This is a genomic window from Novosphingopyxis baekryungensis DSM 16222 (genome assembly GCF_000420305.1).
GTDB lineage: Bacteria > Pseudomonadota > Alphaproteobacteria > Sphingomonadales > Sphingomonadaceae > Novosphingopyxis > Novosphingopyxis baekryungensis.
In genome coordinates, this window is record NZ_ATUR01000006.1 from 1 (window position 1) to 56,551 (window position 56,551).

Annotated in this window: 55 protein-coding genes and 1 tRNA gene (1 of these 56 cut by a window edge); 31 read left to right on the forward strand and 25 right to left on the reverse strand. The window is 63.3% G+C overall.

The features are described from left to right. Positions 1-336, forward strand: a 336-nt coding sequence (locus G410_RS0110620; protein WP_022673638.1) for an IS5/IS1182 family transposase, incomplete at its 5' end; no start/stop codon positions are given. Here G410_RS0110620 and G410_RS0110625 read toward each other — a convergent pair. The 4 genes from G410_RS0110625 to G410_RS0110640 all read right to left on the reverse strand — a co-directional run bounded on the left by G410_RS0110625 (position 333) and on the right by G410_RS0110640 (position 4,221). Beyond that, complete coding sequence (locus G410_RS0110625; protein ID WP_156851933.1) at positions 333-509, reverse strand: hypothetical protein; 177 nt, start codon at positions 507-509, stop codon at positions 333-335. The genes G410_RS0110620 and G410_RS0110625 overlap by 4 nt on opposite strands. 214 nt (positions 510-723) lie before the next feature. Next, complete coding sequence (locus tag G410_RS17995; protein ID WP_022673640.1) at positions 724-891, reverse strand: hypothetical protein; 168 nt, start codon at positions 889-891, stop codon at positions 724-726. Beyond that, positions 888-1,751, reverse strand: coding sequence for a metal-dependent hydrolase (locus G410_RS0110635; protein WP_022673641.1), 864 nt, complete (start codon positions 1,749-1,751; stop codon positions 888-890). The genes G410_RS17995 and G410_RS0110635 overlap by 4 nt, the downstream gene beginning before the upstream one ends. A gap of 169 nt (positions 1,752-1,920) precedes the next feature. Then, complete coding sequence (locus G410_RS0110640) at positions 1,921-4,221, reverse strand: ATP-dependent helicase (RefSeq protein ID WP_022673642.1); 2,301 nt, start codon at positions 4,219-4,221, stop codon at positions 1,921-1,923. Between the two features lie 211 nt (positions 4,222-4,432). Here G410_RS0110640 and G410_RS0110645 point away from each other — a divergent pair, with 211 nt between their 5' ends. Then, positions 4,433-4,990, forward strand: a complete 558-nt coding sequence (locus G410_RS0110645) for a hypothetical protein (protein ID WP_022673643.1) — start codon at positions 4,433-4,435, stop codon at positions 4,988-4,990. A 38-nt stretch (positions 4,991-5,028) separates the two neighbouring features. On the opposite strand, the gene rsmD is transcribed toward G410_RS0110645, so the two are convergent. Continuing rightward, positions 5,029-5,580: a 16S rRNA (guanine(966)-N(2))-methyltransferase RsmD gene (rsmD, locus tag G410_RS0110650; protein ID WP_022673644.1), complete on the reverse strand. Its 552-nt coding sequence runs from the start codon at positions 5,578-5,580 to the stop codon at positions 5,029-5,031. 92 nt (positions 5,581-5,672) lie between these two features. On the opposite strand from rsmD, the gene G410_RS0110655 reads away from it, so the two are divergent. The 3 genes from G410_RS0110655 to G410_RS0110665 all read left to right on the forward strand — a co-directional run bounded on the left by G410_RS0110655 (position 5,673) and on the right by G410_RS0110665 (position 6,692). After that, complete coding sequence (locus G410_RS0110655) at positions 5,673-5,882, forward strand: hypothetical protein (RefSeq protein ID WP_022673645.1); 210 nt, start codon at positions 5,673-5,675, stop codon at positions 5,880-5,882. Between the two features lie 67 nt (positions 5,883-5,949). Next, positions 5,950-6,315, forward strand: a complete 366-nt coding sequence (locus G410_RS0110660) for a cupin domain-containing protein (RefSeq protein WP_028971356.1) — start codon at positions 5,950-5,952, stop codon at positions 6,313-6,315. Positions 6,316-6,341: 26 nt separating this feature from the next. Further along, the gene (locus tag G410_RS0110665; RefSeq protein ID WP_245559345.1) at positions 6,342-6,692 is read left to right on the forward strand and encodes a hypothetical protein; all 351 of its coding nucleotides are present in this window, start codon (positions 6,342-6,344) and stop codon (positions 6,690-6,692) included. 89 nt (positions 6,693-6,781) lie between these two features. On the opposite strand, the gene G410_RS0110670 is transcribed toward G410_RS0110665, so the two are convergent. Beyond that, complete coding sequence (locus G410_RS0110670; RefSeq protein WP_028971357.1) at positions 6,782-7,738, reverse strand: pseudouridine synthase; 957 nt, start codon at positions 7,736-7,738, stop codon at positions 6,782-6,784. 76 nt (positions 7,739-7,814) lie between these two features. Between G410_RS0110670 and G410_RS0110675 the strand changes: the two genes are divergently transcribed. Then, complete coding sequence (locus G410_RS0110675; protein ID WP_022673648.1) at positions 7,815-9,167, forward strand: AmpG family muropeptide MFS transporter; 1,353 nt, start codon at positions 7,815-7,817, stop codon at positions 9,165-9,167. 21 nt (positions 9,168-9,188) lie between these two features. Here the strand turns inward: G410_RS0110675 and G410_RS16385 are convergent, their stop codons facing one another. The 8 genes from G410_RS16385 to G410_RS16390 all read right to left on the reverse strand — a co-directional run bounded on the left by G410_RS16385 (position 9,189) and on the right by G410_RS16390 (position 15,765). After that, positions 9,189-9,650 carry a DUF6628 family protein gene (locus tag G410_RS16385; RefSeq protein WP_022673649.1) on the reverse strand — a complete coding sequence of 154 codons (462 nt, stop codon included), beginning with the start codon at positions 9,648-9,650 and terminating at the stop codon, positions 9,189-9,191. Positions 9,651-9,722: 72 nt separating this feature from the next. Continuing rightward, positions 9,723-11,039, reverse strand: coding sequence for a bifunctional folylpolyglutamate synthase/dihydrofolate synthase (locus G410_RS0110685; protein ID WP_022673650.1), 1,317 nt, complete (start codon positions 11,037-11,039; stop codon positions 9,723-9,725). Between the two features lie 81 nt (positions 11,040-11,120). Then, a complete protein-coding gene (gene accD / locus G410_RS0110690; RefSeq protein WP_022673651.1) occupies positions 11,121-11,984 on the reverse strand; it encodes an acetyl-CoA carboxylase, carboxyltransferase subunit beta in 864 nt (287 codons plus the stop codon). Beyond that, positions 11,981-12,772, reverse strand: a complete 792-nt coding sequence (trpA, locus tag G410_RS0110695; RefSeq protein ID WP_022673652.1) for a tryptophan synthase subunit alpha — start codon at positions 12,770-12,772, stop codon at positions 11,981-11,983. Before trpA ends, accD begins: the two co-directional genes overlap by 4 nt. Beyond that, positions 12,769-14,010: a tryptophan synthase subunit beta gene (gene trpB / locus G410_RS0110700; RefSeq protein WP_022673653.1), complete on the reverse strand. Its 1,242-nt coding sequence runs from the start codon at positions 14,008-14,010 to the stop codon at positions 12,769-12,771. Before trpB ends, trpA begins: the two co-directional genes overlap by 4 nt. Continuing rightward, positions 13,985-14,635, reverse strand: coding sequence for a phosphoribosylanthranilate isomerase (locus G410_RS0110705; RefSeq protein ID WP_022673654.1), 651 nt, complete (start codon positions 14,633-14,635; stop codon positions 13,985-13,987). Before G410_RS0110705 ends, trpB begins: the two co-directional genes overlap by 26 nt. A 30-nt stretch (positions 14,636-14,665) precedes the next feature. After that, complete coding sequence (pyrF, locus tag G410_RS0110710; protein WP_022673655.1) at positions 14,666-15,340, reverse strand: orotidine-5'-phosphate decarboxylase; 675 nt, start codon at positions 15,338-15,340, stop codon at positions 14,666-14,668. Further along, positions 15,337-15,765 carry a LapA family protein gene (locus G410_RS16390; RefSeq protein WP_211215016.1) on the reverse strand — a complete coding sequence of 143 codons (429 nt, stop codon included), beginning with the start codon at positions 15,763-15,765 and terminating at the stop codon, positions 15,337-15,339. Before G410_RS16390 ends, pyrF begins: the two co-directional genes overlap by 4 nt. Positions 15,766-15,910: 145 nt before the next feature. On the opposite strand from G410_RS16390, the gene G410_RS0110720 reads away from it, so the two are divergent. After that, complete coding sequence (locus tag G410_RS0110720) at positions 15,911-16,534, forward strand: superoxide dismutase (RefSeq protein ID WP_022673657.1); 624 nt, start codon at positions 15,911-15,913, stop codon at positions 16,532-16,534. A 249-nt stretch (positions 16,535-16,783) separates the two neighbouring features. Here G410_RS0110720 and ispZ read toward each other — a convergent pair whose 3' ends face one another. Genes ispZ through G410_RS16400 form a run of 5 tightly spaced genes read right to left on the reverse strand, consistent with a single transcriptional unit; the run spans position 16,784 to position 22,182 of the window. Then, positions 16,784-17,446 (reverse strand): septation protein IspZ, encoded by a 663-nt coding sequence (ispZ, locus tag G410_RS0110725; RefSeq protein ID WP_022673658.1) that lies wholly within the window; start codon positions 17,444-17,446, stop codon positions 16,784-16,786. Further along, on the reverse strand, positions 17,443-18,372 hold the full coding sequence (gene ftsY / locus G410_RS0110730; RefSeq protein WP_022673659.1) for a signal recognition particle-docking protein FtsY: 930 nt from the start codon (positions 18,370-18,372) through the stop codon (positions 17,443-17,445). The genes ispZ and ftsY overlap by 4 nt, the downstream gene beginning before the upstream one ends. After that, positions 18,369-19,697, reverse strand: coding sequence for a tRNA (N(6)-L-threonylcarbamoyladenosine(37)-C(2))-methylthiotransferase MtaB (gene mtaB, locus G410_RS16395; RefSeq protein ID WP_022673660.1), 1,329 nt, complete (start codon positions 19,695-19,697; stop codon positions 18,369-18,371). Before mtaB ends, ftsY begins: the two co-directional genes overlap by 4 nt. Beyond that, positions 19,694-20,500 (reverse strand): diaminopimelate epimerase, encoded by an 807-nt coding sequence (gene dapF / locus G410_RS0110740; protein ID WP_022673661.1) that lies wholly within the window; start codon positions 20,498-20,500, stop codon positions 19,694-19,696. The genes mtaB and dapF overlap by 4 nt, the downstream gene beginning before the upstream one ends. Before the next feature lie 56 nt (positions 20,501-20,556). Further along, positions 20,557-22,182: a putative bifunctional diguanylate cyclase/phosphodiesterase gene (locus tag G410_RS16400; protein WP_162604089.1), complete on the reverse strand. Its 1,626-nt coding sequence runs from the start codon at positions 22,180-22,182 to the stop codon at positions 20,557-20,559. Between the two features lie 279 nt (positions 22,183-22,461). Between G410_RS16400 and ffh the strand changes: the two genes are divergently transcribed. The 11 genes from ffh (at position 22,462) to G410_RS0110800 (ending at position 33,902) form a co-directional block, all read left to right on the forward strand. Further along, entirely contained in the window at positions 22,462-23,922 is a 1,461-nt protein-coding gene (ffh, locus tag G410_RS0110750; protein ID WP_022673663.1) for a signal recognition particle protein, read from the forward strand. A gap of 49 nt (positions 23,923-23,971) precedes the next feature. Further along, positions 23,972-24,436: a 30S ribosomal protein S16 gene (gene rpsP, locus G410_RS0110755; RefSeq protein ID WP_022673664.1), complete on the forward strand. Its 465-nt coding sequence runs from the start codon at positions 23,972-23,974 to the stop codon at positions 24,434-24,436. 138 nt (positions 24,437-24,574) lie between these two features. Beyond that, the gene (gene rimM / locus G410_RS16405; protein WP_022673665.1) at positions 24,575-25,090 is read left to right on the forward strand and encodes a ribosome maturation factor RimM; all 516 of its coding nucleotides are present in this window, start codon (positions 24,575-24,577) and stop codon (positions 25,088-25,090) included. Then, positions 25,087-25,281: a hypothetical protein gene (locus G410_RS0110765; RefSeq protein ID WP_022673666.1), complete on the forward strand. Its 195-nt coding sequence runs from the start codon at positions 25,087-25,089 to the stop codon at positions 25,279-25,281. Before rimM ends, G410_RS0110765 begins: the two co-directional genes overlap by 4 nt. 19 nt (positions 25,282-25,300) lie before the next feature. Then, entirely contained in the window at positions 25,301-26,041 is a 741-nt protein-coding gene (gene trmD, locus G410_RS0110770; RefSeq protein ID WP_022673667.1) for a tRNA (guanosine(37)-N1)-methyltransferase TrmD, read from the forward strand. Positions 26,042-26,045: 4 nt separating this feature from the next. Next, positions 26,046-26,429, forward strand: a complete 384-nt coding sequence (rplS, locus tag G410_RS0110775) for a 50S ribosomal protein L19 (protein ID WP_022673668.1) — start codon at positions 26,046-26,048, stop codon at positions 26,427-26,429. Between the two features lie 103 nt (positions 26,430-26,532). After that, on the forward strand, positions 26,533-28,788 hold the full coding sequence (locus tag G410_RS0110780) for a S9 family peptidase (protein ID WP_022673669.1): 2,256 nt from the start codon (positions 26,533-26,535) through the stop codon (positions 28,786-28,788). Continuing rightward, positions 28,785-29,975, forward strand: a complete 1,191-nt coding sequence (locus tag G410_RS0110785) for an APC family permease (protein WP_022673670.1) — start codon at positions 28,785-28,787, stop codon at positions 29,973-29,975. Before G410_RS0110780 ends, G410_RS0110785 begins: the two co-directional genes overlap by 4 nt. 128 nt (positions 29,976-30,103) lie before the next feature. Beyond that, positions 30,104-31,129: an aspartate-semialdehyde dehydrogenase gene (locus tag G410_RS0110790; RefSeq protein WP_022673671.1), complete on the forward strand. Its 1,026-nt coding sequence runs from the start codon at positions 30,104-30,106 to the stop codon at positions 31,127-31,129. Positions 31,130-31,179: 50 nt separating this feature from the next. Next, a complete protein-coding gene (locus G410_RS0110795) occupies positions 31,180-31,938 on the forward strand; it encodes an alpha/beta fold hydrolase (RefSeq protein WP_022673672.1) in 759 nt (252 codons plus the stop codon). Positions 31,939-32,039: 101 nt separating this feature from the next. Further along, positions 32,040-33,902: a M2 family metallopeptidase gene (locus G410_RS0110800; RefSeq protein WP_033317591.1), complete on the forward strand. Its 1,863-nt coding sequence runs from the start codon at positions 32,040-32,042 to the stop codon at positions 33,900-33,902. Positions 33,903-33,955: 53 nt separating this feature from the next. Here the strand turns inward: G410_RS0110800 and G410_RS0110805 are convergent, their stop codons facing one another. From G410_RS0110805 to G410_RS0110815, 3 genes are all read right to left on the reverse strand, one after another. Next, positions 33,956-34,369, reverse strand: coding sequence for a hypothetical protein (locus G410_RS0110805; protein ID WP_022673674.1), 414 nt, complete (start codon positions 34,367-34,369; stop codon positions 33,956-33,958). A 100-nt stretch (positions 34,370-34,469) separates the two neighbouring features. Continuing rightward, positions 34,470-35,909, reverse strand: a complete 1,440-nt coding sequence (locus G410_RS0110810; RefSeq protein ID WP_028971359.1) for an AMP nucleosidase — start codon at positions 35,907-35,909, stop codon at positions 34,470-34,472. Between the two features lie 12 nt (positions 35,910-35,921). Then, positions 35,922-36,395: a peroxiredoxin gene (locus G410_RS0110815; protein WP_022673676.1), complete on the reverse strand. Its 474-nt coding sequence runs from the start codon at positions 36,393-36,395 to the stop codon at positions 35,922-35,924. 109 nt (positions 36,396-36,504) lie between these two features. Between G410_RS0110815 and G410_RS0110820 the strand changes: the two genes are divergently transcribed. From G410_RS0110820 to trxA, 9 genes are all read left to right on the forward strand, one after another. After that, entirely contained in the window at positions 36,505-37,068 is a 564-nt protein-coding gene (locus tag G410_RS0110820; RefSeq protein WP_022673677.1) for a YqgE/AlgH family protein, read from the forward strand. A 131-nt stretch (positions 37,069-37,199) separates the two neighbouring features. After that, positions 37,200-38,603: an adenosylhomocysteinase gene (gene ahcY, locus G410_RS0110825; RefSeq protein WP_022673678.1), complete on the forward strand. Its 1,404-nt coding sequence runs from the start codon at positions 37,200-37,202 to the stop codon at positions 38,601-38,603. Positions 38,604-38,740: 137 nt separating this feature from the next. Continuing rightward, the gene (locus G410_RS0110830; protein WP_022673679.1) at positions 38,741-41,086 is read left to right on the forward strand and encodes a sensor histidine kinase; all 2,346 of its coding nucleotides are present in this window, start codon (positions 38,741-38,743) and stop codon (positions 41,084-41,086) included. A 14-nt stretch (positions 41,087-41,100) separates the two neighbouring features. Next, positions 41,101-41,544, forward strand: a complete 444-nt coding sequence (gene tsaE / locus G410_RS0110835; RefSeq protein WP_156851934.1) for a tRNA (adenosine(37)-N6)-threonylcarbamoyltransferase complex ATPase subunit type 1 TsaE — start codon at positions 41,101-41,103, stop codon at positions 41,542-41,544. Next, positions 41,541-42,521, forward strand: coding sequence for an aminoglycoside phosphotransferase family protein (locus G410_RS0110840; RefSeq protein WP_028971361.1), 981 nt, complete (start codon positions 41,541-41,543; stop codon positions 42,519-42,521). Before tsaE ends, G410_RS0110840 begins: the two co-directional genes overlap by 4 nt. Position 42,522: 1 nt before the next feature. Continuing rightward, positions 42,523-43,239, forward strand: a complete 717-nt coding sequence (locus G410_RS0110845) for a nucleotidyltransferase family protein (protein ID WP_022673682.1) — start codon at positions 42,523-42,525, stop codon at positions 43,237-43,239. Between the two features lie 23 nt (positions 43,240-43,262). Next, positions 43,263-46,259 (forward strand): double-strand break repair protein AddB, encoded by a 2,997-nt coding sequence (gene addB, locus G410_RS0110850; RefSeq protein WP_022673683.1) that lies wholly within the window; start codon positions 43,263-43,265, stop codon positions 46,257-46,259. Continuing rightward, positions 46,235-49,693 carry a double-strand break repair helicase AddA gene (gene addA / locus G410_RS0110855; RefSeq protein ID WP_022673684.1) on the forward strand — a complete coding sequence of 1,153 codons (3,459 nt, stop codon included), beginning with the start codon at positions 46,235-46,237 and terminating at the stop codon, positions 49,691-49,693. The genes addB and addA overlap by 25 nt, the downstream gene beginning before the upstream one ends. 89 nt (positions 49,694-49,782) lie before the next feature. Then, positions 49,783-50,100, forward strand: coding sequence for a thioredoxin (gene trxA / locus G410_RS0110860; RefSeq protein WP_022673685.1), 318 nt, complete (start codon positions 49,783-49,785; stop codon positions 50,098-50,100). A gap of 29 nt (positions 50,101-50,129) precedes the next feature. Here trxA and G410_RS0110865 read toward each other — a convergent pair whose 3' ends face one another. Together G410_RS0110865 and argJ are read right to left on the reverse strand one after the other, a co-directional pair. Next, positions 50,130-50,924 (reverse strand): inositol monophosphatase family protein, encoded by a 795-nt coding sequence (locus tag G410_RS0110865; protein ID WP_022673686.1) that lies wholly within the window; start codon positions 50,922-50,924, stop codon positions 50,130-50,132. Continuing rightward, on the reverse strand, positions 50,924-52,153 hold the full coding sequence (gene argJ, locus G410_RS0110870) for a bifunctional glutamate N-acetyltransferase/amino-acid acetyltransferase ArgJ (RefSeq protein ID WP_022673687.1): 1,230 nt from the start codon (positions 52,151-52,153) through the stop codon (positions 50,924-50,926). Before argJ ends, G410_RS0110865 begins: the two co-directional genes overlap by 1 nt. Positions 52,154-52,218: 65 nt before the next feature. On the opposite strand from argJ, the gene G410_RS0110875 reads away from it, so the two are divergent. From G410_RS0110875 to G410_RS0110890, 4 genes are all read left to right on the forward strand, one after another. Continuing rightward, positions 52,219-52,536 carry a hypothetical protein gene (locus G410_RS0110875; protein WP_211215017.1) on the forward strand — a complete coding sequence of 106 codons (318 nt, stop codon included), beginning with the start codon at positions 52,219-52,221 and terminating at the stop codon, positions 52,534-52,536. A 111-nt stretch (positions 52,537-52,647) separates the two neighbouring features. Next, positions 52,648-55,374 carry a preprotein translocase subunit SecA gene (secA, locus tag G410_RS0110880; RefSeq protein ID WP_022673689.1) on the forward strand — a complete coding sequence of 909 codons (2,727 nt, stop codon included), beginning with the start codon at positions 52,648-52,650 and terminating at the stop codon, positions 55,372-55,374. 124 nt (positions 55,375-55,498) lie between these two features. Continuing rightward, a tRNA-Asn gene (locus tag G410_RS0110885) sits at positions 55,499-55,573 on the forward strand. 51 nt (positions 55,574-55,624) lie between these two features. After that, complete coding sequence (locus G410_RS0110890) at positions 55,625-55,984, forward strand: hypothetical protein (RefSeq protein WP_022673690.1); 360 nt, start codon at positions 55,625-55,627, stop codon at positions 55,982-55,984. 21 nt (positions 55,985-56,005) lie between these two features. Here the strand turns inward: G410_RS0110890 and G410_RS0110895 are convergent, their stop codons facing one another. Beyond that, on the reverse strand, positions 56,006-56,551 hold the 3' portion of the coding sequence (locus G410_RS0110895) for an NAD kinase (RefSeq protein WP_022673691.1). The gene runs 225 nt beyond the window's last position; only the last 546 of its 771 coding nucleotides appear in the window; the start codon falls outside the window, past its right edge; it ends in the stop codon at positions 56,006-56,008.

Here is a 56,551-nt window from a genome sequence, read left to right on the forward strand (position 1 = left end):
TCCGACTTCAAAGGCTTCGATGCTCTGGTGGATGATGACCTACCGACGGCTCGCGTGTTCTTGGCTGACCGGGGCTACGACAGCGACCATATCCGAAGCACCATTGCGCTACGTGGCGGAACGCCGGTGATCCCGGCCAAGGCCAACCGCAAAGAGCCAATACCCCACGACACCGTCACCTACGCGTTGCGAAACCGCATCGAACGGTGCTTCGCGAAGCTCAAATGCTCACGCCGTCTCGCAACCCGATACGACAAAACATCAGCAAGCTACCTCGGCTTCATACATATCGCCGCCGCTCGCCTCTGGACCAATCAGTTTGTCAACAGAGCCTAGATTTCATCAATAAAAGCACGGTCGGCGCTGTCCTTAGTGAGCTGAAACGAGGCGCCACAATTGAAGACGATGTGCTGGATACCTTTTCTTCCGCACTGGAAGCCAGAAACCGGCTCACTCACGGATTTTTCGAACGTCATAACTTCAAAATACAGGCCGAGGTCGGCCGCCACCAAATGATTGCTGATCTAGATACGTTACATGGACGGCTCTTCGCTGGGTAGCAAGTAGCTAGCAAATTATCCACAGCAATTGCCGCAATGCTGATCCAAGAGCGAAACTCGTGACTCGGAATGCTTCGAGGATTTGGAATCCGGCTCGAAAACTGGCCCCTGTCGAGCTAAATGTTTTTCTACAAATCGTAGCTTAAAACAACTCACTCCAAATTCACAAACCTATCATCATGCGTTTATGCCTGGCCTGTTCGAACGTGATCTCCCGCTTCTTGCCATCGATCTGCGTGCCGCTGCCATAGCCAAATGTCCGGCGGAACACGCGCACGCCTAGCTTCACGTTGCTGCGGCCCTTGTCGCTCAGGCCAATCGCGCCCCTCAAGCCGGTGCTGGCACCGCGCGGGGTAGTACGGCGTCGCTATAGTCGCTTTCGGCCAGGGCGATCAGGCGGCGGTCGTCATGGTTCCAGGGGTGGAAGCCGGGCAGGAAATAGCTGAGCCAGACGCCGGCGATCTTGCGGGCCATGCCGGGGCGGCCGATGGCGTACCAGGCCAGCTTGGCCCAGACGCGCGGGCCGGTCAGCCCGTCCTGCCGCAGCAGCTCCAGCATGCCGCGCGTGCGGCCATCGACGAATTTCCAGGTGGTCGCCAGCATGACGATCGACTTCACCTTCCAGCGCGCGAACCGCGACCAGTCGCGCGTGGCGTGGAGCCAGGTGTCATAGGCCACGCCCTTGTGCTCGATCTCCTCGGCGGCGTGCCAGCGCCACAGCGCGGCGGCCTGTTCCTCGCCCCCGGCAAGGTGGCGCGGGTTGGCGATCAGCTCATGCGCCAGCATCGCGGTGAAATGCTCCAGCGCCATGGTGGCGGCCAGATTGGCGATGGCGGGGCGGCCCTCGGTCAGCGCCAGCGCCTCGTCGACATGCCGTTCCAGCATGGACACGTCATAGCCCTGATCCACGACATGGCGGTTGAAGGCGACATGCTCGCGGCTGTGGATCACCTCCTGCTTCACGAAGGCGCGGATTTCTTGCGCCAGCTTTTCGGGTGCGCCCTCACGGAAATTCTTCACGCTTTCGACGAAATAGGCCTCGCCCTTGGGAAAGGTGATCGACAGCGCGTTGTAAAACGCCGTGGCGATGGGATCATCGTTCAGCCAGTAGCGTTTCATGGCCTGGCCCCGCCCAAAGCGCAGATCGCGCGGCGTGATGGTGAGATCCGTAGGGGTTACATTGCTGGGCATGATCGGTCCTCTGGAATAATACTGACATCAATGTAAATAGTGGCCGTTTGCCTGTCAATATGATCTCTGCACGCCGTGCGCTGCAGACGCGCGGAGGGGCCCCGCTGCCGCGTGTGCGGGGCAGGGTGGCTTTGCGTGCCGATGTGTTTTTCTGTTGGAAGCCGCGCGGTCAGGTCAGCTCGACAAAGCTGTCCATCACGCGCTTGCGGCCGGCCTGTTCAAATTCGATCTCCAGCTTGTTGCCTTCGATCTGCTCGACCTTTCCGTAGCCGAATTTCTGGTGAAATACGCGCATGCCGAGGGCCACGTCGCTGCGGCCCTGTCCGCCAAGGCTCACGGCGCTGCGGTGATTTTCCGGCAGCTTGCCATCGGCCCCGCCGCTGCCGCCGGCAGTAACGGCGCGCTGCCAGCCCGGGCCGCGGCCTGCGCCGCGCGCGACATTGGCGAACGGATCGGCCTCGGCAGTCCAGTTGGCGCGCCACAGGCTTTCGCCGCCGGCCATGGTCTTTTCCTCATCGACATGCTCGTCGGGCAGCTCATCGATGAAGCGCGAGGGGATTGAGCTGGTCCACTGGCCATAGATGCGGCGGTTGGCGGCGTGCAGGATGGTGCAGCTCTCACGTGCCCGCGTGATCGCGACATAGGCCAGGCGGCGCTCCTCCTCCAGACTGGCGAGCCCGCCTTCGTCCAGCGCGCGCTGGCTGGGGAACACGCCGTCCTCCCACCCGGCCAGGAACAGATGCTGAAACTCCAGCCCCTTGGCGGCGTGGATGGTCATGATGGTGACCTTGGGCGCCTGCGCATCGGCATCATTGTCCATCACCAGGCTGACATGCTCCAGAAACTGGCCGAGCGTCTCATACTCCTCCATCGCGCGGGCCAGCTCGGTCAGATTTTCCTTGCGGCCCGCCGATTCGGGCGTGCGATCGGCATCGAGCATGGCGTTGTAGCCGCTCTCATCCATGATCTGCCGCACCAGCTCTGCCGGAGACAGCTCGTCCGACGCCTTGCGCCAGCGCGCGATGTCACCCACCAGCGCGGCGAGGGAATTGCGGGCACGGCCGGTCATGTTATCGGTATCGACAAGGCGGGCGGAGGCGATGGACAGCGGCTCGCCCATGGCGCGCGCGGCGCGGTGGATGGTCTCGATCGCTTTCTGGCCGAGCCCGCGCTTGGGCTGGTTCACGATCCGCTCGAACGCCAGATCGTCGGCCTGCTGGTTGACGATGCGCAGATAGGCGATGGCGTCGCGAATTTCGGCGCGCTCATAGAAGCGGAAGCCGCCGACGATGCGGTAATCCAGGCCGATCTGGATGAAGCGATCCTCGAACTCGCGGGTCTGGAAGCCGGCGCGCACCAGGATGGCGATCCGGTCCAGCGAAACGCCGTCCTTCATCCGGTCCTCGATCGCGGCGCCGACATGGCGGGCTTCCTCCGGCCCGTCCCACACGCCGACGACCTTGACCTTGGGGCCGTCCGCGCCCTCGGTCCACAGCGTCTTGCCTAGGCGGCCGGAATTGGCGTCGATCAGGCCGGATGCGGCGGCCAGGATCTGCGGGGTGGAGCGATAATTCTGCTCCAGCTTCACCACCTTGGCGCCGGGAAAATCCTTCTCGAACCGCAGGATGTTTGCAACCTCCGCACCGCGCCAGCTGTAGATCGACTGATCGTCATCGCCGACCACGCAGATATTCTTGCGCGCCTGCGCAATCAGCCGCAGCCAGAGATATTGCACGGCATTGGTGTCCTGATATTCGTCCACCATGATATATTTGAAGCGGCGCTGATAGGCTTCCAGCACATCCTTGTGGGTCTTCAGGATGACCAGATTGTGCAGCAGCAGATCGCCGAAGTCGCAGGCGTTGAGCGCTTTGAGCCGATCCTGATAGGTGCGGTACATCATCTGCCCCTTGCCATTGGCAAAGGCCTCATTCTCGCCCGCATCGAGATCGGCCGGGGACAGGCCCTTGTTCTTCCAGCGATCCAGCAGGGAGGCGAGGCTGCGCGCGGGCCAGCGCTTCTCGTCCAGATCGGCCTCACGGATCAGCTGTTTCAGCAGGCGCAACTGATCGTCGGTATCGATGATGGTGAAGTTCGATTTCAGCCCGACCAGTTCGGCATGGCGGCGCAGCATCTTGGCGCCGATGGCGTGAAAGGTGCCGAGCCACGGCATGCCCTCCACTGCATCGCCGACCATGCGGCCCACCCGCTCACGCATTTCCCGCGCCGCCTTGTTGGTGAAGGTGACCGCCAGGATCTCCCCCGGCCAGGCCAGGCGGCTGTGGATGATATGCGCCAGCCGCGCGGTGAGCGCTGCCGTCTTGCCCGTACCCGCGCCCGCCAGCATCAGTAGAGGGCCGTCGGTGGTCATGACTGCTTCGCGCTGGGGCGGGTTGAGCGCGCTGATATAGGGCGGCGGTCCGGCATCGTGCGGGGCGGGGGCATTGGCGGGGGAAAACTGTTCGGACATCGTGAACAGGTAGGGAACGCGGGCATCATCGGCAAGCGTCGAGTGGGCAGGGGAGCGGCACGCGCCGGACCGTGTGGCGCTTGCGACTATCCGTGCGTTTCGGCCCCGAAATGGGGGGCTTTTGCTGGATGCTATGGGAACTTCGGCGATCGGGCGTCGGTTGTGCGGCTGAGGGTTGGACATAACCTCGTATAACCCACGGAGATTACACATGAAAAAGCTGATTTTAACGAGCGCCGCAATGATTGCCTTCAGCGCGACCGCGGTTCACGCCCAGATGCAGGGCGACGACATGTCCGATGGTGACATGGCGCAAAGCAGCGACATGGCGGGCCAGCAGATGCCGCAGATGACAGCGGAGCAGAAGGCGGTTTATGCCGGACTGACCGCCACGCAGCGGACGCAATTCGATAGCTGGGACTTGACGCAGAAGGGTCTGTATTTTGCGCTGAGCCCCGAGCAGCGTTCGCAGCTCTGGGCCCTGCCGGCAACGCAGCGTGAAGCCGCCTGGAAGCAGATCCGCACCGCCGCCGGCCTGCCGGCGACCGCGCCGAAAACCGGCACCAGCGGCAGCATGAACGGCAATGCGATGGGCAGCAGCACAGCCGCCAACAGCGGTATGATGGCCGGTTCCGGCATGGCCACCGGCACCCAGCGCTCGGCCACGAGCGGCCCGCGCACCACTCCGCCGGCAGCCGCCGCAAACAAGGATTATCCGACCTGCAGCCGCACGGTCACCGATAATTGCGTGAACCCCGGCCGCAAGTAACTGGCCGGTCCGTTCTGCCTTTTCGGCAGGATAGAGACTTAATCCTGGGGCGGCGGGCGCAACAGCGTCAGCCGCCCTTTGCCTATGGCGCGATCGCTATCGACGATGAAGCCCGGCACATTGGCCGCTTCCGTCTTTGCCGTTTCGATGCCGATCCACGCCGATGGCGCGATCCAGCCCTGGCGGTGCAGCTTGTCCAGCGCGACCGCGCCCGCGCCGCTGCCATAGGGCGGGTCGAGCAGAAGCACGTCATAGCCGCGGCGGGCCTGCCCCAGTGCCATGACCGATCCTGCGCGCACATCTGCCGCTTTGCCCGCGTCCAGCAGCGCTATATTCGCCTTGATGGCGTCCAGCGCCGCGCGATCCTGCTCCACGAACAGGCAATGCGCCGCGCCGCGCGACAGGGCCTCCAGCCCCAGGGCGCCAGACCCTGCGAACAGGTCCATCACCGCCAGATCCTCGAACGATCCCAGCCGGCTCGTGAGCATGGAGAACAGCGCCTCGCGCGTGCGATCCGCCGTGGGCCGCGTGTTGTCGCCCTTTGGCGCCGTCAGGCGCCGTCCGCGCCACTGTCCTGAGATGATCCGCATGGGGGCGCGCGATAATCTCCTGTGGATAGACTGGCAAGCTTAGAGCCTTGTTAACCCGTTCACCCGCAGCGTGGCGGCATGGAGGATCCGGCATGAACGCGCGCAGCGAAGGCTTTCCATTTGGCACAAATGCCGAACCGCTCCCCACGGGCGAGGCGGAGCGGCTGATGAAGCGGATCGGCAGGGCGCTGCGCGAGCGGCAGCCAGCACCGCCGGCGGCGGTGGAAAAGCCCGAGGTGGATATCGATGCAGCGATGAAGGCGATCGCTCAGGCTATGGCGCGCGCGCGCGACGGCGCCTGACCCCATCGCCTTTCACTATGGCGCGAGATATAGAGCGCCTGTTTCCATCATGATGCAGGAGGATCCGATGTTATCTCCGACAAAGCTCGCGGCTGCCTTCGACCGGGTGACCGACTATTGGTCGCCAAAGGTGATCGGACAGGTCAACGGTCAGCTGCTCAAGGTCGCCAAACTGAAAGGCGAATTCGTCTGGCATGCGCATGATGGGCAGGACGAATTGTTCTACATCGTCAAAGGATCGCTGCGGATCGCGTTCGAGGATCACGCGGTCGACCTCGAGCAAGGAGATTTCCTGACGGTGCCGAGCGGCGTTCGCCACAATCCGGTGGCGCGCGAAGAATGCTGGGTGCTGCTGATCGAGCCAGCCGAAACCAAGCACACCGGCGAAGAACTGACCGAACGGACGCGCAGCCTCGAAGAGCAACTGAGCTGAGATTTCTTTGCTTGGATGTTTGGAAAATGTTGCCGGTTTTCGGCCCTGTTCCGACGACAGCAACCGACCCAATTGCCGCCGTGCCAGAGCTAGGGCACAGTGATTCGATGCAGAGACTTACTAAAGACGAGATTAAGCAGCTTCCGCTGGTGGAGATCGACAAAGTCACCTTTTACAAGCGCGATCAAGTGACAACTGATTTGATCTGTTGTGATGTGGCGATTGCCGACAAGGTCTGGAGTTTCCATGAGGAACTGCCAGGTTGGAAGCTGTTGATTGATCATCTGCACAGCCTGCCAAACTTTCGCGTCGACTGGTTCGTCTCGGTGTCGCGGCCGCCTTTCTCAACCAGTGAAACCATTGCATTTTGCCGCTAGATCGAATGACGGCTTTCCACCCTAATAACTGCCGTCCAATCACAGCCTAATGCGAAGCTTCGAAGCGTCTATCTCGCAGCAACAAGCCCCTAACCCAAACTCTTTACGAACCGCTCCAGATCGGCCTTTTTGATCTCGCTGACGTCGCCCGCCTGCAGATCGCCAACGGTGAACGGGCCGTAGCGGGTGCGGATCAGGCGGGAGACTTGCAGGCCGAGATGCTCGAGCACCTTGCGCACTTCGCGGTTCTTGCCCTCGGTCAGCGTCATCTCGATCCACTGGTTGCGCCCGGTGCGGCGCTCCAGATTGGCGTCGATCTTGCCGTAGCGCATGCCGTCGATCTCAATGCCCTCGATCAGCTCCTCGAGCTGCTGCTGGCTGATATCGCCGAAGGCGCGCGCCCGATAGGTGCGCTCGATGCCGGTCTTGGGCAGCTCCATCAGTCGCTTCAGCTCGCCGTCATTGGTCAGCAGGAGCAGGCCTTCGGTGTTCATATCGAGCCGACCGACCGGCATGACGCGCGGCAGAGCGGGCGGCAGCTTGTCATAAATCGTCGGACGGCCCGCCGGATCGCGCGCGGCGGTGAGCAGGCCGGTGGGCTTGTGATAGGCAAACAGGCGCGCGGCTTCCGGCTCGCCGATCGGGCGGCCATCCACGGTCACGCCGGTCAGATCGCGCAGCAGGGTGGCGGGCGTTTCCAGCACCTTGCCGTTCAGGGCCACGCGGCCCTCGCCGATCATCCGCTCCACTTCGCGGCGGGAGGCGACCCCGGCGCGCGCCAGCAGCTTGGCGATACGGGCTTCATCCTTGCCCTTGTCCATCGGGCCCTTGGCCTCGGCCACAGGAGACCAGGCGCCCAGCCGGCCTTCCATCTTGGACTTTTTCGGCTTGGGCGGCGCATTTGCGTCTGTTGCCGGTTTCTTGGCGCTGGCCTTGGTCCCGCGCTTGGGCGGCGGGCGTTTGGGCGCGCCCCCTTCCGTTTTGGCGGAACCACCGGCGGCGGGGGGCGGACCCTTGCCGCTATTTTGCTTGCGTCCATCGTTCATGCTCGCGCAATGGACGAGGCGAGAGAGAGCGGCAAGGGGCGGCAGACCCCTCTGCGATCAAAAGGGGACGCGTTTGATGACCGAGACCGTGGAATATCAGGGATGGCGGCGCAATCTGCCCGAGGGCGTGCGCCCCTATACGGAACGCGCGCCGCTGGCGGCGCTGGCGCTGGGTATATCGTCCGGTTTCCCCTTCGCGATGATCGCATCGACACTGTCTACCCGGCTGGCGCAATCGGGGATCGAGAAAAGCACGGTCACCGCCTTTGCGCTCACCTTCCTTGCCTATAATTTCAAATGGCTGTGGGCGCCGCTGATCGATTCGATCCGGCTGCCCATCATCGGCCGTTTCGGCCAGCGGGTCAGCTGGCTGTGGCTGACCGCCGCCTTCGTGATGGCGGCGATCATCTATCTCGGCGCGCTCGATCCCCAGGCGGATATCGCGCAGGTAGCCATTGCCGCCATTCTGGTGGGCGTGGCGGGCGCGACGTTCGATATCGTGATCGATGCCTATCGCATCGAGCTGCTGGAGCCGCGCCAGCTGGGCGTGGGATCGGGCATGAGCCAATATGGCTGGCGCATCGGCGCGGCGGCGGCAGGCGGTCTGGCGCTGATCGTGGCTGCGCGCGTGGGATGGAGCGCGGCCTATCTCGCCTGCAGCTTCTTCGCCCTGTTCGCATTCTTTACCGGCCTGATCATGGGCGAACCGGCCCGGCGGCAAGCGCCCAAACCGCTGAAAGGTCCGGTGGCCGCCGCCATCGCCTATGTCAGCCCGCTCGCCGAATTCTTCAAACGCAAGGGCGCGCTGCTCGTCCTGCTGTTCGTGCTGGTGCACAAGATCGGCGATACGCTGGCGAACCTGACCTTTAGGCTGTTGTTCGAGGACCTGGGTTTCACGAATGACGAGATTGCGCTGTATGACGTGGGCCTCGGTTTCTGGGCGCTTCTGATCGGCGTGTTCGTGGGCGGCATCATGTACGCCAAGCTGGGCATGAAGAAATCCGTGCTCATCAGTCTGATCCTGATGGCGGTATCGAACTTCGGTTTCGCCGCGCTGGCGATGCTGGGCCACAGCAATTGGGGCATGGCCGGTGCCATCGGGTTCGAAAATTTCGCCAGCGGCATCGGCGGGGTGGCGGTGGTCGCCTATCTCTCGGCGCTGTGCAATCTGCAGTTCACCGCCACGCAGTTCGCCCTGCTGTCGGCCGCCGCCAGCATCGTCGGGCGTTTCCTGACGGGCACGACGGCGGGCGGGCTGATCGAGGCGCTGGGCTATGTGAATTTCTATCTGCTCACCACCGCCGCCGCTTTTCCCGGCGTCATCCTGTTCTGGTGGATGATGCGCGCCGGACTGGTCGATCAGTCGATCGGCTCCGCCGGCACGCAGGATGCCGATGACATTGTGCAGGAACCCGAAGCGCAGAGCTGATCGCCCGGCCTCGCGGGCCACTCAGGCCTTGGTTTCGGCAATCTTCTCGGCCAGGAAATGGGCAATCTGATGGGCGTGGCCGCTGCTGGCGCCGCCCATCAACCCGTCCAGGCATTCCCCGCCCGTATCCGGATCGGCAAGAACACCGAGTATGGCGGATTCGTCGGCGGTCATGCGCGGCATGCAGCAATGACCGATCGCGATGTTACGCGCGCCATTTTGGGCCAGCTCCAGCACGAAGGCACGCAGCAGCACCAGCGGCGCACGGAATTGCGCGCCATAGCGGCCAAGCATGCGTTCCGCGGCCACGGCATCGCGCAGGCCGTGCTGGGCCATCCGGCGAAAGGCGAACAGCAGCAACTGGCTATCCGGATCGCGCGGCACCGGATGAGGCAGCATGGCGCAGTGGCGCGGGCTGGCCTGCTCAGGCGCGGCGGGGCGGCGATCATAGCGCTGGGATGGATGGCGGGATTGGTCGGTCATCGAACGTCCTTTTCGCTTGGGACGCCCATGAACCATATGACGCTATTGCAAGTCAATCGCAATATAGGTGGTCTAGTCCGGAATCATGTCGTTTCGTCGCAGGACATCGCCCGAAAGATATAGGGAGCCTGCGATGAGGATGGTGTCCCTCGTCTCCGGCCCAAGGGTCCGCAGCGCGGCCTCGACGTTGCTGGCGCTGGCTGTCGGAATGTCCGGCGCGGTATAGGCGCCTTGATCATGCGATTCATGGCCGGGCACGGGCACCACGGTGATGGAACGCAGCTGCCCCTTCAGATGCGCCAGCAGCGCATCCGAATTCTTGTTGGCCAACATACCGATGACGAGATGTACCGGCCCCATCCGCTCGCGCACGAACGCGCCCAGCGCTTCGCCCGCATTGCTGTTATGGCCGCCATCCAGCCAGACGGTGGCCTGCGGCACCAGATCGGTGAGCGGACCATGGCCCAGTTTCTGGAGCCGGGCAGGCCAGTGCGCGGCGGCGAGTCCGCGCTCCATCGCCCCGGCGCTCACGGTCAGCTGGTCCTGATGGCGCAGCATGGCGATCGCCAGCGCGGCATTGTCGGCCTGATGCGCGCCGGGCAAGGCGGGCAGGGGAAGGTCGAGCGTTCCGGCCTGGTCGCGATAATGCAGCTGGTCTGCCTGCGCATCGGCGTGCCAGCCGCCGCCCCGCGCCACCAGCGGCGCGCCAGCGGTCTCGGCCACACCGGCGATGGCCGCTGCCATGGCGGCGCTGTAACATTGCGTCACCAGCGGCGCATGCTGCTTGGCGATGCCGGCTTTCTCCCAGGCAATGCGCGTCAGCGGATCGCGCGGACTGCCGGTCTCTTCGGCCAGCAGAAAGGCCTCATGATCGATGCCAAGCGCCGCGATGGCGGTGACGGCGGGGCGGGGCAGGACATTGGTGGCATCCAGCCGCCCGCCAAGCCCCACTTCGACGATCGTTGCGTCAGCGGGCGTTCTGGCAAAAGCCAGAAAAGCGGCGGCGGTGGTGATTTCGAAAAAGCTCGCGCCAAGATCGCCTGAAAGGTCGAGCACTTCTTTCAACAGGGGCGCAAGCGCGGCATCGTCGATCAGCGATCCGGCCACGCGAATCCGCTCGTTGAACCGCACCAGATGCGGGCTGGTATAGGCGTGCACGCACCGGCCATCGGCTTCCAGCATCGCACGCACGAAAGCGGCGGTGGAGCCTTTGCCATTGGTGCCGGCAATGTGGAACACGGGCGGCAGGCGGCGTTCGGGATGGTCCAGCCGCGCCATCAGGCTGTGCATGGCATCCAGGCCCAACCGCCCCTGCGGCAGTGACAGCGCGGCCAGACGGTCTAGCTGCCGCTGCACTGCGGGATCGGATGAGGACGCGCCATCAGCCATGTCGCGGCGCTCCGGATTCCGGCGATCGGCGCATCAGATTCGCCGCTGCGCCGCGTCGATGCACGGGCGCAACGTCGGCGTTCAAGCCGCCCTGTTGGCCGTACGCCCGGCCATGAGATAGCCCATGACGGTCGACAGCTTGTCCCGCAGTGCGTGGCGATGGACGATCATGTCGATCATGCCATGGTCCAGCAGATATTCGCTGGTCTGGAAATCGTCCGGCAATTTCTCACGGATCGTGTTTTCGATCACCCGGCGGCCGGTAAAGGCCAGCGTGGCACCCGGTTCGGCCAGATGCAGATCGCCGAGCAGCGCATAGCTTGCCATCACGCCGCCGGAGGTTGGGTCGGTCAGCACCACGATATAGGGCAGTCCGGCATCTTTCAGCCGCTGCACGCCCACGGTCATCTTGGGCATCTGCATCAGCGAGAGGATACCCTCCTGCATGCGCGCGCCGCCGCTGGCGGTGAAGATGATATAGGGGCAGTTGTTCTCGATCGCCGCCTTGGTGCCCAGGATGAAGGCTTCGCCCACACCAAGGCCCATGGAGCCGCCCATGAAGGCAAAATCCTGCACGCCGATCACGGCTTTCTGCTCGGCGATTTCGCCCATGGCATTGATCAGTGCATCGCTTTCCCCGGTGGCCTGACGCGCCTGCTTCAACCGGTCGACATAGCGTTTGGTATCGCGAAATTTCAGCGGATCCTCGCGCACCAACGGCGTTGGCAGCGTTGTCCAGCTGCCCTTGTCGAACAGGGCTTCGAAACGCTGCGCGGGCCGAATGCGGCCATGATGGTCGCAGCTGGGGCAGACATGCTGATTGTCCTCATATTCCTTGAGAAACACCATCTCGCCGCAGCCCTTGCACTTGTGCCACAGCTGCTCGCTGGTCTCGCGCTTGGCGACGAAGGGGATCGCGTTGCGGACGCGGTTGAGCCAGGTCATGCGGATGCCTTTCTAGCGTTTTGAACAGCCTGCGATAGCGAAGCCACATAGTCTTGCACCTTGGCCGGGGCATCGCTGCCATGTTCGGCAATCAGCTCCACGATGGCGGAGCCAACCACCACACCATCGGCCACGCGCGCCACATCGGCCGCCTGATCCGGCGTGCGAATGCCGAAGCCCACGGCCACGGGCAGGTCCGTTGCCGCTTTCAGCCGCGCCACCGCCTCGTCGATGCTGCCGCCGGTCGCCTGCTGCTTGCCGGTGACGCCGGCGACGGAGACATAATAGAGAAACCCGCTCGCCCCATCGAGCACCATCGGCAGCCTTGCGGCATCGGTGGTCGGGGTGGCCAGGCGGATGGGGGAGATGCCCTGTTCCCGCAGGGCAGGGCCCAGATCGATATCCTCTTCAGGGGCCAGATCGACGCAGATGACCCCGTCCACACCGGCGTTCGAGGCGGCATCGGCAAACCATTCCGGCCCGCGCCGCACCATCGGATTGGCATAGCCCATAAGGATCAGCGGCACATCGGGATGGCGCTGCCGGAACCCAGTCGCAATCGCCAGGATATCCGCGGTGGTCGTGCCCTTTGCGAGGCTGCGCAGGTTCGCCGCCTGGATCGCCGGGCCGTCGGCCATCGGATCGGTGAACGGCATGCCCAGCTCGATCACATCCGCCCCGCCCGCGACCAGCGCGTCGAGATTGGCGGCCGTGTCGCCATCGCCAGCGGTGATGAAACAGACGAGCGCGGGATGCTGTTTGGCGAAAGCCGCCGAGAGGCGGGTCATATCGCCACGCCCAGCGCGTCGGCCACGGTGAAGATGTCCTTGTCGCCGCGGCCGCATAGATTGGCGAGGACGATCTTGTCCTCGTCCATCTCGCGGGCGGCCTCGATCACCTTGGCGATGGCGTGGGCCGGTTCCAGCGCGGGGATGATGCCTTCGGTCTTGCAGAGCAGCTGAAAAGCGGTCAGCGCCTCCTCATCGGTGCAGCTGACATAATCGACGCGGCCGGAATCCTTCAGCCAGCTATGCTCGGGGCCGATGCCGGGATAGTCCAGTCCTGCGCTGATCGAATGGGCCTCGGCAATCTGGCCGTCCTCATCCTGCAGCAGATAGGTCTTGTTGCCGTGCAGGATGCCGGGCGCTCCGCCGGCCAGGCTGGCGGCATGCTTCTTCTCCAGGCCTTGGCCCGCAGCCTCGACGCCGAGCATCTTGACGTCGGGATCGTCGAGGAAGGGGTGGAACAGGCCGATGGCGTTGCTGCCGCCGCCGATCGCAGCGACCAGCAGATCGGGCAGGCGGCCGGTACGGGCCTGCATCTGCGCCTTTGCCTCGGTGCCGATCACGCTCTGGAAATCGCGCACCAGCTCAGGATAGGGGTGCGGACCGGCGGCAGTGCCGATAATGTAGAATGTGTCGTGCACATTGGCGACCCAGTCGCGCAGCGCCTCGTTCATCGCATCCTTCAGGGTGCGCGCGCCGCTCTCGACGCCGATCACTTCAGCGCCCAGCAATTTCATGCGGAACACATTGGGCGCCTGCCGCTCCATGTCGCGCGCGCCCATATAGATGACGCAGGGCAGGCCGAAGCGCGCGGCGACGGTGGCGGTGGCCACGCCATGCTGGCCAGCACCGGTCTCGGCGATGATGCGGGTCTTGCCCATGCGCATGGCGAGCAGGATCTGGCCCACGCAATTGTTGATCTTGTGCGCGCCGGTGTGATTCAGCTCGTCGCGCTTGAACCAGATCTGCGCGCCTTTGCCCGCCGGGGCGCTTTCGCGCACATGGTCGGTCAGGCGCTCGGCATAATAAAGCGGGCTTGGGCGCCCGACATAATGTTCCAGCAGATCGTCGAACTGCGCGCGGAACGCCGGGTCCTCCTTGGCTGCGCGATATTCGCGCTCCAGATCGAGCACGAGCGGCATGAGCGTCTCGGCGACATAACGTCCGCCATAGGCGCCGAAATGCCCACGGTCGTCGGGGCCGGTGCGATAGCTGTTAGGCTTGGGAATGGTCTCTGTCATAATCCTGCACCGCTTCGCAGAAGGCGCGGATCAAGTCCACATCCTTGACCCCCGGCGCGCTTTCCACACCTGAAGAAACATCGACGAGGGGCGCGGCCGTGGCGGCCAGCGCCTGCCCAACATTGGCCGGATCGAGACCGCCCGCCAGCCCCCAGGGAAGGTGATGGTCATGGTCTACAACGATCGACCAGTCGAACCCGGTACCATTGCCGCCGGGCAGCTGCCTGGCAGGGGCATCGAACAGCATGCGATCGGCCACCTGATCGAATTTATAGGCGTTGCGGATCTGATCGACATCGCGCACGCCGAACGCCTTCCAGATTTCGAACGGCGTTTTCTGTTTCAGCGCGCCGAGCCATTCCGGCGTCTCGCTGCCGTGAAACTGGATCACGTCGGGCCGCACGTCCTGCATCGCCTTGGCGGTGGCCACCGGATCGGCGTTCACCAGCAAAAGCACCACCTTGACGTGCGCCGGCGCGCGGCGACGCAGCTTCGTGGCGTCTTCCAGCGACACATGGCGCGGGCTTTTGTCGAAATGGACCAGTCCGACATGGGTCGCCCCGGCATCGATGGCAGCGTCAAAGCTTTCAGGCGTGGAGAGCCCGCAGATCTTGATATCGGTCATGGGGCAGCACCTAGGTGTCCGGCGGGCGTCTCACAAGGTGGCCGCGATGGCCCGCGCCGCCGCGACGGGATCATCGGCCTTGGTGATCGGGCGGCCGACGACCAGCACGCTGGCCCCTGCGTCGCGGGCCGCGCGCGGCGTCATGGTGCGCTTCTGATCGCCGCTCTCGCCATGGTCCGGCCGCAGACCGGGCACCACGAAATAGCCGTCTTTCCACGCCTTGTGCGCCGCTTTCACTTCATGGCCGGAGCATACGATGCCATCGAGACCGGCCTGGCGCGCCAGATCGGCCAGCCGCATGACCTGGTCATGGGCCGATCCGCCAATGCCGGTCGCGGTCATGTCCTCGCCGTCCAGGCTGGTCAGCAGGGTCACGGCCACCACCTTGGTGTGTTCGCCCGCCGCCGCCTTGGCGTCCTCCATCATCGCGCGCCCGCCGCTGGCATGCACGGTGACGATCGCCGGTTCGAGCACATGCACCGCCTGCATGGCCTTGGCGACGGTGTTGGGAATGTCATGCAGCTTGAGGTCGAGAAAGATCGGCAGGCCGACATGCGCCATTTCATGCACGCCATGATGGCCGTTGGCGCAGAAGAATTCGAGGCCGAGCTTGAGGCCGCCTATCTGGCCTTTCAGCTTCTGCGCGATGGCCAGCGCATCATCCAGATGCGGCGTATCCAGCGCGACGAACAGGGGATTGGTCATCGCGACGATCTGCCGGGGTTGCTGCTGGAAAGCCCGTCGTCTGGCCGCGTGCCGGTGACGGGGTCGGCGGGCGCTCTGTCTTCATAGGCACGCGCATCATGAGCGCGCTGATCGGCACGGTCCCGCGCGCCGCCGCCCATCGCAGACGCATCGGCGGCCTTCGGCGCGGTTGCGCTGGCAGTCGCAGACCGCTGGCTAGCCTCGAGCGATGCCACGCGGCGGCGCAGCCGCCACAGCATGGTGCGATAGACCAGATAGAGCGGCAGGAAACCGATCAGAAAGGCGCTGATCACCAGCACGGGCAATTTGGTATCCATGCGCAGGCCGCCCCACAGGCCGACCGAGACCGGCTCCCAGTTATTGGCCGCGAACACCACGAGCACCACTGCCAGAGCCACCCAGAACAGAGTCTTCAGAAATTGCATGTCATCTCCATCCCGCTGTTGGTCTGCCATGGTCATAGGATTGCCCGCATCAAAGCGCTAGGGGCCTGTCGTCCCCGGAACAAACCACTGGCTGCGCCATTGTTAGGGTGACAGTTCAGTCTCGACCAAAATTGGAGATACACCCATGGCGTTCACCCTTCCCGATCTTCCCTATTCCAAAACCGCTTTCGGCGATGTGATCAGCGAAGACACGTTCAATTATCATTATGGCAAGCACCACCAGGCCTATGTCGACAAGACCAATGCTGCGGTGGAAAAGAGCGACATGTCGTCGCCAAAGCTGAGCGAAGTGGTGTTGAACGCCAAGACGCAGGGCGACAACGGCCTGTTCAACAACAGCGCGCAGGTCTGGAACCACAGCTTCTACTGGGAATGCCTGGCTCCTGAAGGCGGCGCACCATCGGGCGAATTGAAGGACGCGCTGGAGCGCGATTTCGGCTCGGTCGATGCTTTCAAGAAGAAGTTCAAGGAAGAGGCGACCGGTCACTTCGCCAGCGGTTGGGCATGGCTGGTGCTGGACGGCGACAAGCTGGACATCACGAGCTTCCACGATGCCGACACACCGATTGCGCATCAGGGCAAGAAGCCGGTCTTCACGCTCGATGTGTGGGAGCATGCCTATTATCTCGATTATCAGAATGCCCGTCCCGACTATATCGATGCCCTGCTCGACAAGGCGGTGAACTGGGAATTCGTGGCAAAGAATCTCGACGGCAAGGGCGTCGAGCGGGCCGATCAGCAGGCCTGATCGATCTACAGAATTTGAAGAAAGGCCGTCCATTGGGCGGCCTTTTTTTTTGTGCGCGAAAGGTTCATGCGTAGGGAAGGATAATGCCGATCTTCCCGTTCGGAAAATATTGGCGTCAGGCGAAGCCGCGCTGTTTTGCCACTATGGCCATCCAGCCACGTAAAATCAGCTCAAACCCTTCGACAAGTCTCGGCACAGACATTCCTCCAGCGCGAATGCGCTAGGCCTGGATATCCGACGGGCAGAGGTTCAGCCCTGCGGCGGCACGTCGATGGCGGCTTCGCTTTCATCATCGGCGGCCAGCCCATGCTTCATCAGCATCGGCACGTTGGCGAGCGCGAAAACGAACGTCAACGCGGTGACGCCCCAGACTTTCAGCGTCAGCCAAGTATCGAAGTCGAACAGCGCGATGATAGCCTCATTGGCAATGGCCAGGGCGGCGAAGAAGATGGCCCAGTTGCGCGACAGTTTCATCCATCCTTCGTGCGACAGGCCCTCGAAGGCATATTCCAGCAGATAGCGGATCGCCGGCTTGCCGCGCAGCAGGCCGATGAAGATGGTGATCGCGAACAGCGCATAAATGCCGGTGGGCTTGTGCTGGATGAAGCTGGGATCGCCGAAATAGATGGTCAGCCCGCCAAAGCCGAGCACCAGCACCGCCGATAGCCACAGCATCGGCGAGATCTTGCCGAGCAGCCATCGGGACAGGATCAGCGCCACCACGATCGCGCCCATGAAAATCGCCGTGCCATAGATCGCGGCGGAGACCGGGTTTTCGCCCGGATCGAAAAACTTATAGGCGATGAAGAACAGCAGCAGCGGCCCGAAATCGAGCGCGAAACTGAGGCCGCCATGCTTTTTGCGGGGCTGCGCCGCAGCGGTGGCTGCGGCAGGGGTGTTGGCGTCGCTCATTGCGTGTCTCCGGCAATCGCGGCGGCAAGCTCGTCGGGATCGAAAGGCTTCAGATCGTCGATGGTCTCGCCCACGCCGATGGCATGGATGGGCAGGCCCTGGCTCTTGGCCGCCGCCACCAGCACGCCGCCGCGCGCGGTGCCATCCAGCTTGGTCATGACCAGGCCGGTGACATGCGCCACTTCCTTGAACGTCTCGATCTGGTTGATCGCATTCTGTCCGGTCGTGGCGTCGAGCACCAGCACCACATTATGCGGGGAGGCGGGGTTGAGACGGCCCAGAACGCGGCGGATCTTGGCCAACTCGTCCATCAGCTCGCGCTTGTTCTGCAGGCGGCCCGCCGTGTCCACGATCAGCACGTCGATGCCCGTGGCGGTGGCTTCCTTGACGGCGTCGTAAACGATACCAGCCGCGTCGCCGCCTTCCTTGCCGCTGATGATCGGCACGCCGATGCGGTCCGCCCAGACCTTGAGCTGGCCGATGGCGGCGGCGCGAAACGTATCGCCCGCGGCCAGCATCACGCCATAGTCCTGCTCGACGAAATTATGCGCCAGCTTGGCGATGGTGGTGGTCTTGCCCGATCCGTTGACGCCGATGACGAGGATTACCTGCGGGCGGGGAAAGGCTTCGATCTCCAGCGGTTTTGCGGCGGGGCGCAGGATGGCCGCGATCTCCCGCTCGACGACCTGCATCACCGCATATTCGGTCACGCCGCCCTCGAAGCGTTCGGCGGCCAGCTTGTCGCGAATCTGCGCGGCAGTTTCGGGGCCGAGATCGGACATGATCAGTGCGTCCTCGATTTGATCCAGATCGGCTTCCTCCAGACGGCCCGCGCCAACGATGCCGGCCAGATTGCCGGTCAGCCGTTGGCTGGTGTCTTTCAGCCCGCCGAACAGCTTGTCGCGCCAGCTCGGTTTGCTGCTCATGGGGTGTCTCCGATCAGGATAGTGTTTTCGATGGCGGCGATACGCAGCGGAACGATGGCACCGACGGGATAGGGGCCGCCATCACCGTCGCACCGGCGGGGGACGGAATCGTCCGCCCCATCCTCGTGCGATCCGACAGCCCGGCCTTTGCCGGAAGGACGAGAAAGGGTGGGCAGGCGGACCTTGGCGAAATTGGGCGCATGGCCGTGGCCGCCATGTTCCACCAGGATTGGCTGGACCGATCCGATCAGCGATCGCTGCCAGGCGTCATGCCGTGCGGTCACGGCGTCGCGCAGCATTTTGGCGCGGGCCTTGATGGTGCGGCCATGGACCTGCGGCATGCGCGCGGCGGGCGTGCCGGTGCGCGCGGAATAGGGGAAGATATGGCCGTGGACGATATCGCATTCTTCCACGATCTTGAGACTGTTTGCGAACATCGCGTCGCTTTCCGTTGGAAAACCGGCAATGATATCCGCGCCGATGGCGATGTCCGGGCGCGCCGCTTTCAGCCGCTGCACCAGATCGATCGCCTGTGCCCGGCTGTGCCGCCGCTTCATCCGCTTCAGGATCATGTCGTCGCCCGCCTGCAGCGACAGATGGATATGTGGCATCACGCGCTCATGCTGCGTGATCAGATCGAACAGGCGGTCGTCCACCTCGATCCCGTCGAGGGAGGACAGGCGCAGCCGGGGCAAATCGGGCACGGCGCGCAGGATGCGCTCGACCAGGCTGCCGAGCCGCGGACTGCCGGGCAGGTCCGCGCCATAGCTGGTCACGTCCACGCCGGTTAGCACGATTTCGCGGAAGCCTTCACCCACCAGCGCCTTGGCGCGCTCGACCACGGCGCCCGCAGGCACCGAGCGGCTGTTGCCGCGGCCGAAGGGGATGATGCAAAAGGTACAGCGATGATCGCAGCCATTCTGCACTTCCAGAAAGGCACGGGCGCGGTCGGAAAAGCTGCTGGCGAGATGCGGCGCAGTCTCACGCACCTGCATGATGTCCGACACGCGGATTTTCGCCTCGTCCGGCGCAGGCGCATATAGCGCGGCGTCCGCCTTTTCGCCATTGCCGATCACGCGCGCCACTTCGGGCATGGCGGCGAAGCGTTCCGGCTCCACCTGCGCGGCGCACCCGGTCACCACGATGCGCGCACCGGGCCGCCGCTTATGGGCTTGGCGGATCAGCTGGCGCGTGCGGCGCACGGCTTCGTTGGTCACCGCGCAGCTGTTCACCACGATCAGATCGTCGCGCGGGCCCAGCGCCGCGGCAATCGCATCGCTTTCGGCGATGTTGAGGCGGCAGCCGAGCGAAATGGTCTCGGTCATCCGAAGCGGTTCCAGTCCGTCCGGCCTTCGAACACATAGGTGGCCGGGCCGGTCATCCGGACGGCTTCCCCTTCGGTCCAGGCGATGGTCAGCACGCCGCCGGGCAGGTGCACCGCCACCGGGCTGCGTGCCAGGCCCTTGCGGATGGCCGCCACCGCCGTGGCGCAGGCGCCCGATCCGCAGGCCAGCGTCAGCCCTGCGCCGCGTTCCCACACCCGCAGGTCCAGGCCGCCATCGTCCCTGGTCGCAGCCACATTGACGTTCACCCGCTCGGGAAAGAGCGCGTCATGCTCGATCTGCGGACCGAGCGTTTCCAGATCGATCGCCTGCACGTCGTCTACGAAGAACACCGCATGCGGATTGCCGACATTGACCGCCATCGGTCGTTCCAGCGCGCCATGGCCGATCGGCATGTCCGTTGGGTCGACGGCATAGGCCAGCGGGATCGCTTCCCAATCGAAATGCGGCTGCCCCATCGCCACTTCGGGCAGATCGTCTGCGCGGCCTTCCAATATTCCGGCGACCGTCTCTATCCGCACATGCCGCCCGATCAGCGCCACGACGCAGCGCGTGGCATTGCCGCAGGCCTGCGCATCGCTGCCGTCGGCATTGACGATGCGCATGCTCAGGTCCGCTATAGACGAGGGCGAGAGGATGATCAGCTGGTCGCAGCCGATGCCATGCTTGCGGTCCGCAATGGCGGCGGCCTGCGCCGGGGAGGGCGCAAAGGCTTCCTCGCGCGCATCGACGATCACGAAGTCGTTGCCGAGCCCGTGCATCTTGTGAAAACGGCCATTGTGCATGCGCCGCGCTTTAGGATCGCTTGCCGGTCAAGTCCAGCCGTAGCGGGGGCAGCCGGTCAGCCGAAGGCCCGTCGCCATGGTGACTGATCGTCATGGTGCCGGTGTCCGGCGGTTTCGCGCTGCGCATCGGTGATGATCGGCATGCCGTTCTGTGCCAGCAGCGCGCGTGCGCCCAGCAAGTCCGTCGGATGCCCGAAATGATAGCCCTGACCGCGATGGCAGCCCATGGCGCGAATGGTCTCGGCCACCTCGGCATGCTCGATGCCTTCCGCCGTCACCGGAAGACCCAGGCTGCTGCCCAGGCCGATGATGGCTTTCACGATGGCTTCGCTGTCGTTCTTCTCCTCGAGAGAGAGAATGAAACTCTTGTCGATCTTGATCCGGTCGAACGGCAGCGCGCGCAAATGGGCGAGCGAGCTGTAGCCGGTGCCGAAATCGTCGAGCACGACGCTGATGCCCTGATTTTTCAGGCTGCTGATGGTCTCCTGTGCCAGCGTGAGATTTTCGAACAGCGAACTTTCCGTGATCTCGATTTCCAGACGGTGGGCGGGAAAGCCCGTCTCGGTGAGCAGCTTGACGATCTTCTGCGCCAGCCAGGGATCGCGCAGCTGGATCGGCGAGATATTGACCGCAAGCGACAGATGCGCCGGCCATTGGCGCACCTCCATGAACGCCTGTTCCATGACCGATATCGATAGAGACTCGATCAGCGCCGTATCTTCGGCGATGCCGATGAAGCTGTCCGGTGAGACCAGCAGGCCATCGTGCATCCAGCGGGCCAGCATCTCGAAACCGATGATCTCGCCGCTGGCCAGATCGACCTGCGGTTCGAAATGGGGCAGGAACTCGCCCAGCGGAATGCCGCGGCGCATCGCCAGTTCCACCTCGTTGCGGGACAACAGCGCCGCCTCCATCTCAGGATCGAACCAGGCATAGCGGTTCTTGCCCAGTCGTTTGGCAGCATACATCGCGATGTCCGCGCGGCGCATGACCAGCTCCACGCTCTCCGCGCCGGTCTCGCTGACGCTGATGCCGACGGATGTGGTCAGATCGAATTCCAGGCGGTCCTGCGGTGTCGGCTGCGAGACGGCTTCTACCATCCGCGCGGCAATATCGTCGACGGCGTTGGCCTGGTCCGGATCGAACAGAAAAACGCAGCCGAATTCGTCTCCACCGAGCCGCGCGACAATGGCCTCTGCAGGCGCGACGGAGAGCATGCGTGCGGCAACGCGGCACATCACGTCATCGCCTGCCGCATGCCCGTAAAGATCGTTGATCCGTTTGAAATCGTCCAGATCGAGCATCAGGAAAGCAATCTGGCAGTGCTGTTTGCGCGCCGCCATGAACAGCTCGGCCGTCCCCTCCGTCACCGCGCGGCGGTTTTTCAGGCCCGTCAGCGGGTCGGTCACGGCCAGCTCGGTCGCACGGTTTTCGGCGGCGATCCGTTCTGCCATCTCCACCGTCATTTCGCGGTAGCGGCGCCATCCGAAAATGATGAGCGCAATATTCAGCAGAAGCGCGGACACCATGACGTTATCGGCCTCGCCGATATTGTCGACATGCTGAACGATATCCGACAGCACGGAGCCGCTGGTGCCGATGAACAGGATGAGCGCGGCCACCATGATCCCGCCGGTCACCACATCGCGGCCAGCCCCGTTCCGATGTCCGTTCTTGCGCATGTGCACGCGATCCTGCATCGCTCGACCTCTCCTAATCAGTCGCCGGTTTTGCAGAAAAGTGGAAATTTAGGGTTAATATTTGGCGTGCGGCCATGGCATCTGGCCGGCACGCCTTGGCCCTTGCCAATTGCCTGACCGGGCTGTAATGAAGCGATGCTATCGCGGACCCGCACGGGTTCGTTTCAAGCTATCTGGTTGCAACGCAATCACGCTGGTCGGCGAGTCTTCGCCCACCGGCGATTTTTGCGTTTATCGCCAGGCGAAAGGTTTTTGAAGACTATGTTCGAGAAGCTGAGCGACAGGCTTTCCGGTACGTTCGACCGGCTGAAGGGCCGGGGCGCGTTGTCCGAAGCCGATGTGCGCGCGGCTTTGCGCGAAGTACGGATCGCGCTGCTGGAGGCGGATGTCGCGCTTCCCGTGGTGCGCGAATTCGTCGAGTCCATCACCGAGGAAGCGATCGGCCAGTCGGTGCTGCGCTCGGTTACGCCGGGCCAGCAGGTGGTCAAGATCGTCAATGACGGTCTGGTGCGCATGCTGGGGTCCGAAGCATCGGATCTCGAGCTGGCGGTGTCTCCGCCGGCGGTGATCATGATGGTCGGCCTGCAGGGCTCGGGCAAGACGACGACCACGGCCAAGATCGCCAAGCGGTTGAAGGAAAAGGACCGCAAGAAGGTCCTCATGGCATCGCTCGACGTCAATCGTCCGGCGGCGCAGGAACAGTTGGCCACGCTGGGCACCCAGGTGGATGTCGCCACCCTGCCGATCGTGGCGGGGCAACAACCGGTCGATATCGCCAAGCGCGCGCTGCAGTCCGCAAAGCTGCAGGGCTATGATGTCCTGATGCTCGATACGGCAGGGCGCCTGCACGTCGATCAGCAATTGATGGACGAGATGCGGGCCGTGTCCGATACGGCGCAGCCGGCCGAGACGCTTCTCGTGGTCGATGCGCTGACGGGGCAGGACGCCGTCAATGTTGCGCAGAGCTTTACCAGCCAGGTGCCATTGACCGGCGTGGTGCTGACCCGGATGGATGGCGATGCGCGCGGCGGCGCGGCGCTGTCGATGCGCGCTGTTACAGGACGGCCCATCAAGTTTGTCGGTACCGGCGAAAAGGCCGATGCGCTGGAGCAGTTCCACCCGGAACGCGTGGCGGGCCGTATTCTCGGCATGGGCGATGTCGTCGGGCTGGTCGAGCGGGCAGCAGCATCGGTCGAGGCGGACGAGGCCGAGGCGCTGGCCAAGAAAATGGCCAAGGGCGAGTTCGATCTGGACGATCTGCGCGCCCAGCTGCGCCAGATGACCAAGATGGGCGGCATCGGCGCGCTGGCGGGCATGATCCCCGGCATGAAGAAAGCCAAGCAGGCGATGGCCGCCAGCGGGGCGGACGACAAGATGCTGGTGCATCTCGATGCGATCATCGGATCGATGACGCGCGAGGAGCGCAAGAAACCCGGCCTGATGAATGCCAAGCGCAAGCGCCGCGTGGCCATCGGCTCCGGCACCACGGTGCAGGAGGTCAACAAGCTTCTGAAGATGCACCAGGAAATGGCGCGCGCGATGAAGAAGATTCGCAAGATGGGCGGGCTCAAGGGTCTGGCCGCGATGTTCGGCAAGTCCGGCGGCGACATGGGTGACATGATGGGCGCGCTCGGCGGGCCCGGCGCTGGCGGCATGCCGGGACTGGGCAGCGGTGGCCTGCCGCCGGAACTGGCCAATATGATGAACAAGAAACGCAAGTAACACTATCAAACAAACCGAACAACTTACTGAAAAGACAAGGAATTATATTATGGCAGTAGCAATGCGTCTTTCGCGCGGTGGCTCCAAGAAGCGCCCTTATTATAAGATCGTCGTGGCCGACTCGCGCGCCGCACGCGATGGCAAGTTCATCGAGCGCATCGGCAGCTACAACCCGCTGCTTCCCAAGGACAGTGATGAGCGCGTGAAGCTCGACGTCGAGCGCGCGAAGCACTGGATCGCCGCCGGTGCGCAGCCATCCGATCGCGTGCTGCGCTTCCTGGACGCCGCCGGTGTTGTCGAGCGCAAGGCGCGCAACAACCCGAACAAGGCCAAGCCGGGCGAAAAGGCCACCGAGCGCGCCGAAGAGCGGGCCGAAAAGGAAGCTGCTGCCAAGGAAGCGGCTGAAGAAGCCAAGAACGCACCGACTGAGGAAGCCGCCGCTGAGGAAACCACCGAGGAAGTGGTGGCCGAAAAGGTGGAAGACGCGACGACCGAAGAAAAGAGCGAAGGCTGATCATATCGGCCCCTTCCATATCTGGGAGGGGCCGTTTTTCCGGGGCAGCGCTGTCTCTTGGCGGCTTGAGCAGTCGCCCGCGTTCGCATCGCTGTCTCGACCTGGAGACAAGGCCAGAACAACAGGGACCATAGCATCATGACTCCCGACAAACCCGTCACCCTGGCCGTCATCATCGGTGCGCATGGCATAGCCGGTGAGCTGCGGCTCAAGCTGTTTACCGAGGATGTTGCCAGCCTGAAGCGCCACAAGAGCTTCAATGGCGGCACGCTGACGCTATCGTCCGTGCGCGCCAACAAGGGCGGAGCCATCGCGCGTATCGCCGAGGTGGTTGACCGCAACGGGGCGGAAGCGCTGCGCGGGACCGAACTCACCGTGCCCCGTTCCGCGCTGCCGGCGCTGGCCGAGGGCGAATATTATCATGTCGATCTGATCGGGCGCGGCTGTGTCACGCCGGACGGCGCGGCCATCGGCACTGTCCTCGCCGTGCATGATTATGGCGCGGGCGATATCGTGGAGATCGACCTGATCGCCGGCAAGACCCTGATGGTGCCCGTCGCCGACACGCAGGAGCAGGGCGAGCAGTTGGCCATCCCCGCCCATTGGATGGACGACGACAGCTCCGCTTCATCCGATCAAGAGGACTCCGCATGATCCGTTTCCCAATATGCCGCGCTGCGCTGACCGCGATGTCGCTGCTGAGCCTAGCGGCCTGCTCCGCCGAGGTCGGCACCGCGGATCAATCCGCCGTCGTCGATGAAGACGGCACGGTGGCCACGCCGCAAAGCGGTTCGGCGGACCCGCTGACGCAGCCCGAAACGGACAGCCCCTCCACCGCCGAATAGGCCGGGCAGGGCAGAACCCATGACCTTCACCGCGCAAATCCTCACGCTGTATCCGGAGATGTTTCCCGGACCGCTCGGGGTCAGCCTGGCCGGGCGGGCGCTGGAGGAAGGACGCTGGGCGTGTGAACCGATCCAGATCCGTGATTTTGCCGAGGACCGGCACCGCTCGGTCGACGATACGCCCGCTGGCGGCGGCGCGGGCATGGTGCTGCGCGCCGATGTGCTGGGCCGCGCGGTGGATCATGCGCTGGAGCGCGCACCGGACGCACCGCTGATCGCCATGACGCCGCGCGGTGCACCGCTCACGCAGGCGCGCGTGCGTGCAATTGCGAGCGGCCCCGGCGTTTCCATCCTGTGTGGGCGGTTCGAAGGGTTCGACGAGCGTTTGTTCGATGCCCGCCCGATCGAGGAAATATCGATCGGCGACTATGTGCTTTCCGGTGGCGAAATCGGCGCGTTTACGTTACTCGACGCTTGCATCCGCTTGCTGCCCGGCGTAATGGGCGCGGCTTCGAGCGGTGAGGAGGAGTCTTTCGAAGACGGCCTTCTTGAATACCCTCATTATACCCGACCTCAGATTTGGGAAGGGCGCACGATCCCTGAAGTGCTGCGATCGGGGGATCATGCGAAGATCGCGGCCTGGCGGAAACGGCAGGCGGAAACGATCACACGGTCACGGCGGCCGGATCTTTGGGAGCGCCATCGGGGCGGTCCGGATCAGTCGCCCTCTGGCGCGCGGCGTGAAACGAAAAAGGATTGATGCCATGAACATCATTCAGACATTAGAGGCCGAAGCCATTGAAGCGCTCGGCAAGGATATTCCGGATTTCCGTGCGGGCGATACGCTGCGCGTCGGCGTGAAGGTTGTGGAAGGCGAACGTAGCCGCGTTCAGAACTTCGAGGGCATGTGCATTGCGCGGTCCAACCGCGGCATGGGTTCCAACTTCACCGTACGCAAGATGAGCTTCGGCGAAGGCGTCGAGCGCGTATTCCCGCTTTATTCGCCCAATCTCGATTCCATCGAGGTGGTGCGTCGCGGCGTCGTGCGCCGTGCGAAGCTGTACTATCTGCGCGGCCTGACCGGCAAGCGCGCCCGTATCGCGGAACGCCGCGATCCGCGCGGTTCCAAGAAGGACGCCGCGAAGTAAGCTTTGCGAACACGCATTGGGTTGCGCCTGTGGGCGTGCCCGCTAATCTGAAGGGCGTGCGGTGTGATCCGCGCGCCCTTTTTCTTTGCAACCGGACCGTTTCATGAAGCGCACTGCCGCCCTCGCTCTGGCCCTTGCGGCCGCATCCACCCCCGCCATCGCCCAGGATCAGGCCGCCATGCCGCAGACGTCGCCCGAACAGCAGCCCCTGACGCTGGAGGCGGTATTCGGCAGCCCGTCGCTGAACGGCCCCAGCCCGCGCGGATTGAAGCTGGCGCCCGATGGATCGATGGTGACGCTGCTGAAGAACCGCGTGGACGACAAGGACCGCTACGATCTGTGGGCGATGGACCTTCAGACGGGTGAACAGCGCATGCTGGTGGACAGCGAACAGGTCGGCACCGGCGCGGCGCTGAGCGAAGCGGAGAAGATGCAGCGTGAGCGGGCCCGTATCGGCGGGCTGAAGGGCATCGTGTCCTATGAATGGTCGCCCGATGCGCAGTCGATCCTCGTGCCGCTGGACGGCGATCTCTATCTGGCGAACCGCGACGGCGACGTGCGCCGCCTGACCGAAACCGAAGCCGGCGAGCTAAATCCTACGCTCAGCCCCGGCGGCCAATATCTCAGCTTCGTGCGCGATGGCGCGGTGATGGTGCAGCGGATGGCTGGCACCGATGCGGCTGCGATCACGCCGGACGAGCCGGACGCCGTGGAATGGGGCGTGGCCGAATTCGTGGCGCAGGAAGAAATGGACCGCGACACCGGCATGTGGTGGGCACCGAATGACAGCCGCATTGCGGTCGCGCGCGTCGATAACCGCCCCGTCGGCATCGTCACGCGTGCCGCCATCGGCGCGCAGGGCACCGAGGTCTATGATCAGCGCTATCCCGCCGCCGGCACGCCCAATGCCATCGTCGATCTCTATGTAATGAAAGCGGACGGCAGCGGCCGCGTGCAGGTCGATCTGGGTGCGGACAAGGACATCTATCTGGCCCGGGTGAACTGGAGCCCGGACGCGCAAACGCTCTATGTACAGCGGCAGAATCGCGCGCAGACCAGGATCGATCTTCTCAAGGTCGATCCGGCCACGGGAAAATCGCAGCTGCTGTTTTCCGAAGAACAGCCGCGCTTCACCAATCTGTCGGGCAATTTCCGCGCGCTGCGGGACGGCAGCCTGCTTTGGTCGTCCGAGCGTACGGGCTTCAACCATCTGTATCGCTGGAAGGCCGGTAAATGGACGCAGCTGACCAGTGGGGACTGGGTGGTCGGCCAGGTCATCGGTCTGGACGAAACCAAGGGCCTGGTCTGGTTCACCGGCAACAGGGAAACGCCGCTGGAGAACCATGTCTATCGCGCGCGGCTCGATGGCAAAGGCGAGGTGGAGCGGCTGACCGAGGCGGGCTGGTGGAACGGCGCGAGCATGGACGGCAAGGCGCGCGCCATGCTGGTCACACGTTCCAGCCCCACCCAGCCATCGCAAACCTATCTGGCCGATGCGGACGGCAAGCGCAGCTTCTGGATCAGCGAGAATACGGTGGACGCGGGCCATCCCTATGCGCCGTATCTCGCCAGCCACCGTGCACCGGAATTCGGCACGCTAAAGGCCGCCGATGGCAGCACGCTCTATTACAAGATGCTCAGCCCCGTGCGCGAACCGGGCAAGCGCTATCCGGTCTTCGTACAGCATTATAACGGCCCCGGCGCAGGGCGGCAGGTGACACGCAGCTGGGGCGGGGCGTTGCAGCAATATCTGGTCGATCGGGGCTACATCGTCTTTTCGATCGACGGGCGCGGCTCGCCCGATCGCGGCAAGGCATTCGAAGATCAGCTCTACAAGAATATGGGCACGGTCGAGGTCGAGGATCAGCTGTCCGGCGCCACCTGGCTGAAGCAGCAGGACTTTGTCGATCCCGAACGGATCGGCATCTATGGCTGGTCCTATGGCGGCTACATGACGCTGAAATTGCTCGAAGCCGCACCGGGTTTCTATGCCGCTGGCGTATCCGGTGCGCCGGTGACCGACTGGGGCCTCTACGATACCCATTATACCGAGCGCTATATGGGCATGCCGAGCGAAGGCGATAATTATGCGCGCGCCGATGCGCTGGGCAATTCCGGCAAGATCGTCGATCCGCTGCTGCTGATCCACGGCATGGCCGATGACAATGTGGTGTTCGAGAACAGCACGGCCTTTATCGCCAGGATGCAGGCCAATGGTCAGCCGTTCGAGATGCAGCTGTATCCCGGCCAGACCCACAGCGTGGGCGGACCGAAGATCAGCGTGCAGCTCTGGAAGACCATCCTGAACTTTTTCGATACCCATGGTGTTGCGGCGGATGAGGCCGGGCAGGATCGGTGAGCGGGCGCGATAGCGGGCGCACCGGCACGCTTGGCCCCACCGCGGTCTGGGCGATCGCAGTTGGCGGCATGGTGGGCGGGGGCATTTTCTCCACCCTCGGCGTCGTCATACAGAATGCCGGGCAGTGGGCTGCGCTGAGCTTCCTGCTGGGCGGTCTGGTGGCGCTGGCCACCGGGCACAGCCTGGCCGCGCTGACCACGGATAGCGATGAGGCGGGCGGCATCTACAGCTTCCTGCGCGATCTTGGATTTCAGCGCGTTGCCAAATGGTCTGCCTGGGTGCTGCTGGCCGGCTATGTGCTGACCTGCGCGGTCTATGCCTATACGTTCGGCGCTTATCTGGCGGATGCGCTGGGCGGCCCTTCCTGGCTGGCGCCTGCCATGTCCACCGGCGCGATCATTGCCATGGCCGCGATCAATCTTCGCGGGGCCGGGCAGGCGGCCGGCGTCGAGATCGGCATCGTGGTCGTAAAGCTCGCCATCCTTGCCGCCCTGGCCGCATTCGGCCTGTCCAAATTCGATGCCGCGGCGCTTTCGATCAGCGAGCAGCCCGGCTTCATCGGCGTGATCGTGGGCGCTGCCAGCGTGTTCATGGCCTATGAGGGGTTCGAGCTGCTCGCCTATGATTATGACGAGATGAAGGACCGCAAGCGCACCATGCGCCGGATGGTGCCGGTGGCGATTGGCAGCGCGGCGCTGATTTATGTGCTGGTGTGCCTTGCGGTGCCGATGCTGACGGGCACGAAGGCGGTGATCGAGAATGGCGAGGTGGCGCTGTCCAATGCCGGGCGGGCTGCCTTGGGTCTGCCGGGGCTGATCGCAGTCACGATCGCTGCCGCGTTATCGACCGCCTCGGCCATCAACGCCACGATCTTTTCGTCTGCAAGGCTGGCCGAGGAAGTGTCGCAGGATGGCGCCTTGCCGAGCGTATTCGACAATCGCAATCAGGCCGGTGCCCCGCAATGGGCGGTGCTGACGCTATCCGGGCTGGCCATCCTGCTGGCGCTGATCGGCGGGCTCGATGCACTGGTGAGCGGCGCAAGTCTGGTCTTTCTGGCGGTTTTCGGCACGCTCAACGCGCTGGCGGTAAAACAGAATGTCGGCCAACGATGGATCACGCTGCCGGGCGCTGCGGGGGCCTTTTCCGCCTTGCTGGTCCTGATCGCGCATTTCCTTGGCGTGATCTGAGCAGGACCTAATCTCAGCGCTGCAGGGGCGATAGCGTTGCTTTTCCGGCGCGTCGTACCACTTTGTTGCTATGCAGCACTATCTCCGGCATGCCGCGCGGCTCTTGCCGGACGAGAAGGAGAATGAACTTGGGATATCGTGTAGCCGTGGTCGGCGCGACCGGGAATGTCGGGCGTGAGATGATGAACATCCTTGCCGAGCGGGAATTTCCGATCGACGAGATTGCCGCTGTGGCCAGCAGCCGCTCGGTCGGCAGCGAGGTTGAGTTCGGCGAAACCGGCAAGATGCTGAAGGTGAAGAATATCGAGCATTTCGATTTCACCGGATGGGATATCGCCCTGTTTTCCGCGGGCTCCGGCGCGTCGAAGGAATATGCACCGAAAGCCGCTGCCGCTGGCTGCGTGGTGATCGACAACAGCTCGCTCTACCGCATGGATCCGGATGTGCCGCTGATCGTGCCGGAAGTGAACCCGGACGCGATCGATGGCTACAAGAAGCGCAATATCATCGCCAATCCCAACTGTTCCACGGCGCAACTCGTCGTGGCGCTCAAGCCACTGCATGATGCGGCGACGATCAAGCGCGTGGTCGTCTCGACCTATCAGTCGGTGTCCGGCGCGGGCAAGGCGGGCATGGACGAATTGTTCGAACAGACGCGCGCCATCTTCGTGAACGATGAGAAGACCTCCAACGTCTTCACCAAGCAGATCGCGTTCAACGTTATCCCGCATATCGACGTGTTCCTGGAAGACGGGTCCACCAAGGAAGAGTGGAAGATGGTGGTCGAGACCAAGAAGATCCTCGATCCCAAGATCAAGCTGTCGGCAACGTGCGTGCGCGTGCCCGTATTCGTGGGCCATAGCGAAGCGATCAATATCGAGTTCGAGAATGAGCTGACGGCGGACCAGGCCAAGGAAATCCTGCGCGAGGCGCCGGGCTGCATGCTCGTCGATAAGCATGAGGATGGCGGCTATGTGACGCCCGTGGAGTGCGTCGGCGATGGCGCGACCTATATCAGCCGCGTGCGGGACGACCCCACGGTGGAGCATGGCATTACGCTGTGGTGTGTGTCCGACAATCTGCGCAAAGGTGCCGCGCTCAACGCCGTGCAGATTGCCGAATTGCTCGGGCGCAAGCATCTCCAGAAGGCTTGAGGCGTGAAAGCGGCGTGGATTTCGTGGTTCTCGCATTGTAGGGATCACCCATGACTGCCGATATCCAAACCGAAACCGTTTCTTCCTTCGATGGCGCGGCGCTTGCCGTCCACAGCATCGGGGAAGGGCGGCCGGTTCTGCTCCTGCACGGGCTTTTTTCAGAGGCGCAGACGAACTGGATCAAGTTCGGTCATGCCGAAGCCATGGCCGCGCAGGGCTATCGCGTTATCATGCCGGACTTCCGCGCGCACGGTGAGAGCGCCGCGCCGACGGACGCCAGTGCCTATCCGAGCGACGTTCTGGTGCGGGACATCGAACATCTGATCGCCCATTTCGGGCTGGATGATTTCGACATCGGCGGATTTTCGCTCGGCGCGCGCACCACGGCGCGGCTGCTCGGCAAGGGGCTGAAGCCCGGCAAGGCGATCCTGAGCGGTATGGGGCTTGAGGGGCTATCCGGCTGGGGCAAGCGCCGCACTTTCTTTGCCGATGCGCTGGCGGCTTATGAGACCTCGAAGCGCGGCGATCCGCACTGGATGGCGATCCAGTTCATGAAGACGCAGAAGGTGGACCGGGCGGCGATGGCGCATCTGCTCGATTCCATCCCCGAAGCGGCCATCGACGATTTCAGCACCATCCAGACGCCTGTGCTGGTGCTTTGCGGCAGGGATGACCGCGACAATGGATCGCCCGAGGCGCTGACCGAAAAGCTGCCCAATGGCACGCTGGAGTGGATCGAGGGCACGCACATGTCCTGCGTCACCAAGCCGGAACTAGGCACGGCCATGGCGCGCTTTTTGGCCGCTTGACGCTCCGGCGCGAAACGGTCACTTTCCGGCCCCTGATGCCCGCGCCGTTGCGCGTGCTTTTGGAGGAGCCAATCTTGACCCGTTTTCCCCATATTTTGTCCATGCTGGCCTTGTCGGCGGCCAGCCTCGCCATCACCGCGCCCGCCGCCGCGCAGGCGGTGAGCCAGACCGGTGCACCCGGCACCACGACCAGCGCGGCCCCGCAGGTCGATGGCAATGCAGCCACGCCGAGCACGCAAGAGGCCATCTCCTTCGTCGAAGGCGCGGAAGCCAAGCTGGCCGAATTCTCGATACCCGCAGCGCAGGCCGCCTGGGTGAACGCCACCTATCTGACGCAGGACAGCGATGCGCTGGCCGCCTATTTCGGCACCATCGGCACCGAGATGTCGGTGGGATTTGCCAATGATGCGGCGCGTTTTGCCGACGTCGAGGGGCTGGATTACGATACCTTGCGCAAGCTCAACACGCTGCGCGGTGGCATCGTTCTTCCCGCACCGACCACGGCGGGCGCGGCAGCGGAACTGAACAGGATCTCCACCTCGCTCACATCGCAATATGGCAAGGGCAAGGGCACGCTGAACGGCCAGCCGATCAATGGCAGCGATATCGAGGCCAAGATGGGCGAAAGCCGCGATCCGGCCGAGCTGCAGGAAATGTGGACCAGCTGGAACGATAATGTCGGCGCGCCGATGCGGGAAGATTATATCCGCATGGTGGGCATCGCCAATCAGGGCGCGAAGGATCTGGGCTATGCCGATGTCGGATCGATGTGGCGCTCTGCCTATGACATGCCGCCCGAGCAGTTCACCGAGCTGACCGACAAATTGTGGCAGGACGTCAAACCGCTTTACGATGATCTGCATTGCTTCGTGCGCGCCAAGCTGAACGAGAAATATGGCGATAGCGTGCAATCCCCAGACGGCCCGATCCGCTCCGATCTGCTGGGCAATATGTGGGCGCAGGAGTGGGGCAATATCTATGATGTGGTGGCGCCGGCCGGGGCGGGCGACATCGGTTATGATGTTACCAGCCTGCTCGAGGCAAAGGATTATGACGCGCTGAAGATGGTGAAGACCGGCGAGGGCTTTTTCTCCTCGCTTGGTTTCGAGCCGCTGCCCGAGACTTTTTTCGAACGCTCTCTTTTCGTGAAGCCGCAGGACCGTGAAGTGGTGTGCCATGCCTCGGCCTGGGATCTCGACAATGTGGACGATGTCCGCATCAAGATGTGCATCAAGGTGAATGCCGACGATTTCACGACGATCCACCATGAGCTTGGTCATAATTATTATCAGCGGGCATACAACAAGCAGCCGTTTCTATACCTCAACGGTGCCAATGACGGCTTCCATGAGGCGATTGGCGACATGATCGCGCTGTCGATCACGCCGGAATATCTGGTCCAGATCGGCTTGCTGGACAAAAGCCAGGTGCCGTCGTCCGACAAGGATATCGGCCTTCTATTGCGTCAGGCGATGGACAAGGTCGCGTTCCTGCCCTTCGGCTTGATGGTCGATAAATGGCGCTGGGGCGTGTTCGACGGATCGATCCCGAGCAGCGGCCTGCAACAGGGCTGGGACGATCTGCGGCTGGAATATCAGGGCATCGCGCCGCCGGTCGCGCGGACCGAGGCGAATTTCGACCCCGGTGCGAAATATCATATCCCGGCGACCACGCCCTATATGCGCTACTTCCTGGCGCGCATCCTGCAGTTCCAGTTCTACAAAGCGGCCTGTGACGAAGCGGGCTGGAAAGGTCCGCTCCATCGCTGCAGTTTCTACGGCAACAAGGCGGTGGGCGAAAAGCTGAATGCCATGCTGGAAATGGGCGCATCGCGGCCATGGCCAGACGCGCTGGAGAAGTTCACCGGCAGCCGCGACATGTCCGGCAAGGCGATGCTGGAATATTTCGCACCGCTGCAGAGCTGGCTGAAAACGCAGAACAAGGGCCGCGATTGCGGTTGGTAAACAAAAAAAGGGGCGCCAGATCGGCGCCCCTTTTCTATTAAGACCCTATTGGATCACTTGCTGTGATCGACCTTGGTCGTTCCGGCGCGCATCTCGGGCATACCGACCTTATCGATTTCCTCGCGCGCGGCGTCCTTCTTCTTCTTGTCGCTGTACACCTTGGTGCCGACCACGGCAGCGGCGGCCGCTGCGGCAATGCCGCCCACGACGGCTGCGGTCTTGCCGGGGTTTGCCTTCACCGTTTCGCTCGTCTTCTTGGCACCGCTCTTGACCGAATCGCTGGCCTTTGCCGCGCCGCTCTTCACGCTGTCAGCGGCGGATTTGGCACCATCGCTCACCTTCGTAGCGGCAACCTTGCTCTTGTCGGATACCGTCTTGCCGGCGGATTTCACGCTGTCGCTGACTTTTTCCGAGGTGGTCTTCTCGTTCAGCGGCGGTGTCGTGGTGGTGGATTTGGCATCGGTCATTATTGATCTCCCGTTTTGAAAATTCGCTAAACCAATGCACGAACAAGAGGGTTGTTTCCCTTCGAGAACAAAATCCCGTCATCAATCCGACATTTACACGTCATCGAAATGGTGGTTCGTTGAAGGCACGCAATTTGCGGCTGTGCAGTTGTGCGCCGATTTGCCGCAATTTTTCGCAGCTCGCGATGCCGATTTGCAGATGTGCCGAAACCGACTCCTCATAGAAGCGATTGGCCTGACCGGGCAGTTTGATCTCGCCGTGCAAGGGCTTGTCCGAAACGCAGAGCAATGTGCCGTAGGGCACGCGGAAGCGATAGCCCTGGGCCGCGATCGTGGCCGATTCCATGTCGATCGCCACCGCACGGCTTTGCGAGAAACGCAGCGCACTGTCCGAAAAGCGCAGTTCCCAGTTGCGATCGTCCGTGGTGACCACGGTGCCGGTCCGCATGCGCCGCTTCAGCGCATCGCGGTCGATATCCAGCACCTCCTGTGCCGATTCCGCCAGCGCCTGCTGCACTTCGGCGATCGGTGGGATGGGTATTTCCGTGGGCAGTACATCGTCCAGGATATGATCGTCGCGCAGATAGGCATGGGCGAGCACGAAATCGCCAATCCGCTGGGACGGACGCAAACCGCCGCAATGGCCGATCATGAGGAAAGCCTCGGGCCGGAGCACGGCCAGATGATCGGTAATCGTCTTCGCGTTCGATGGCCCAACCCCGATATTGACGAGGCTGATCCCGCTGCCGTCTTCCGCGATCAGATGATAGGCCGGCATCTGGTGGCGTCGCCAGGTGCTGTCGGCCACCAGATCGGCGGCCTTGTCATGCGCCTCGTCGATCATCAGCCCGCCCGCACCGGATAGCGCCGTGAAGCGCCCCTTGCCGACTTGCTGGCAGCCCCAGCTGACGAATTCATCGATATAGCGGTGATAATTGGTGAACAGCACGAAACGTTGGAAATGCTCCGGCGCAGTTCCGGTATAATGGCGCAGGCGCGCCAGCGAGAAATCCGTTCTCAGCGCATCGAACAGGGCGAGTGGTGCGGGCTCGCCTTCGGGCGTGATGAACAGACCATCGGCCGCCTCGTCTCCGATATCGGCCAGATCGGTGGTCGGAAAATGGCGCGACAGCTCCTGCGAGCCGACCGACCCGAGGGCAATGCCATCGCCGGCGTCCAGCACATAGGGAAAGGGTATTTCCTGCTGGCTGGCCCCGCATTCGACGCGAATTTCATATTGCGCATCGAGCAGCTTCAACTGCTCGGTCAAATAATTGGCAAACAGATCCGGGCGGGTGATGCTGGCAGCAAAACTGCCCGGGTTTACCAGCCGGCCGAAAGACGTGGTTCGGTGACGATCGCGCTTTTCCCCGTCATAATGAACGGTCAGCTGCGGATAGGCATACCGTCCTTCGCGCCGGGCAGACGGGGAGGGCGCTGTGCCGTCCGCGATGTAGGCCTGCACATCGTGGCGCAGATTGGCGACGGCGCCTTCATAGCGCCGTCGCAGATCGTCGATAATAGCTTCGGGAGAGATGATATCCTCCGTCTTTTAAAGCTGTTCGAGCATGTGGTCGGCAGAGCTGACGCGGAAATCGCCCGGCTGCTCCACGTTCAGGGATGTGACCACGCCATCGTCCACGATCATGGAAAAACGCTGGCCGCGCGTGCCCATGCCGAAACCGGTGCCGTCCATGGTGAGGTCGATCGCCTTGACGAACTCGCCATTGCCGTCGGCCAGCGGCGTGATGTCGCCGGCTTCTTCGGTCCACTTGCCGAGCACGAAGACGTCGTTGACCGCCGTCACGGCGATTTCATCGATGCCTTTGGCCTTCAGCTCGTCCGCCTTGTCGACGAAACCGGGCAGATGGCGCGCGGAGCAGGTTGGTGTGTACGCGCCGGGTACGGAAAAAAGCGCGATTTTGCGGCCTTTGAAGAATGTATCGAAATCGACCGGCTGCGGTCCATCATCCGTCATGGTGGTGAACTGCGCTTTCGGGAGGGTGTCGCCTTCTTTGATGGGCATGATTGTCCTTTCTGGAACGGTTGATCTGGAACGTGCCTAGGGCAAAAGTTTCACCAGTGGAATGGTTGCATGCTGGACCCGTCACCTTTGCGGACTATGCTGCCAAGCCATGACCGATCCTATATATTTTACCGGCCGCTGTCTTCTCGCCTTGCCCGGCATGGGCGATCCGCGCTTCGAGCAGGCGGTGATCGCGATCTGCATGCATGATGAAAATGGCGCAATGGGGATCGATCTGGGCCGCACCGTCGATGGTGTGCACGCCGCCGAGGTGTTCGTCCAGCTTGGGCTGGAGAGCGCGCAGGATATGGGCGAACAGCCGCTTTTTCAGGGCGGCCCGGTGGAAATGGAACGCGGTTTCGTGCTGCACAGTCTGGATTATAGCCGCGGCGATACCGTCGACGTGGCCGGCCGCTGGGGCCTGACATCCAGCCTGACGATATTGGCGGACATCGCGGCGGGCAATGGCCCAGTCCGTTGGCGTCTGGCGCTGGGCTATAGCGGCTGGGATGCCGGCCAGCTGGAGGAAGAGCTGACCCGCCACGGCTGGTTGATCGCCGATTGCGACAAGGAGGTGCTGTTCGCAGCGCCGCCCGAAGAGCTGTGGCAGGCGGCTTATCGCAGCGCCGGGATCGACCCGGCCATGCTTTCGAGCGGTTTCGGCGCGGCATGACCACGCTCCGTCGAATTCGCATATAAAGTTTTCTTTATATTTAAATCATTGCTCGTTATGCAGGGTGCATACAGACCGCGGCTACGCTGCGCGCGGAGAATTTTCACGCCTGCTCCCAGGAGACAAACGACATGGCAACCGCCACCCAGGATTATATCATCGCCGATCTCTCGCTTGCCGATTATGGCCGCAACGAGATTACCATTGCCGAAACCGAAATGCCGGGCCTGATGGCGCTGCAGGAACGCTATGGTGATGACAAGCCGCTCAAGGGCGCGCGCATCGCCGGCTCGCTCCACATGACGATCCAGACCGCCGTACTGATCGAGACGCTGGTCGCGCTTGGCGCCGAAGTACGCTGGACGACGTGCAACATCTATTCCACCCAGGATCATGCCGCGGCCGCGATTGCCGATCAGGGCATTCCCGTCTTCGCCGTCAAGGGCGAGACGCTTGGCGAATATTGGGATTATGTCGCGAAAATCTTCGATTGGGGCGATGAGCCGTGCAACCTGATCCTGGACGATGGGGGCGATGCCACGATGTTCGCGCTCTGGGGCGCACGGATGGAAGCAGGCGAAAGCATGCCGGCACCGGAGAATGAAGAAGAAACCGAGATGCAGCGCGCGCTGAAGGCGTTCGTCGAGCGCAAGCCGGGCTATCTGACGAAAACCGTGGAGATGATCCGCGGCGTGTCCGAGGAAACCACGACGGGCGTGCATCGCCTTTATGAACTGAGCAAGTCCGGCAAGCTGCCTTTCCCGGCGATCAATGTGAACGATTCGGTCACCAAGTCGAAGTTCGACAACAAATATGGCTGCAAGGAATCGCTGGTTGACGGCATTCGCCGCGGCACCGATGTGATGATGGCCGGCAAGCTGGCCTGCGTCGCGGGTTATGGCGATGTCGGCAAGGGCTCGGCCGCGTCGCTGCGCGGTGCCGGTGCGCGCGTCATCGTGACCGAGATCGATCCGATCTGCGCGCTGCAGGCCGCGATGGACGGGTTCGAGGTCGTGACCATGGAAGAGGGCGTGAAGCGCGCCGACATTTTCGTCACGACGACCGGCAACAAGGACGTCATCACCATCGAGCACATGCGTGGCATGAAGGACATGGCGATCGTCGGCAATATCGGCCATTTCGATAATGAAATTCAGGTCGGTGCCCTGGAAAACATGAAGTGGACCGAAATCAAGCCGCAGGTCGACATGGTTGAATTCCCCGATGGCAAGCGGATCATCCTGCTGTCCAAGGGCCGCCTGCTGAACCTCGGCAATGCGACCGGCCATCCCAGCTTCGTGATGTCGGCCAGCTTCACCAACCAGGTGCTGGCGCAGATCGAACTGTTCACCAAGCACAAGACCGGTGAATATGAGAATGACGTCTACGTCCTGCCCAAGCACCTCGACGAGGAAGTGGCGGCGCTGCATCTTGCCAAGCTGAACGTGAACCTGACCAAGCTGAGCGACGCGCAAGCCGCCTATATCGGCGTGTCGCAGGAAGGTCCGTTCAAGCCGGAACATTACCGTTACTGATCACGCTATCGCCTAGCGATGCGCATTCTGGGGGCGGTTGCCAATATGGTGACCGGCCCCTTTTTCATGCGCGCCACATGATGCCGGTTCTCCATCATGGCCCTTGACCTCGCCAACGCTTCGCCTAGCCCGAAATTATGAGCGGAGCGTTTTCCACCGTCCTTATCGGCATTGTTCTCGGCGCATGGCTGCTGGCCGGTGCATGGGCGCTGTGGTCCGGCCTGACGTTGCGCCGCAAGGCAGAGGCAAGCTTGCGCCAGACTGCGCGGCTTGGCCGGCTGATCGAAACTGCGCCCGCCATTCCGCTGATCGTCCGGCTCGACGGCAAGGTCGATGCGCCCGATCGGTTGCTGGGCTGGCTCGGTATCCAAGGTGAGATCAACCATCTGTCCGACCTGTCGAGCGAGGCGGATGGCAGCGGATTTGCCGCAGCCGATGTGGATCTGTTGATCGAGCAGGTGAGGCTTGCGCAGCGCACCGGCAAATCGTTCGAGCGTAGTTTTGCCGTGCAAGGCAGCGACCGTGCCCTGGCCATCCATGGCGGGCTGGCCGACAGCCAGATTTACCCCAATGGCGCGGCGCTGCTATGGTTTTTCGATCGCTCCGAACCCTTCAGCAAGCATGCAAAACTGGCGGATGAGGCCGATGCGGCGCGGGCCGCCTTTGCTGCCCTGTCCGGATTGATCGAGGCGGCGCCCTTGCCGATGTGGCACCGCGCGCCGGATGGGGCGCTGATGCTGGTCAATCGGGCCTATGTTGCTGCGGTAGCGGGGCGTTCCGCGCAAGAGGTGGTCGAACGCGGTACCGAACTGGTGGAGCCGGTGGAGGGCCGCTCCGCGCTTTCATTTGCGCAGGAAGCGGCGGACAAACGGGAGACACTGGAACGGGAAGTCACCGTGACGATCGACGGCGATCGCCGCAATATGCTGGTGGTCGACGTGCCCCTCGGCGAAACGGGCGTGGCGGGCTATGCGATCGAAATGCAGGAACTGGCCGACACCCGCGCCAGACATCGCCGGTTCGTGGCGGCGCAGCGCGACCTGCTGGATGCGATGTCTTCCGGCGTCATCCAGTTCGATGCCGATCATCATGCGACCTTTGCCAATCTTCCCTTCCGGCGAATGTTCACCGTGGAGGAAAGCTGGCTGGCCGAACAGCCCGATTTCTCTCGCGTGCTGGACCGTATGCGCGATGCCCAGCGCTTGCCGGAGGTGCGCGACTTCGGCGCATGGCGGACCGAGCGCCAGCAATGGTTTCGCGCGCCCGAGCCGGTCGAGGAAAACTGGTTGCTGGCCGACGGCACCCATCTGCGCGTCATCGCCCAGCCGACGCCGGACGGCGGGCTGCTGCTGATTTTCGAGGACCGGACCGAGCAGGCCCGGCTCGCCAGCTCGCGGGATACCTTGTTGCGGGTGCGCACCGCCACGCTCAACAATCTGTTCGAAGGCATCGCCGTGTTCGCATCGGATGGTTGTCTGAACCTGTGGAATGAGCGGTTTGCCGAAATCTGGAAGGCTGACGACAAGGCGCTGGCCGGCCATCCCCATATCGACAAGCTGATCACCGCCATCGCCCGTCAACTGGACGATCCCGCCAAGGCCGCGATCATGCGCGAGACCGTGCGCGCGGCGACGGAGAAACGCGCGCGGCGCGACGGCGAGATGCGCTTTGCCGATGGCCGCCATTTCCGCTTTTCCACCATGCCGCTGCCGGACGGCAACGCGCTGTTTTCCATGCTCGATGTGTCGGACAGCCAGCGTATCGAGCGGGCGCTGCGCGAACGCAATGAGGCCCTGACCGAGGCCGACGCCATCAAGGGCCGTTTCCTGTCGAACATGAGCTATGAATTTCGCACGCCGCTGACATCCATTCAGGGATTTGCCGAGATGCTGGCGGCCGGCATGGCCGGTGAACTGGAGGCGCAGGCGCGCGATTATGTCGACGCGATCCTCCAGTCGGTCGAGCGCCTGTCCGGGCAGATCAACACCGTGCTCGATCTCAGCCAGGGCGAGGCCGGTGCGCTCCCGATCGACCGTCAGGCGCTGAAGCTGGCCGATCTGCTGAGCAAGCTGGCGGCGGATTATCGCGGTGCGGCCAAGCAGCAGGACATCGATCTCAGGCTGGACATACGCGGCAGCGCCGGCACCATCTTGGCCGACTCCAGGCGCGTTCGGCAGGCGCTGGATCATGTGCTTGGAAATGCGCTGTCCTATGCCGGGGCGGGCGCCGCCGTGCTGATTTTTGCGGATGGCACGAGGGACGCGGCGCGCATCGTGGTTTCCGACAACGGCCCCGGCATGGATGGAAAAGCGCAGGCGCGCGCGCTCAACCGGCTGGAAAGTGCGAAGGACGACCTATCCGGGCAGGGAGGACTGGGGCTGCCTTTCGCACGCCAGTTGATCGAAGCCCATGACGGTACGCTCGAACTGATCTCCCAGCTGGGCGAGGGAACCATGGTCACCATCGGACTGCCGCGATCATGACCGGGCCAGTGACCATGAGCATCGCGAGCGTTGCCGATATGCTGACGTTCGGTCGTCAGCTGGCTGCGCAGATCCGGCGCGGGGACATGATCGCCCTCAGCGGCAATCTTGGCTCAGGCAAGACCGTGCTGGCGCGCGGCGTGCTGGAGGGTCTCGGCCACCAAGGGGAAGTTTCCAGCCCCAGTTACGCGCTGGTGCATCCCTATGACCCCCCCCATGTCCGTCTTCCGATATCTCATGTCGATCTCTATCGTCTCGACGATCCGGCGGCCCTCATCGAACTTGGTCTGGACGAGGCGCGGACCTATGGCGCGCTGATGGTCGAATGGCCGGAGCGCGGGGGACCGGGATTTGTTGCCGATGCGCTGCATATCACCATCGAACCGGAGGGACCGGACGCACGGCGGTTGACAGTGGCCGTGCCGCGTAGTTGGGAAACCCGATGGCCACCCAGATGACACCACCGCCCGGCGCGCCCGCCTTTCTCAACGCCGCAGGGTGGACCGATGCGCGGATCGAGCCGCTGGCCGGTGATGCCAGCTTTCGCCGCTACTTCCGTGTGGAAGATGTCGATGGCAATCGCGGCGTCCTGATGGATGCGCCGCCACCGCATGAGGACCCGGCACCGTTCGTCCAGATCGCCGGATATCTGGTGCAGCATGGGTTTCGTGCGCCCGAGGTCATCGCTAGCGATCTGGAGCGCGGCCTGGTGCTGCTGGAAGACCTAGGCAACCGGCGCATGCGCGAGCATCTGGCCTATCATCCTGAAGAGGAAGAGGCGGTCTATACGCAGGCGATCGACGAGCTTCTGAAACTGCGCGCTCTGCCAGCGGCCGATGTGCCGGACTATTCGGTGGAAAAATATGTCGAGGAAGCCAATTTGCTGCCGGAATGGTTCGCGCCGGCTGCGCGGCTACGGGTCGATCAACCGGCCTATGAAGCGCTGTGGAAAGAACTGCTGACGCCCGTGGTGGCCGCGCAGAAAAAACCGGTGACGGTGCTGCGCGATTATCATGCCGAGAACATCATGCTGATCGGAGAGGATCGCTTGGGTCTTCTCGATTTTCAGGACGCGCTGGCGGGCCATCCGGCCTATGATCTGGTCTCGCTGCTTCAGGACGCGCGCCGCGACGTGCCCGAAGCGCTGGAGGCCGAAATGCTGGGCCGCTATCTCGCTGAAACGGGCGAGGGCGAAGACTTCCGCACCCATTATGCGCTGCTGGGCGCGCAGCGAAACGCCAAGATCATCGGCATTTTTACACGCCTGTGGCGGCGCGACGGCAAACCGCGTTATCTGAGCTTTCTGCCGCGCATGTGGAAGCTGCTGGAACGGGATCTGGCGCATCCCGCGCTCGCGCCCATGAAACAGTGGTTCGATGACAATGTGCCCGAGGACCGCCGCGCCGAACTCGTCACAGCCAGTTCGGAGTTCTGATATGGCGCAGGTGACCGGTGCGATGGTGATGGCCGCCGGGCTCGGCAAGCGGATGCGCCCGCTGACGGCGAGCAGCCCCAAACCGCTGGTGCGCGTGGCGGGTGCGCCGCTGATCGATCACACCCTGCAGCATCTTGCCAGGGTGGGCGTGCGCGATGTGGTGGTGAATGTGCATTATCTGGCGGACGCGCTGGAAGGCCATGTTTCCAACGCCCCGTTCGGCATGAACTATGTGGTGTCTGACGAGCGCGAAAAGCTGCTGGAAACCGGTGGCGGGCTGGTCAAGGCGCTCCCGAAGATCGCGTCCGATCCCTTCTACTGCGTCAATAGCGACAATATGTGGGTGGATGGCCCCACCCCGGCCCTGACGCAACTGGCCGAGCAATGGGACGACAAGCGCATGGACGCGCTGCTGTTGCTCGTGCCCCATGCCCGTGCCCACCATCATGGTGGTATGGGCGATTTCCATCTGGACGGGCAGGGCCGCGTCACCCGCCGCATGGAGCGCAAGGTTGCGCCCTATATCTTCACCGGTATCCAGCTCATGGCCAAGCGCCTGATCGAAGGGCAGGATAGCGAGGCGTTCAGCACCAATCGCTTCTGGAACAGGGCGATCGATGCCGGGCGCCTCTATGGCGTGATGTTCGATGGCGAATGGTTCGATATCGGCACGCCCGCCGCGATCAAGCCCACGGAGCAATGGTTCGCTCATGGATAAGCCATTCGTGAACAGACTGGCACATGGGTAGCAGGGCCAAGCCCGCCATCTACACGATCCCCGCGCATCGTGGCTTTGCCGATGCGCTTGCCGCCGGGATGCTGGACCGGTTTGCCGACGGCGATCGCGGCCTGTCCGGCGGGATGATCCTGATCCCCAACAATCGTGCCGCGCGGGCGATATCGGATGCCTTCGTGCGCCGCGCCGCGCCGGGCCTGTTGCTGCCCCGCATGGTGCCGATCGGCGATCTCGATCTGGGCGAGGCGCTGGGTCTGGCGCTGGACCCGGTCGGCGCCGATGTACCGCCAGCCATAGATCCGCTCACCCGCCGCCTTGCGGTCGCCCGCATCGTACAGCGGCGGATGAAAGTGGATGGCGCCGGCGTGAGCGCGCCCGAGGCTTTGCGTCTGGCCGATCAATTTGCGCGCGCGCTCGATCAGCTGATCATAGAACGCAAGCATGTGGATGCGCTGGGGCAACTCAGCCTGGCCGAGGAACTGGCCGATCATTATCAGCGCTCGCTCGCGCTGTTCAGCGCGGTGGCGCAGGACTGGTCCGCACATTTGCGCAGCATCGGACGGATCGATGTTGCAGAGCGCCGCAACCAGCTGATCGACGGCGTGGCGGCACGGTGGGGCAAGACGCCGCCGGCGGGGTTCGTCGTGGCGGCAGGGATCACCACCGCCGCACCCGCCATTGCCTTGCTGCAACGCGTGGTAGCCGAACTGCCCAAAGGCCAGGTGGTCCTGCCTGATCTGGACATCGCCATGCCGGAGGATGAGTGGAGCGAAATTGGCCCGCATGCGCCCAGAGACGACGGTGGCCCGGTGCAGCCAGCACTGGAAACGCATCCGCAATTCCATCTGAAACTTCTGCTGGATCGCATGGGGATCGCGCGCGGCGAAGTCATGCGCTGGGTGCGATCGGGCGAGAGCGATGCGCCTGCGCGCCGCGCCCATGCGATCAGCAACGCTTTTGCGCCGCCGGACGCGACGGGCAAATGGCAGGATCTGCCTAGCGAACGGCGCAGCCTGGCTGGCGTGCGCGTGCTGGAAGCGCCGGACAGCGCGGCGGAGTCGCAGGCCATTGCCATCCTGATCCGCGAAGCGCTGGAGCAACCGGGCAAGCGTGCCGCACTCGCCACGCCAGACCGTGAGCTGGCGCGGCGCGTATCGGCCCATTTGCGGCGCTGGGGGATCGAGGCGGACGACAGCGCCGGACGTCCGTTGAGCGACGTGCCCGTCGGGACCTTCATGCTGGCACTGGCAGAAGCGGCGGCGCAGAATTTTGCGCCGGTGGCGCTGCTCAGCCTGCTCAAGCATCCGCTTGTGCGCAGCGGCGATCAGGAAGACCGTCTGGCCTGGCTCAATCAGGTTCGTTCGCTGGACCTGCTTTTGCGCGGGCCACGGTCTGCCGGCGGCCTGGCCGGTGTGGCGGACCGGATTGCCCGGCGGATCGCCGACGACGCTGGCCGTGAGCCCCATATCAGCCGCTGGACCAAGCTGCAGGACTGGTGGACCGATGTCCTGCCGATATTGGCACCGATGCAGCAGGCGGCCCGCTCCGCGCCCGCGGCTCTGTACGTGCTGAGAACGGCAGCCGAAGCCTTGACGGGCGACCGGATCTGGCGCGGGCGCGAGGGGCGCATGCTGGCCGACCTCTGGGCCGATTTGTCCGCGCGGGCGGCAGATGGCCCCACGCTGGCTGAGGCGGAGGAACTGCCCGACTGGCTGGAAGCGCTGATGGCCGATATTTCGGTGCGTCCGGCCTATGGCGGTCACCCGCGCGTGGCCATTTACGGCCTGCTGGAGGCACGTTTGCAGCAGGCCGATCTGGTGATCTGCGGCGGTCTGAACGAGGGCACCTGGCCCATGCTGCCGCAACCCGACCCATGGCTTGCGCCGCGTATCCGGCGGGAACTCGGCTTGCCGGCCCTGGAACGGTCGATCGGTCTTGCCGCGCATGATCTGGCGGGCATGATGGGCGCGCCCGAAGTCGTGCTGAGCCGGGCCAGGCGTGATCGCAGCGGACCGGGGGTGGCCTCACGTTTCCTGCTGCGGCTGCAAGCCATGGCCGGCACCAATTTGCGGCAGGATGACCGTGCGCTTGCGCTGGCGGCGATGATCGACGCGCCGGGTGAACCAACGCCCGCCGAGCGCCCCGAGCCGCGACCAACGGCCGCGCAGCGCAAGGTGGCGCTGAATATCACCGATCTGGACCGGTTGAAGGCGGACCCCTTTGCTTTCTATGCGTCGCGCATTCTTGGCTTGCGGGCGCTCGATCCCGTCGATGCCGATCCGACGCCCGCATGGCGCGGCACGAAGGTGCATGAGATTCTCGAAGAATGGGCAAAGCAGGATCAGCGCGATCCGGCCAAGCTGCATGAACGCGCGCAGGCCTTGCTGGACAATCAGGGCGCACACCCGCTGATGCGCGCCCTTTGGGAACCGCGGCTGCTGCAGGCGATCGACTGGATCGCCGAAGAAACGCGGCGGCTGGAGCGCGAGCAGGGCCGCAGCATCGCCATCATCGAGGAGCGCGGCACCATCGATTTTGCCGGCGTCACCCTGAAAGGCCGTGTGGACCGCATCGATCGCTGCGCCGATGGATCGCTGGTGATCGTGGATTACAAGACCGGCAAGCCGCCCGGCAAGGCGCAGGTGCGCGCGGGCTATGCGCTGCAACTTGGGCTGACGGGGCTGATCGTCGAACATGGCGGCGTCGACGGTCTCTCGGGCACTGCCGGCGGTTTCGAATATTGGTCACTCGCCAAGGCCGTCAGCGGTCCGCGCAAGGGCGAGCTTGGCTATATCGACACGCCGGTCGGCGGGCGCGGCGACGATGCGATCGCGGCGGACGATTTCGTGGCCCATGCCGCGCACCATGTGCGCGAGGCCATCGAGATGTGGCTGCTTGGCGATGCGCCCTTCACGGCGATGCTGCATCCGGAATATTCGCCCTATGGGGACTATGACCATCTGATGCGTCTGGACGAATGGTATGGGCGCGGCGCGGCATGACGGTCGGCGCGCTTCATCCGCTCCACGGCAGCCAGAAGGACGCGGTTGCGCCCGATCGCGACATCTGGCTCAGCGCATCGGCGGGCACCGGCAAGACCCAGGTGCTCACCGCGCGGGTGTTCCGGCTCCTGATCGACGGCAGCGCGCCGGAGAATTTGCTGTGCCTGACCTTTACGAAGGCCGGCGCGGCGGAAATGGCCAACCGCATCAATGCCCGGCTTGCCGCCTGGGTGCGGATGAAGCCGGACTTGCTGGCCAAGGATTTAATGGCGATCGGCGCGCCTTTCGGCCCGGAGGATCAGGCCCGGGCGCGGCGGCTGTTTGCCAAGGTGCTGGACGCGCCCGGCGGGGGGCTGCGCATCCAGACGATCCACAGCTTCTGCCAGACCCTGCTGACGGCATTTCCCGCCGAGGCCGGCCTGGTGCCGGGCTTCACGCCGCTGGAGGAGCGCGATCAGATGCAGCTCCGGCGCGAGGTGCTGGCCGATCTGGTGAGCGAAGCCACGTCGGACGGGCGCAGTTGGCTGATCGAGGCGCTGCAGCAGCTCAGCCTCAGACTTGGAGAGCAGGGGGCGGAGAGCTTTCTCATCCGCTGTGCCGCCGCGCCGGACGCCATGGCGCTGGTGCCCGGCTCGGTAGAAGGCGCCGCGGTCTTTGCCCGCCGCATTGCCGGTGTGGAGATCGATGGCGATCCTGAAGAGTGGCTGGCCAGCCAATGCAGCGATAGTGCGATAGATCTGGCCGTGCTGCGCAGCGTTCGTGCTCATAATGCCGAATGGAAAGCCGCTACCGGCACAGCGAATGTCGACAAGATCGACCGCTGGCTGGCTCTGCCTGCGGAGCAGAGGGCGGCCGCACTGGACGAGATCGACAGCGTTTGGGCCACCAAGGCGGGGGAACTTAGCAAACGCGCACCGAAAACGGATGGCTATGCACAAGCAGCGCAAAAGATGCTGGACTGGGCGGCGCATCTCAAAGCGCAGCTTGGCCTTGCGCGGTTCGCGGCGATGTACGCCGCGGCCCTATCTGCAGGCCGCGCCTATGCCGAAGCCTATGCGCTGGCCAAGCGCCGCAGAGCGGTCGTCGATTTCGACGATCTGATCCGCCGCGCCGCAGCCCTGCTTGGCCAGCCAGGCATTGGAGACTGGATCCGGTTCAAACTCGATTCGCGGATCGACCATGTTCTGGTGGACGAAGCGCAGGATACCAACCGTGCGCAGTGGGACATTATCGAAGCGGTCACCGAGGACTTTTTCACGGGTCTCGGCGCGCGATCGGGGCGCACGCGCACGCTGTTTACCGTGGGCGATTTCAAACAGGCGATCTTCGGCTTTCAGGGCACCGATCCCGAACAATATCGTGCGGCGCGTGAACGGCTTCATCAGCGGATCGAAGCGGCGTTCGCCGATCCCGAACTGGACGGGGTGGAGCCGCGCGCCCTGACCCGTCTGGACCTCGATACCTCCTTCCGATCGACCGAACCGATCCTGAAACTTGTCGATGCGCTGGTGACGGAACGCCAGCATGGGGCCTTCGGACTTGAGCAGCCGGTGGCGCCGCATGTGGGCGTGAAACCTGATGTGGGGGAGGTGCTGCTGCTTCAGCCTGTTCGCCCTGTCGATGAGTCGGCCTCGGACGAGGATGAGGAAAGCTGGCTGGCGGAAGAAAAGCTGAACTATGCCAGGAAACTGGCGCGGCAGATCAAGGACTGGTTGGCAGAAAAGCGCGTTCTGGCCACCACGGGCAAGCCGCTGACACCGGGCGATATCATGATCCTCGTCCGGCGCCGGTCCGAGCTGGCATCGCTGCTGGTGGCCCGGCTGTATGCAGAAGGCGTGCCGGTGGCCGGCGTAGACCGGTTGCGGCTCGGCCAACCGCTGGCGGTGAAGGATCTGCTCGCGGCCATTCGCTTTTCCGTGCAGCCGGAGGACGACCTCAATCTGGCCGAATTGCTGGTCTCCCCGCTGATCGGATGGACACAGGACCAGTTGCTGGCCGCCGCCTATCGCACGGGAGAGGCGCGGGGCCGGGCCTTGTGGCGGCATCTGCGCGAACAGCCGCAGCTTGCCGAGGCGATCGAGCCGCTGCGCGATTTGCTGGCGCGCGCCGAATTCGGCACGCCGCATGCTTTTCTGGAGACCATATTGTCCGGCGATCTGCAGGGGCGGCGCAGACTGGTGGCCCGGCTTGGCCATGAAGCGCTCGATCCGATCGGGGAACTGGTCAATGCCGCCTTCCTGTTCGAGCAGAATCATCACGCATCGCTGCAGGGCTTTCTCGACTGGTTCGACCGCGGCGATGTCGACGTGAAGCGGGAGCAGGCCGGGGCCTCGGGCGAGGTGCGGGTGATGACCGTACATGGCTCCAAGGGCTTGCAGGCTCCGCTGGTTATTCTGGCAGACACCACCGCCGATCCTACCCGAACGCCGGATCGCAGTTTCGATCTGGCGATGAAAGACGATGACGGGCTGCGCACCGGCGTCGACATTCCGGTGCTGGCGTTGCGCAAGGAAGAGCGGGCCGGGCGCCTAGCCGAGGCTGCCAAGCTGGCCGAGGACCGCGATCTGGAAGAGCATTGGCGCCTGCTATATGTTGCGCTTACCCGCGCCGAGGAGCGCCTCGTGCTGGCCGGATCCCTCGGCATCCGCGCGAAAGAAGCGCCTGAGCATAGCTGGTACGCCGCGCTGGACCGGGCGATGGATGCCATGGGCTGCGCATGGGAAGAGCATCCCGAATGGGGCGCGCTGCGGCGCTTTGCGGGCAGCGGTACGGCGAAGGCAAAACCTGCCGACCGGGGCGAAGCTCTGCCGCCAACCGCCGCGCCGGACTGGCTGCATGCGCCTGCGCCGGTCGAGAGCCGCCCACCGCGGCCATTGGCTCCGTCGAGCGGCGGCGAGGACGATGCCCTTTCCGCGCCGCCCGATCCGGCGATGCGTGCCGCAGCCGAGCGCGGGCGCCTGCTGCATGGCCTGTTCGAACATCTGCCGGATGCGCAGGTGGAGCGCCGCCATGAACTGGGATCTGCTTGGCTTGCCCGCCGCGCGCCGGACATGGACGCGGATCGACGCGCCGAGATGGTGGCGCAGGCCATGCGCGTTATCTCCAATCCGCGCTGGACTGCGCTGTTCGCGCCGGATGCTCTAGCCGAAGCGCCGATTGCTGCGGTCGTCGGCGAGACGGTGATCGCTGGCACCGTGGACCGTCTGTTGATCGGCGCGAATGAAATACTGGTCGTGGATTTCAAGACCGGCGCGCATGTCCCGCCCGATTCCGCAGCCGTTCCGATTGCCTATCAACGGCAGATGGCCCGATATGTCGCGGCGCTTGGGAGCATCTTCCCCGGCCGCCCCGTCCGCGCGGGCCTGCTCTATTCCTATGGCCCGACGCTCATCGAACTGAGTGCGGAACAGCTGGCCGCGAACAGTCCGGCTTGATCGCCCCAAAGCAATGGTTTCGCGTCCGAAACTTGCGCGCCGCTTCGCGCGTTTCTACCTCGAACCAAGCAGATAAGGAGTTTGATATCATGGCGACCAAAGCAGTGGGCGATGACAGTTTCGAAGCAGATGTATTGAAGGCGGACGGCCCGGTACTGGTCGATTTCTGGGCCGAATGGTGCGGCCCATGCAAGATGATCGGTCCGTCGCTCGAGGAGCTGAGCGAGGAAATGGGCGGCGTCAGCATCGTCAAGCTGAACATCGACGACCACCCGGATACCCCTGGCAAATATGGCGTTCGCGGTATTCCGACCATGATCCTGTTCAAGGACGGACAGCCAGTGGAAACCAAGGTTGGCGCGGCGCCCAAGGCGCAGATCAAGAGCTGGCTCGAAGCCTCGCTCTGATCTTGGCTAGCCGGTCTAGCCTATAGACCTTAAAGCAATGCGGCGGCCGCTGCGTCCCATAAAACGGGCGTGGCGGCCGCAAGCATGCCGGACATCTCGGTCTGGTCGGGACGATAGGGCGTGCCATCGAAACGCGCGATTTTGCCGCCCGCTTCGCTCAGAAACAACGCTCCCGCCGCGTGGTCCCAGGGTAAGGACCGGCGATAGATCGTCACGTCATGCTTACCGGTCACCAGTAGCGGATATTGCTCTGCGGCGCACATTGGCGGCGGCACGACATCATAATGCGCCGCGCCAGCCGCATCGACACGTTGGCGCTCCGAGGCATCCATGAAGCTGGTATATAGCGCGGCAACGGGACGAGCCTGTCCGCTACCTTTCGACGTGACCGGCACATCGTTGATCCAGGCGCCTCGACCGCGAGACGCATGGCACAGCCGCTTGGTCACCGGATCATAGATCCAGCCCGCTTCGGTCTCGCCGCCGCGTACCAGCGCGATCAAGATGCCAAACGGGGATTGGCCGCGCGCAAAATTGCCGGTGCCGTCGATCGGATCGATTACCCAGCATAGCGGCGCATGTATGCGCTGCATTACCGATGGGTCGGCGGCGGTGGCCTCTTCTCCCAGGATCGCGGCTTCGGGCAGCAGCTCACCGAGCTTGGTCGTCAGGAAGCGCTCGCTTTCCTTGTCGGCGACGGTGACCAGATCGTTCGGCGCCTTTTCCTCGATCTGCCCGGCGGACAGGTTCTGGAAATGCTTGAGAATGACGGTCTCGCTACAGGCCCGCATAATCGCCGAGACCGGTTCATACAGGTTGTGCATCAGCTTCGATAATCCGCGTTGATCGTGATATATCCATGGGTGAGATCGCAGGTCCAGACCGTGGCGCTGCCATCGCCGATGCCGATATCGACGCCGATATCGATCTCCTGACCCTTCAGATGCTCGGCGACGGGTGTCTCGTCATAGCCGCGCACAACCTCGCCTTTGGCCGCCACTTCGGTGGCCCCGAAGCGGATGGAGAGCAGATCGCGTTCGGCAGGTTCGCCCGCCTTGCCGACCGCCATGACCACGCGGCCCCAATTGGCATCTTCGCCCGCAATGGCCGTTTTCACCAGCGGCGAATTGGCGATCGACAGGCCGATGATGCGGGCGCTTTCATCGCTCTGCGCCCCGGTCACGCTGATCTCGATGAATTTCTGCGCGCCTTCGCCATCGCGTACCACCTGATGGGCGAGGCTACGGCAGACATCCTCCAGCGCGGCGTAAAAGGCATCCGCGCCGTCATCGTCCCAGTCAGTCAGTGGAGCGTCGCCAGCCAAGCCAGTCGCGAAGGCGAGCACGGTGTCGCTGGTCGAGGTGTCGCCGTCCACGGTGATGGCGTTGAAGCTGCGCGCCGTGGCCTTTTCCAGCATTTTCTGCAGGAAGAGATGGTCCACGGCGGCGTCGGTGAAGACATAGCCCAGCATGGTGGCCATGTCGGGCGCGATCATGCCCGATCCCTTGACGATGCCCGCCAGCTGCACCGTTCTGCCGCAAACGACGGCCGAGGCGGCAGCGCCTTTGGCGAACGTATCGGTGGTACCGATCGCGAGCGCGGCATCTTCCCAGCCGCAGGGATCGGCGGCGAACACCTGTTTCAGCCCGGCCTCTGCCTTGTCGATCGGCAGCGGCACGCCGATGACGCCGGTGGAGCTGACGAACACGTCCGATGGCTGACAATCCAGATGATGCGCGACATGCGCGATGATGGTCTCCACCGCCTGCCGCCCGCTCAGGCCAGTAAAGGCATTGCTGTTGCCCGCATTCACGATGAGCGCACGGGCCCGGCCGAGCACGGCGGTCTCCTTGCCCCATTGCACCTCGTAGGACGGGCATTTGCTTTTGGTGAACACACCGGCGACCGCCGTGCCATCGGCCAGTTCGGCATAGGTCATGTCGAACCGTTGCCGCCGCGTATACCCGGCCCGCGCCGTGCGCAGCGTGACGCCATCGATGGCGGGCAGGTCGGGAAAATGAGACGGGGCGAGGGGAGAGCGGTTGAGCGACACGGCCAGTTGCCTTTCGGTCGGTTTTTGGTAGGAGACAGTCAGGAATGTTCCGCGCGGGTCTATTGATGAAATTCACCTTTGCAAGTCTGATGCTGCTACTGGTGCACGCCGTGATGGGCGTGCCGCTGGCGGCCCAGAGCGTGCGTGACAGCGGCCTCGCGGAAGTCGAGTCGTCCGCCGGACGTCCGGATGCGTTCGTTTCCGCCACGGCGGCTATCGCAAAACCGGGCGCGACCCAGCGCTGCGCGTTCCTGGCTGAGACCAGCATGCTGGTGGTGGCCAGGGCGCCATCGGTCCAGCTGTCCTGTGCAGCCGACATGTCCGATCTGCCGCTCCACTGGGGCACGGGCGATCGGCACGCATGGGATGAGGGCAAGCCCTAAAGGCTGCTGTCCGCGACGGCCATTATTGCGCCGCGCACCATCTTTTCCCATATTTTTCAAGCGGCTCGGCTGAACGTCTGAGCCCGTCCATTCAGTCAATCGGATATCATTATGCTCGGCGCCATTGCCAAATCGCTCTTCGGTTCGTCCAACGAACGTTACGTCAAATCCATCTACAAGATCGTCGACAAGGTAAACGGGTTCGAGCCCGAACTCATGCAGTTGACCGATGAGGAGCTGCAGGCACAGACGCCGAAGTTCCGCAGCCGCTTGGAAGCTGGCGAGACGCTGGAGGACATTCTGCCCGAAGCCTTTGCCACGGTGCGCGAGGCGTCCAAGCGCGTGCTGGGCATGCGGCATTTCGATGTGCAGCTGGTCGGCGGCGTGGTGCTGCATCGCGGTGAGATTGCCGAGATGCGCACCGGCGAGGGCAAGACCCTGGTCGCCACGCTGGCGGTGTATCTCAATGCGCTGGAAGGCAAGGGCGTGCACGTCGTCACCGTGAACGACTATCTGGCACGGCGCGATCTGGAGTGGATGGGCCAGCTCTACGGCTTCCTCGGCCTGACCTATGGCACCATCATTCCCGATCTCGATCAGGCCGCGCGCCGCGCCGCCTATCATGCCGATATCACCTATGCGACGAACAACGAGCTGGGCTTCGATTATCTGCGCGACAATATGAAATATAGCCGCGACGACATGGTCCAGCGGCCGTTCAATTTCGCCATCGTCGATGAAGTGGATTCGATCCTGATCGATGAGGCGCGCACGCCGCTGATCATTTCCGGCCCGACCGACGACCGGTCCGAACTCTATTCGTCGATCAACGGCATCATCCCGCAGCTGGCTGAAGATGATTACGAGAAGGACGAAAAATCCAAGCGCGTGCTGCTGACCGAAGACGGGACGGAGAAAATCGAGCGGATGCTGGAAGAGGCCGGGCTGCTCGAAGGCTCCAACCTCTATGATTTTGAAAACACGCTGGTGGTTCATCATGTCGAGAACGCGATGCGCGCGCATCTGATGTTCAAGCGCGACACGGACTATATCGTGAAGGACGGCAAGATCGTCATCATCGATGAGTTCACCGGCCGCATGATGGACGGTCGCCGCTGGTCCGATGGCCTGCATCAGGCGGTCGAGGCCAAGGAAGGCGTCGACATCAAGCCTGAAAACCAGACGATGGCGACCATCACCTTCCAGAACTATTTCCGCATGTATCCCAAGCTTGCCGGCATGACCGGCACGGCGGCAACGGAAGCGGGCGAATTCTACGAAATCTACAAGCTCAACGTCGCGGAAATGCCGACCAACCTGCCGGTCCAGCGGATCGACGAGGACGACCAATTCTACAAGAACATCGCCGATAAATTCGCCGCCATCGCCGTGGCGATCAAGGAGAAGAACGAGATCGGCCAGCCAGTGCTGGTGGGCACGGTGTCGATCGAGAAGTCCGAGCTTCTTTCGGAATATCTCAATCGCGAGGGCGTGGCGCATAACATCCTGAATGCGCGCATGCACGAAAGCGAAGCGCATATCGTGGCGCAGGCGGGACGTCTGGGCGCGGTGACGATCGCCACCAACATGGCTGGACGCGGCACCGACATTCAGCTTGGCGGCAATCTGGAATTTCGGATCGAAGAGGAACTGGCCGATCTGCAAGAAGGCCCGGCGCGCGACGAGGCGATAGCCCGCATCAAGGAAGAGATAGCAGCCGAAAAGGCGAAGGTGCTGGAAGCCGGCGGCCTGTTCGTGCTGGGCACGGAAAGGCATGAAAGCCGCCGCATCGACAACCAGCTGCGCGGCCGTTCGGGCCGTCAGGGCGATCCGGGCCTTAGCCGCTTCTATCTGTGCCTGGAGGACGATCTGCTGCGCATCTTCGGCAGCGAATCGCTGTTTGCGCGCATGATGAATTCCAGCCTGGAAGATGGTGAAGCGATCGGCGGCAAATGGCTCAGCAAAGCGATCGAGACGGCGCAGAAGAAGGTGGAGGCGCGCAATTACGAGGCGCGCAAGCAGGTTGTGGAATATGACAACGTCATGAACGACCAGCGCAAGGTGATTTACGAGCAGCGCGCGGACGTGATGGATGCCGATGCGGTTGACGATGTGATCGAGGATATGCGGCTCGATTCGATCCATGCGATTGTGGATGAACATTGTCCTGCCGGTACCTATCCTGAGCAGTGGGATGTTGCCGGACTGAAAGAGAAATCGGCCGATCTGGTGGGCGAAGAGCCGCCTATCGATATGTGGCTCGAAGAAGACGCGATCGAGCCGGAAGTCTTGGCCACCCGGTTGAGCGATATGGTCGCGCAGAAGATTCAGACGAAGGCGCAGAATATTGAGCCGAGCATGTGGCACGACGTGGAGAAGAGCATTCTGCTCCAGTCGCTCGATCATCATTGGAAGGAGCATCTATCGACCCTGGATGCGCTGCGCCAGGTGGTCTTCTTGCGCGCCTATGCTCAGAAAACTCCGCTAAACGAATATAAGCAGGAAAGCTTCGCGCTCTTCCAGCGGATGCTCGATCAAATTCGCGAAGATGTGACCAAGACGCTGGCGACCAGCGAATTCGGCGCGCGTCCGGCGATCAATTTCGCCGAACTGCCGGACCTGCCCGATTTTCTCACGACCCATATCGATCCACTGACCGGAGAAGATGACACCAACGATCAGGATGCCGGCACACGCGGCATGATCGACACGCTGCCGCCGCGGCAGGTGGGGGAAGCGGATATGGAAGCGTTGGAAAACAACCCGAATATCAGCCGGAACGCACCATGCCCCTGTGGATCGGGCCGGAAATACAAGCATTGCCACGGTCAGGTTTGACCGCAAATGCCGCCGTCTGACGAGCTGTTGGACGGCGGCATAATTTATTGGTCACACAGCACTTGCCATCTCTGAAAATCCGCTGCTATAGGCGCGGTCTGCACAGGGCGATGCCCTAGCATGTTCCCCGGTAGCTCAGCGGTAGAGCATCCGACTGTTAATCGGACGGCCGATGGTTCGAATCCGTCCCGGGGAGCCACTTTCCAAATCTGCGATCTTTGCTAGGATGGCGCCGGTAAGGAGGCTTTGCATGCAGGTTACGCGATTGGCGCTAGGCGAAACGGCTGTCGAACAGCAGGCGCGCGTCCGGATCATAGCATATACGGATCAGCATTTTGGCTGGAGCTGCGAGCTGTTGCGCGGGCTTCTGTGGATTACTGCCCGTGACCGCGGCGAATATCGCAGTTCGGGCGCTGCCGAGCATGCCGCGCTGGCCTGGGCGGAAGCACAGGGCGCCGTCTCCGCCATTGTCGAGATGACCGGTGCCGAACGCTCCTATGATATCGACCATTCTGGCCGCAGCGATGCGATGAGCCAGGAAGAAGGCATTGCGGTCGACATTCCGATCATCGGCGATCCTTCGCCTATAAAACAGCCCCCGCGCATTTGAAGCCGGTGCTACCGCAAGAGGTCAGGTCGCGAACTGTTCCATCGCGATCCGCTCGTCCAGCGCATGTTCGGGATCGAAAAGCAGCGTAAGCTGACGGCTCCGGTCGATCTCGATATCGACCTGGATGATGTCCCTGATTTCCCGTTGATCGGCAACGGCAGACACAGGCCGCTTGTCCGGGTTCAAGATACGAAAACTGATGCGGCTACGGTCCGGCAGGATTGCACCTTTCCATCGGCGCGGGCGAAACGGGCTAATCGGCGTCAGCGCCAGCATGGCCGATCCAAGCGGCAATATGGGGCCATTGGCGGACATATTATATGCGGTGGACCCGGCCGGTGTGGCGACCAGAACGCCGTCGCACACCATTTCGTGAATCGTGACGCGGCCATCGATCTGTACTTCGATCTTCGCCGTTTGGCGGGTTTCGCGGAGCAACGAGACTTCGTTGATCGCAGGCAGCACGCGCGTCTCGCCAGCGGCGGTCATCACGGTCATGCGGAGCGGCGCGACACTGAAACTCTTGGCCTTGGCCAACCGATCGGACAAACCGTCGGTCCGCCAGCT

Bases quoted from the DNA above. Each gene is read 5' to 3' on its own strand.
- G410_RS0110635 (WP_022673641.1), bottom strand. From the start codon at position 1,751: ATGCCCAGCAATGTAACCCCTACGGATCTCACCATCACGCCGCGCGAT.
- G410_RS0110640 (WP_022673642.1), bottom strand. From the start codon at position 4,221: ATGTCCGAACAGTTTTCCCCCGCCAATGCCCCCGCCCCGCACGATGCC.
- G410_RS0110645 (WP_022673643.1), top strand. From the start codon at position 4,433: ATGAAAAAGCTGATTTTAACGAGCGCCGCAATGATTGCCTTCAGCGCG.
- rsmD (WP_022673644.1), bottom strand. From the start codon at position 5,580: ATGCGGATCATCTCAGGACAGTGGCGCGGACGGCGCCTGACGGCGCCA.
- G410_RS0110655 (WP_022673645.1), top strand. From the start codon at position 5,673: ATGAACGCGCGCAGCGAAGGCTTTCCATTTGGCACAAATGCCGAACCG.
- G410_RS0110660 (WP_028971356.1), top strand. From the start codon at position 5,950: ATGTTATCTCCGACAAAGCTCGCGGCTGCCTTCGACCGGGTGACCGAC.
- G410_RS0110665 (WP_245559345.1), top strand. From the start codon at position 6,342: ATGTTGCCGGTTTTCGGCCCTGTTCCGACGACAGCAACCGACCCAATT.
- G410_RS0110670 (WP_028971357.1), bottom strand. From the start codon at position 7,738: ATGAACGATGGACGCAAGCAAAATAGCGGCAAGGGTCCGCCCCCCGCC.
- G410_RS0110675 (WP_022673648.1), top strand. From the start codon at position 7,815: ATGACCGAGACCGTGGAATATCAGGGATGGCGGCGCAATCTGCCCGAG.
- G410_RS16385 (WP_022673649.1), bottom strand. From the start codon at position 9,650: ATGACCGACCAATCCCGCCATCCATCCCAGCGCTATGATCGCCGCCCC.
- G410_RS0110685 (WP_022673650.1), bottom strand. From the start codon at position 11,039: ATGGCTGATGGCGCGTCCTCATCCGATCCCGCAGTGCAGCGGCAGCTA.
- accD (WP_022673651.1), bottom strand. From the start codon at position 11,984: ATGACCTGGCTCAACCGCGTCCGCAACGCGATCCCCTTCGTCGCCAAG.
- trpA (WP_022673652.1), bottom strand. From the start codon at position 12,772: ATGACCCGCCTCTCGGCGGCTTTCGCCAAACAGCATCCCGCGCTCGTC.
- trpB (WP_022673653.1), bottom strand. From the start codon at position 14,010: ATGACAGAGACCATTCCCAAGCCTAACAGCTATCGCACCGGCCCCGAC.
- G410_RS0110705 (WP_022673654.1), bottom strand. From the start codon at position 14,635: ATGACCGATATCAAGATCTGCGGGCTCTCCACGCCTGAAAGCTTTGAC.
- pyrF (WP_022673655.1), bottom strand. From the start codon at position 15,340: ATGACCAATCCCCTGTTCGTCGCGCTGGATACGCCGCATCTGGATGAT.
- G410_RS16390 (WP_211215016.1), bottom strand. From the start codon at position 15,765: ATGCAATTTCTGAAGACTCTGTTCTGGGTGGCTCTGGCAGTGGTGCTC.
- G410_RS0110720 (WP_022673657.1), top strand. From the start codon at position 15,911: ATGGCGTTCACCCTTCCCGATCTTCCCTATTCCAAAACCGCTTTCGGC.
- ispZ (WP_022673658.1), bottom strand. From the start codon at position 17,446: ATGAGCGACGCCAACACCCCTGCCGCAGCCACCGCTGCGGCGCAGCCC.
- ftsY (WP_022673659.1), bottom strand. From the start codon at position 18,372: ATGAGCAGCAAACCGAGCTGGCGCGACAAGCTGTTCGGCGGGCTGAAA.
- mtaB (WP_022673660.1), bottom strand. From the start codon at position 19,697: ATGACCGAGACCATTTCGCTCGGCTGCCGCCTCAACATCGCCGAAAGC.
- dapF (WP_022673661.1), bottom strand. From the start codon at position 20,500: ATGCACAATGGCCGTTTTCACAAGATGCACGGGCTCGGCAACGACTTC.
- G410_RS16400 (WP_162604089.1), bottom strand. From the start codon at position 22,182: ATGCGCAAGAACGGACATCGGAACGGGGCTGGCCGCGATGTGGTGACC.
- ffh (WP_022673663.1), top strand. From the start codon at position 22,462: ATGTTCGAGAAGCTGAGCGACAGGCTTTCCGGTACGTTCGACCGGCTG.
- rpsP (WP_022673664.1), top strand. From the start codon at position 23,972: ATGGCAGTAGCAATGCGTCTTTCGCGCGGTGGCTCCAAGAAGCGCCCT.
- rimM (WP_022673665.1), top strand. From the start codon at position 24,575: ATGACTCCCGACAAACCCGTCACCCTGGCCGTCATCATCGGTGCGCAT.
- G410_RS0110765 (WP_022673666.1), top strand. From the start codon at position 25,087: ATGATCCGTTTCCCAATATGCCGCGCTGCGCTGACCGCGATGTCGCTG.
- trmD (WP_022673667.1), top strand. From the start codon at position 25,301: ATGACCTTCACCGCGCAAATCCTCACGCTGTATCCGGAGATGTTTCCC.
- rplS (WP_022673668.1), top strand. From the start codon at position 26,046: ATGAACATCATTCAGACATTAGAGGCCGAAGCCATTGAAGCGCTCGGC.
- G410_RS0110780 (WP_022673669.1), top strand. From the start codon at position 26,533: ATGAAGCGCACTGCCGCCCTCGCTCTGGCCCTTGCGGCCGCATCCACC.
- G410_RS0110795 (WP_022673672.1), top strand. From the start codon at position 31,180: ATGACTGCCGATATCCAAACCGAAACCGTTTCTTCCTTCGATGGCGCG.
- G410_RS0110800 (WP_033317591.1), top strand. From the start codon at position 32,040: ATGCTGGCCTTGTCGGCGGCCAGCCTCGCCATCACCGCGCCCGCCGCC.
- G410_RS0110805 (WP_022673674.1), bottom strand. From the start codon at position 34,369: ATGACCGATGCCAAATCCACCACCACGACACCGCCGCTGAACGAGAAG.
- G410_RS0110815 (WP_022673676.1), bottom strand. From the start codon at position 36,395: ATGCCCATCAAAGAAGGCGACACCCTCCCGAAAGCGCAGTTCACCACC.
- G410_RS0110820 (WP_022673677.1), top strand. From the start codon at position 36,505: ATGACCGATCCTATATATTTTACCGGCCGCTGTCTTCTCGCCTTGCCC.
- ahcY (WP_022673678.1), top strand. From the start codon at position 37,200: ATGGCAACCGCCACCCAGGATTATATCATCGCCGATCTCTCGCTTGCC.
- G410_RS0110830 (WP_022673679.1), top strand. From the start codon at position 38,741: ATGAGCGGAGCGTTTTCCACCGTCCTTATCGGCATTGTTCTCGGCGCA.
- tsaE (WP_156851934.1), top strand. From the start codon at position 41,101: ATGAGCATCGCGAGCGTTGCCGATATGCTGACGTTCGGTCGTCAGCTG.
- G410_RS0110840 (WP_028971361.1), top strand. From the start codon at position 41,541: ATGACACCACCGCCCGGCGCGCCCGCCTTTCTCAACGCCGCAGGGTGG.
- G410_RS0110845 (WP_022673682.1), top strand. From the start codon at position 42,523: ATGGCGCAGGTGACCGGTGCGATGGTGATGGCCGCCGGGCTCGGCAAG.
- addB (WP_022673683.1), top strand. From the start codon at position 43,263: ATGGGTAGCAGGGCCAAGCCCGCCATCTACACGATCCCCGCGCATCGT.
- addA (WP_022673684.1), top strand. From the start codon at position 46,235: ATGGTATGGGCGCGGCGCGGCATGACGGTCGGCGCGCTTCATCCGCTC.
- trxA (WP_022673685.1), top strand. From the start codon at position 49,783: ATGGCGACCAAAGCAGTGGGCGATGACAGTTTCGAAGCAGATGTATTG.
- G410_RS0110865 (WP_022673686.1), bottom strand. From the start codon at position 50,924: ATGCACAACCTGTATGAACCGGTCTCGGCGATTATGCGGGCCTGTAGC.
- G410_RS0110875 (WP_211215017.1), top strand. From the start codon at position 52,219: ATGAAATTCACCTTTGCAAGTCTGATGCTGCTACTGGTGCACGCCGTG.
- secA (WP_022673689.1), top strand. From the start codon at position 52,648: ATGCTCGGCGCCATTGCCAAATCGCTCTTCGGTTCGTCCAACGAACGT.
- G410_RS0110890 (WP_022673690.1), top strand. From the start codon at position 55,625: ATGCAGGTTACGCGATTGGCGCTAGGCGAAACGGCTGTCGAACAGCAG.